This window comes from Ruegeria sp. N4 (assembly GCF_056531425.1).
In genome coordinates, this window is the sequence record NZ_JBQFLT010000010.1 from 111,377 (window position 1) to 166,830 (window position 55,454).

Sequence of the window (55,454 nt, forward strand, 5' to 3'; positions counted from 1 at the left end):
CCGAGCGCAATGCCCGCGCCATGCGATTGGCGCGCTCGCCATCCTGTGTCTGGACATAGTTGGTCAGGCCATATGGCGTGTCATTGGCGATCTCGATTGCCTCTTCCTCGGTGTCGAAGGGGATCATGGTCAGGACGGGGCCAAAGATTTCCTCGCGCGCGATGGTCATCTGGTTATTGGCATCGGCAAAGACCGTGGGTCGCACGTAGTAGCCCTTGTTCAGACCCTCAGGCCGTCCGGTGCCGCCTGCGACCAGACGCGCGCCTTCGTCGATGCCTTTCTGGATCAGGTCCTGAATTTTGCTCCACTGCACCTCGTTCACCACAGGGCCGATATGGCGGCCTTCCTCGGCAGCGGGGCCAACCTTGACCATGTTGGCCACCTCGGCGGCGGTTTCGACGGCCTGATCGTAGATCGGGCGCTGGACCAGCATCCGGCTGGGGGCGTTACAGCTTTGGCCGGTGTTGTTCATCATATGCAAGACACCGCGCTTCACCGCATTTGCATCCGCATCGGCAAAGACCACATTCGCGCCTTTGCCGCCCAGTTCCAGATGTACCTTTTTCAATGTGTCCGCAGCCGCCTTGGAAATTGCGGTTCCCGCACGGGTCGAGCCGGTAAAGCTGATCATGTCCACATCCGGATGGCTGGACAATTGCGAACCGACGCCAACCCCGTCGCCATTCACCAGATTGAACACGCCGGGCGGGAAGCCGGCGGCATCCATCAGTTCGGCAAAGATCATCGCGTTCAGCGGGCTCTGCTCGGACGGTTTCAGAACCATCGTGCATCCGGCAATCGCGGCGGCCCCGACCTTGAGCGTGATCTGGTTCATCGGCCAGTTCCACGGCGTGATCAGACCGGCAACGCCGACGGCCTCGTGGATGATGCGGTCATTAGGGGCGTGATCGCCCAGCGGGTGTTCGAAGGGAAAGGCCCTGGCCGCACGGATGAAAGTGTTCAGATGGTACATGCCCGCCCCAGCCTGAGCCGCCCGCGCCAAATCGATCGGGGCTCCCATTTCCAGCGACATAGCCTGTGCCAGATCCTCGTTGCGGGTCTGGTAGATCCCGGCCAGTTTCTCGACCAGTGCAATCCGCTCGGCAACCGGGGTGGCCATCCAGCCGGGCAGGGCCGCCCTGGCGGCAGCAACGGCGGCATCGGTATCAGCCTGCCCGCCCAGTGAGATCACTGCGCAGGGCTCTTCGGTCGATGGGTTGATGACGTCGAAGTCATTGGGCGCGGATGGGGTAACCCATTGGCCGTTGATGTAGAATTCACGCTTTTCGATCATGGCTCTCCCTCCTGATCAGACGGCATTGGGGCCGGTTTCGGGGCACTCTGGCACTGGCGGCATAGCGGGGCAAGAGGGTGTTTTGATCAAATCTCTTACCGCTTGCAGCGGGAATGGCGTATCCTTGCGCGGGCCAATGGTTTAACTCTGACGCAGAGTGTTTAGGTTTACGGCAACCGACTCGGGTTTTTCACAGGAAAGGAGATGCACCATGGGTTTGCGCATCAATGACACGGTTCCCAATTTCACCGCAGAAACGGATCAGGGCACCGTTCAGTTTCACGACTGGATCGGTGACAGCTGGGCGATCCTGTTCTCGCACCCGAAAGACTTCACCCCGGTTTGCACCACCGAATTTTCGGCTGTGGCCCAGTTGAATAACGAATGGGCGGCCCGCAACACCAAGGTGATCGGCGTATCGGTCGATGGCGTGGAAGATCACAAGAAGTGGAAGAAAGACATCGAGGCTTATGGGAACGCCAATCCCGGTTTTCCGATCATCGCCGATGATGGGTTGGCCGTGTCCAAAGCGTTTGACATGCTGCCTGCCGAAGCCTACCTGCCCGACGGGCGCACCCCCGCCGACAGCGCCACCGTGCGGTCGGTCTTTATCATTGGGCCGGACAAGCAGTTGAAACTGTCGATGACCTATCCGATGACCGTGGGCCGGAACTTTGCCGAGATCCTGCGCGCGCTGGACGGGTTGCAGATGTCCGCCAAAGGTGTTGCGACGCCTGCGAACTGGGTGCCGGGCGAGGATGTGATCATTCCACCTGCCGTGTCGAATGAAGATGCCAAAGAGAAATTTGGCGAGTTCGAGACGATCTTTCCTTATCTGCGTAAGACCAAGGCGCCGTCTTAAGACGGACCGGGTCAGGGGGGCTGTCTGCCCCCCGCCGCGCCTAGAGGCGCGACTCCCCCCGAGGATATTTATGGCCAGATGAAGCAGGCGGGCGCTGTGGGTAGCTGTAGAGTTTTGCCCTGTAGGCCGCGCGCTTGAATTCGCGGGTCAGCTTGTCGCTGAACGGCGGGCTTTTCTGGATTGTCGAGCCGCCGATTTCACCGGCGATTTCCCGGTTGCCGCTGCCGAGCAGGGTGTGGATCGGTTGGCCGGTCAGCCAGTGCATTTGCAGAAACGTATCGACCGGGCGGTCGATCTGATCCGTGGCGGCCAACATGCGCGCGGCGGCGCGACGTCCCACCATCTGGCAGACACATTGCAACCCGACCACCCAAGGTAGAACCAGGCGCAGCCCGTTTTCCTCGGCAATGGTTTGTGCCGGAATCTCGCGTTGTTTGACCGGTATGCGGATGTAGTGATCCGGGGTCGCCTCGCGCTTCAAAAGCGCCAGGATCTGCTGCAATTGGGCAGGGTCGATACGCAGATCATCTTCGGTGATGAGTGCCAGATCGATGTTTTCGTCCACCATTTTCTGCCAGATGCGGCGGTGGCTTTGGAACACGCCGATCTCGGTGGGCCGCAGCGCAAAAGGGTAGTGGGGCCGATGCAGATTGCCGGGATGCAGGCAGACATCCGAAATTTGTTCCGGGTCGCGCCCATTCACGGCCTCGAACAATTCGGCGTTGGGCAGGTCCGCGCAAAGCCTTTCGGCGTTTTCCCGCCGGGCGGTGCTGGAAGACATATGAATGACGAACGAGCGCATTGGCATGTGCATAGAGCACCCCGGCGTGTTGGGGAAGGGTGGTGATGGCGAAACACAGAGCCGTGACTGTTTGAAATGTTCCATTTGGCAGATAATGGCCGTTTTCCAGGGGTTCAAGCTGCGTGGGCGGCGGGGCGGGTTATCGACCAGGGATTTTCCAGCCCGCAGTTTAATATAAGCGTGTGCCGCAGCAGGCGTATTTCGAAGGGTTTCAGGACGGGCAGGACGGTGGGGCCGTATCCTTTTGCGCCCTGCCTGAGGGTCGGGAACAGGCTTAGCAGTTCTTTTCGGGTCTCGACGGTCATCGCGCTGAGCGTCGTTTCGCCCGGATAAAGGGATTCAGACCAGATGCCATCGACATTCACCAGTTCATGCTGATCGAACAGGATATGGATGTATTCGACGCCTTCGTCCGGTGGCAACTGGCGGACAGATTTGCCATCAACCAGATTTTTGGCCGGGGCCAGCATCATTGGGGCGGAATACAAAAGCTCCATATTTGGGGAGGAAACCGCGATCCGATGTTGCGGTGAAACCACCAGATCGCGATTGGTGCAGGTGGTAGAAAAATGGTCCGACCTGATCCGGATCGGACACAGATGCGGGGATTGGCGCAGGTCTTGCCGGGACAGCCTGCGTTTGCCGATCCAGCGGACGGGCCGAACCTGACCTCCGGCAACGATGACGGGATCTCCGGGGCGCAAAGCCTCGACCCGGCAGCGGCCTGTTGGTGTCAGGATCATCGATCCGGAGGTGAAGCAGACAAAGGACGGTAGTGTGCTGTATTCGGTTGGGGGCGTTGATGAGGGCCTGCTGGTGACTGCAATCGTGTCCCCGACGTTGGCCTGACCCGATGTGACAACCACATAGATCGGAGAGGTGAACTGCAATTGGACAAAGGACACAGCCTGCCCGTTGATTTCGCCCTGATAGGTTTCGAACACCTGAAAGCTGGAGGAAGAGTTGTGGAAGTTCGGGACACCGCTGAGATCCAGTTGAGTGCTGGAATCCGAGCCTTGCAGAAACGTGTCATCATCGATGATGTCCGCGCTATATGCGGCTTCGATTGAAACGCTGTTGGTGCTGAAGGGATCCGCGCTGAGTTCGTAGATGGTGATGGAGGCCACGGCGGAACGTCTTCCCAGAATTTACAAATGTTTTCCTTAAGTTTGGGCTAATTCAACTTATAAGTGTTAACATATGGTTTACTAAACCGAACGCGCGGCCGCATGGGCGCGGGATGGGGTGCATCCTCGGAACCGGCTCTTTTTGAAATAGGGAGTGTTGAAACTACATGCCCCCGCCACTTGGGCGGAGGCACGCCAGGGGCGGCGAAACCGGAGACGAACGCCACCCTTGGTGGGGCTCAGAACCCGTAGCGCAGGCCGAAATTGATGCTGAACGTGTCCAGGTCATCCTCGACCGTTCCTGTCGAGGCGCCGGTGGGGGCCAGGCGCGCGGATGAGACGTCGAAGGCACGGGTATAGCGCGCATCAACGGTAAAGGCGGTGTCTTCGTTGATGTCATAGGCGACACCGGCGATCAGCTGTGCCGCGAAATCGGTGCCGCTGTCATCCAGCGTGACACCGGGCCCGTAGGCGAAATCGATATCCGAATAGGTCGCACCCAGACCAAAACCGGCATAGGGGGTGAAGGCGCTGTTACCCTTGAAGTCGAACAGCACATTGGCAAAGAGCGAGGTTTGGGTCACATCGCCCGAGATATTGCCCTCGGCCCCCGGACCGTTTCCGGAGAAGTTGACGCCGTCCACGTTGTTGTCCCGATAGGACAGCTCCAGCTCGATCCGTGTGCCAATTGCGTCATTGGACCATTGCGGGATCTCTTTGCCGATAGCGATCCCCAGACCGACCCCGCCATCGAAATCGGTGTCGACGGATTCGGAAGCGCCGCCGATGCTGCCGCTGAAGTCGGTATCCTGAAGGTCGCTATAGCCCAGGAAGCCGTGGATATAGGTGCCGTCCGTCAGGCTTTGCGCTGACGCGGCGGTCACACCCAAAATCAGCGCCGCCGAGGTAAGAAGAAGTCGAGAAACCATAATCCATGTCCTTTGTTCCGAATGGTCCATGGCGCTGATGTGGGCAATCGGAGGTCAAAAGGAAGGCGCGCGACCATCACTTCGCGTCACGGGATTTTGGGTGTGGGTGAGTGAATAAGTAGCCCATTGAACAATTGCAGTCGCAGGGCGGGCTTACCCTCGGGATGTTGGTCGTTCCATGAGGGGTTCTGACAGCAGTTCCTCGACAAAGAAGCTGAGCAGTTGCAAGCGGCCGGACACGCCTGCCTTGCGGTATACTGCAGCGCTTTGGGCCTTGATCGTACCTTCTTTGGTTTGCCGCAGTTCCGCGATTTGGGCAATCGACAGGCCCTTGAGCGAGAGCAGCGCAACATCGCGTTCGGCTTTGCTTAGCCGCCATTCGTCAAACTGGGTGCCGATAACCTGTGCGAACGCGCCTTGGGCCACGCCAAGTTGGCGTTGGATATCGCGGACGCGCTGGTTCTGGGCGCGGATCAGCGCAATCGCTGCCGCCAATCCACCCAAAAGCGCTAGTGAGATCAAAAGTTCAAAACTGTGTAAGTACCGGAAGCCGGCGCTTTCGCCCCCGGTCCAATCCAGCAGAGCATCGGTCAGGAAAAAGGTGGCGCAGAGGGCCTGCACCACCAAAAGGAGCCACAACAAAGACGTTTGCGATATCTTCATGATGCTCCTTCAGGGTCGCGCGGTCAGTCGTCATCCTCTTCAAGTTCAATGGCGGTCACGGTGCCATCGACATTGTTCAGGACCAGTTCAGTTTCCACGCCATCCTTGCTGAGTTCAACCTCGATCTCGCCGTCTTCGAATTCGATCTCTTCGACCACATAGCCCTGCGCCTCCAGCGCCGCACGGATGTCAGCCTCGTCCGTTCCCAGCTTTTCGCCCAGCCCAACATTGGCCAAGGCCAGTGCGGGGGCGGCGGCAATCAATCCGGCAAGGGTCAGAATTTTCAGGTTTTCCATATCGCATCTCCTGTTGTGTGCGTTTCGATGCGATTGAACTGTGGATGGGGGAGTGTTGTTGCGATTGGATTTTGGTTGAAACGGGCCGGATTGGACCAAGGTTTATTCGACTTGCCCGTTCCAGCGCAGGTACAAGCTACATCCTGAAGGTCGCGAACCTACAGCTTGATACAGTGGTATTTCTGAATCATTTCGGCGGGGCGTTCCGGGTCTCTAGCTGGTCTTTTCGTTGTACGAATCCGACACAACGTCCGCTTGGCGGACAAAGCGGACGTCCGCTGGGTCCGTTTGTAAAGGCCCAACAACGATGGTCGGCGTGTGTGATTCCTAAATTTGAAACAACCGTACTGCCAAATCAAAACCGAACACTTAAGTTTGCACCTAGGCCATGTTCTTGGCCATTGGATCGAACTGAATAACCATATCCTGCCGTTAGTCTGGCCAGCTCAGAAATCTGATAGCCCAGGCCAAGCCCGAGAACGAAGCCATTTGCTCCTCGATTTTGTCCGACTTGTGTAAATGTTCCGAACAATGGACTTGTGACTGTGATTTCGTGCTCACTGTCTTTGTTGGCAAAGAAGTCATATTCATACCGGGCGAAGGCGATTGGGGTTAACAAACCATTCTCTGTCAAGAAGTCGCGTTGGTAGTCAATTCCAATAGAAGCGACCAGCGATTCTGCGTTCGCTTTTTCAATCGAGTAATTGAAATCACCACCGCCCGTCTCTGTGCCTGAGCCTTGTTGGATACGCCCGTAGTTCAATCCAAAAACCGTAGAAACCCTTGCACCGCTGTTCAGGTTAAACAGCTTCCGTGCCTGGATACCGGCATGGATGCCCTCTTGGTCCAAATCAGACTTTGCCTCGCCTCCCGTAAAGCCATCAACAGAAGGGTTATTTCGCTTGGCGTCGGTTTCACCGAACATGTAACCGACCAGCCCGGAGAACTCCCAAGTTCCGGTTGTTGTGCGCCCATAGACGCCCACATGATAGCTGTCGGTCGAAAAGTCCTGATCGACTTGATCGTGTTCATCCATGGAGGATGTCCCAAAACCTGCGTACACGCCGACCACACCTCTATCGGTGCTTGCGACATCCGCTCCGACCAAAATCGTGCCCAGTGAATAGTCGAATGTCCCAAGGCCATTGCTTCCATCTACGTCCCCGCTCACATAGGCCGTGTCGATCCACCAGCGCCGATCAGAGCAGTCTATTGCGCCACTCGGGCTCTGGGCCGAGTCGATGTCGCCTTCTGCAACGGGTTGATCCGCATTGCTGAAGCCAACCGCTTGATACTTGCGGCAGTCAGCATGGCTCAGCACAGTGTTTGTTATCAGGTCAAGTTGCTCAAGCCCAACGGTCAAATTGGAGGAATAGGGCTCTGCGTGCACACGATTAAATCCAGACAAACCTGAATTGGTAAGCGTGTTAACGGTATTACTCAAGGTTGAGCCATTGGTCAGATTAGTTCCAGGTGACGTGTTTGTGGTGTTAGCCACCGCACCAGCAAGGTTGCTTGCATTGGGAGATCCAACAACTGATGGATGTTGTGGTAAACTCGAAACGGGGAGGGTCGAAAACGCTATGTCGATTCTACCGTCCGCGGTTGGCGTGTTTGAGATACTCAGACTGGATAGGGCGGGCAGAGATCCTCCGGCAACAAGAGTTGGGGAGTTTCCATCGAAACGCGAGGCTTGAAAAACCGTGTAGTCGTTGCCAGCAGCATAGTCCTGCGCAGTCAGGCCGGGACGAGCGGCTTCGACTTGTATAGCGGCGCGGTTAATCCCTGTAACGGGCCCGCTGGATGACACCAAATCGGCTTTCTGACCGGCCGTCGGATCGACTTCACTTAAGATCCTTGACCCAGTTTCAAAGGCGATACCGCCACTATTGTTAAGCGTACCAATTGAAAAGCCCGGCGAAAGCACCCCTCCGTTCTTAACTGTGAAGTTAAATGCGTTCACGGTTCCCGTTCCGGCCAGCGTGCCAAAATTCTCAAAGTTTACGGTGTTCAAACTGCTTGCTGCATCGAGCCGAACGGTCGTGCCTGCCGCTATCGCCATGTCACTGGTTGAAGAAATCGAACTATTCGTCAGTGTGAAATCAGAAGCCTCGGCAACCCGGGTTTGGATATAGTACGCCCCGAAAACCACTTCGGTAGCCCCTATAACAGTAAGGTTGTCGTAGGTTAACGGTCGGTCTGACTGGAAGTAAACTTCAGTGGGGTCGATATTCGCGCCGTTGAACGGAACGAACGTCATTGATCTGCCGGAACCAATCGAAGTTCCAATGAGGTTCACTCTAAGCTTCCCGTTGATGTTCGTAGCCAAGGCCTCACGAGAAACAAAGTCTCCGCTACCTGCCGCAACATCAACGTTTAGGAGAGTTAAAACTGAAGCATTGCTTGGAACGGTATTCTGGCCCGGGACATACAACTCAATTTCGCCAGAGGACGTGATAGAGGAGTTTCCAATTGTAAGTCCTGTAATGGGTCCGTTTGGGATCGGCAGACACGTGCGTTCCGTCGTTGAAATTGTTTGATTAACGCGAGTGCTTTCAGATCCGGATGAATATTCTATCCGAGGAGAGCCCAATTCTACGCAACCCTGTGCGCTTTGGGCCTGTGCGTCGCCCACCACTAACACATAAGCCAAGGCTCCCAGTGACAACTTAATAATAAATGCACGCTGAGCGTATAGTGCCGCAAGTGTCGGGCCCAGTGTTGCCATCAGCTTTCTCCTCTTACTTGATAAGCGAGAGTACACCCAATTGTGATACACGGTGAGTTTTGTGAAATGCTCAAAAAAGTCAAACGATTGACTGCTTTGGGCTCTTTGCTGAAATCCGAAGCACCAAAGCCGTAGCCCGGTTTTCGGGATTTGGACCAGTTCGTGACTCAACAATCAATTTTGCCTGACGTTCAACACCGCACAAAAAAAGGCCCCAGCGTTTCCACCGGGGCCTTCGTCATCTGAAAGATGCGCAGATTACTCTGCGCCTTCCTCTTTCTTTTCTTTCTTCTCGGGAACGATCTCTTCGCCGGTTTCCTGATCGACGACTTTCATCGACAGGCGCACCTTGCCGCGGTCGTCAAAGCCCAGCAGCTTGACCTTTACTTCCTGGCCTTCCTTCAGAACATCCGACGGATGGTTCAAACGGCGGTTTTCGATCTGGGACACGTGGACCAGACCGTCGCGCTTGCCAAAGAAGTTCACGAAGGCGCCGAAATCGACGATCTTCACGACTTTACCAGTATAGACCTGACCCTCTTCCGGCTCGGCCACGATCGAATAGATCATGTCATAGGCCTTCTTGATCGACTCCCCATCGGGCGAGGCGATCTTGATGACGCCGTCGTCGTTGATGTCGACCTTGGCACCCGAGGTTTCCACGATTTCGCGGATGACCTTGCCGCCCGAGCCGATCACTTCGCGGATCTTGTCGGTCGGGATGTTCATGGTCTCGATGCGCGGCGCGTGGACCGAGAACTCGTTGGTCTCGGACAGGGCTTTGCCCATCTCGCCCAGAATGTGCATCCGGCCGTCCTTGGCTTGGGCCAGGGCTTTCTCCATGATCTCGGGCGTGATGCCTGCGACCTTGATGTCCATCTGCAGCGAGGTGATGCCGTTTTCGGTCCCCGCCACTTTGAAGTCCATGTCGCCCAGGTGGTCTTCGTCACCCAGAATGTCCGACAGGATGGCATAGTTGCCGTCATCTTCCAGGATCAGACCCATGGCCACACCGGCAACCGGTGCTTTCAGCGGAACGCCCGCATCCATCATCGACAGCGAACCGCCGCAGACCGACGCCATCGAGGACGAGCCGTTGGATTCGGTGATCTCGGACACGATGCGGATCGTGTAGGGGAAGTCGGTTGCCGCAGGCAGAACCGCCTGCAGGGCGCGCCATGCCAGCTTGCCGTGGCCGATCTCACGACGGCCCGGACCACCAACACGGCCAACTTCACCAACCGAATAGGGGGGGAAGTTGTAGTGCAGCAGGAAGTTCGATTTGAAGTTTCCGTGCAGCGCGTCGATGAACTGTTCATCGTCACCTGTGCCCAGCGTGGTCACGGCCAGCGCCTGTGTTTCACCACGGGTGAACAGGGCAGAGCCGTGCGTACGCGGCAGCATCGAGGTTTCGGCTTCGATAGCACGGATATCGGTGGTCGAACGACCGTCGATGCGCTTGCCGCCTTTGACGACGTCGCCGCGCAGGATGCCGGCTTCCAGTTTTTTCATCGCCGAGCCGAGGTTCGCGTCTTCCAGCTGTTCCTCGGTCAGTGCTTCCTTGATCGCTTCACGGGCAGCGGCAACAGCGGCGGTGCGCTCTTGCTTGTCGGTGATCGCGAAGGCGGCGCGCATCTGCTCTTCACCGGCTGCGGCGACAGCGGCGTACAGCTCCGAGTAATCGGGGGCGGCGAAGTCAAACGGCTCTTTCGCGGTTTCTTCGGCCAGCGAAATGATCAGGTCGATGACCGGCTGAATTTGCTCGTGTGCGAAGGTCACGGCGCCCAGCATTTCGGCTTCGGACAGTTCGTACGCTTCCGATTCCACCATCATCACGGCGTCTTTGGTGCCGGCAACAACCAAATCCAGACGCTGTTCGGGGTTCAGGCGAAGGTCCTGCATGTCGTCCACGGTCGGGTTCAGGACGTATTCGCCATCCACGAAACCAACGCGAGCACCGGCGATCGGGCCCATGAATGGGGCACCCGAGATGGTCAGGGCCGCCGAAGCGGCAATCATCGCGACGATGTCGGGGTCGTTGACCAGATCGTGGCTCAGCACGGTGCACATGACCAGAACTTCGTTCTTGAAGCCGTCAACGAACAGCGGGCGGATCGGACGGTCGATCAGACGCGCGGTCAGCGTCTCTTTCTCGGTCGGGCGCGCCTCGCGCTTGAAGAAGCCACCCGGAACTTTACCGGCGGCATAGTATTTTTCCTGATAGTGCACGGTCAGCGGGAAAAAGTCCTGACCGGGCTTTTGTTGCTTGGCAAAGGTCACGTTCGCCATGACGCTGGTTTCGCCCAGCGTGGCGATCACGGTGCCGTCGGCCTGACGGGCAACCTTGCCGGTTTCCAGTGTCAGCGTCTCTTCGCCCCACTGAATCGATTTCTTCGTTACATCAAACATATGCGTATCCTAGAACGGAGCACTCCCGCCCCTGCGGGTCTCCGGTTTGCATGGCGGCCCCATTGCCGCCGACCCCACTTTATCTTCCATTCGAGTGCCGGGGTCAGGGCACAACGTCTCAGATACCGCGCGCATACAGCAGAAAACGTTGGAAGGAAAGCGAAACCGCACAAGGCGGCGGTGGACCGTCATGCCCGGAGTGTGACCGTTGCTGAACAACCGTGTGTGGCAAAACACGCAGGATTGCTTACATGGTAACACATGTCACATACCCGAGGATGCCATGACCTTTTGCCTGCGGTTGCTGAGCGTCGCGTTGCTGACCCTATGGGGTTCTGCGGCACTGGCGCCCCAACCTGTCGAGTGGTCTGATCTGCCGGACCCTGCCGCGCAGGACTTTGAAGACCCGTTTCACGAGCTGAGCGCCGAGCAGTTTGATGACCTGCGCTTTGCGCTGCGCTTGCGTGGGCGCTTGCAGCAGGATGTCGGCAGCGCGGACGAACAACACAAATGGCAAGAGCTTTTGTCCGAAACGGAACAGGCGCTGGCCGCCGATCAGATCGATATCGACTGGCTCATGTCCCAGCGTGATGCGGTGATTCAGCGTCGCGAGATGGCCGATACCGCCGGGAACCCCAAGGTCAACGATCAGGTTGTCACGATCACCGGCTATGTGATCCCCGCGCCTTCGGATGAACAGGGGCAAGGTGTGGCCTATCTGGTGCCTCAGCCCGGTATGTGCAGCCACCTGCCGCCACCCCCGCCCAATCAGATGATCCGAGTCCGGCTTTCGGATCAGTGGGTCCCGACCTTATACTATGAGCATGTTCGCCTGACCGGGCGATTGACCATTGCGCCGACGGAATACGAGATGTTTGTGATCGACGGGCAGGTTCCGATGCGGGCCACGTTCCAGTTGGATGTGCACAACGCCGAACCCTTGGGCAGCGGCGAGGAGCATTTTCAGGAGTTCCTGACGGTGCATGATCGTTTGCGCGCGGCGCTTCGGCAGAAATCCGGCGGGCCTGTCGAAGGCCCCTGAACCGGTTTGCGCCCTTTGCCTTGATGCCCTGAACAACACATTCCGAAAAAAGAATAATTTTGCCATATTATGATGAGGGTGTAGGCTCGACCCACAAGACCTGCGGTCGCAAGGACGGGAACGCGCCAAGGGACTAGAAAAATAAGGCCGTCTTCGACCGAATACCTTGGCGTTTGCACGTAGCAAACTGAGGGAAAGTCGAATGGCTGAAACCAAGAAAATGCTTGATCCGGATCCCCGGATTTATGACTTCGAAACCGAATATGAGCTGGGGCAGGATAACGTCCGGCCATTCGGTCTGGACATACACAATCCGGTCTTCCTGATCTCGAGTATCCTGATCTTTGCGTTCGTCCTGATCGCATTGGCCAATCAGGAGGCCGCGGCCTCGTTCTTTGGCTGGCTTCGGCCCTGGCTGACCAGCACGTTTGACTGGTTCCTTGTGCTCTCGGTCGATGCAATCACCCTGTTCTGTCTGGTGCTGATCGTTCTGCCTGTCGGCAAGGTGAGGATCGGCGGCAAGGACGCCGAGCCTGACTATTCCTATGCCGGTTGGATCGCGATGATGTTCGCCGCCGGTATTGGCATCGGTCTGCTGTTCTTTGGCGTGATGGAGCCGGTCTATTACAACTTCGCCGAAGGCGGCAACGCCGCGCCCTTAGGAATCGACATTGCCGTGCCGGGTAACGAATACGCGGGCATCGTGGGCACGATCCACCATTGGGGCCTTGAAGGCTGGGCGGTTTACGCCGCCGTGGGTCTGAGCCTTGCGATCTTTGCCTATAATCTGGACCTGCCGCTGACCCTGCGGTCGGCCTTTTACCCATTGCTGGGCGAGCGGGTCTGGGGCTGGTGGGGCCACATCATCGACACGCTTGCGGTGTTCGCAACACTGTTCGGCCTCACCACTTCTTTGGGTCTTGGGGCGCAGCAGGTTGCGGCGGGTTTGAATGAGGTGTTTGGCATCGAACCCAGCCCGACTGTGGTTGTCCTGCTGATCATCGGTATCACGCTGATCGCGCTGGGCTCGGTCCTGATGGGTATGGATGCGGGCGTCAAACGGCTGAGCGAGATCAATATGATCATGGCCGTCGGCCTCTTCATCTTCGTGATCGTTGTCACCGGTGTTGGCACAGCCATTGCGCGCTATTTCAACGTCATGGTGGATTACGTGACGCACCTTCCGGCCTTGTCCAACCCGTTCGGGCGCGAAGATACCAGTTACTTCCATGGCTGGACGACCTTCTACTGGGCATGGTGGATCGCGTGGTCGCCCTTTGTGGGCATGTTCATTGCTCGTATCTCCAAGGGCCGCACGGTGCGTGAGTTTATCCTCTGCGCGCTGTTGGCCCCAACGGCCGTCTGTGCGTTGTGGATGTCGACCTTTGGTGGTGCCGCGATCGACATGCTGAACGCGGGCGGTGCAGAAGGTGTCCGCGCCACAGTGATCGACAGCTACGCCCCCGAAGGCGCGCTGTTCGGTTTCCTGAAAGAACTGCCGCTTTATGGCATCGTGGCTCCGATCGCGCTGATCCTGATCGTGGTGTTCTTTGTCACGTCGTCCGACTCGGGATCGCTGGTGATCGACACGATCACGGCGGGTGGCAAGATGGATGCGCCTGTTGTTCAGCGCGTGTTCTGGTGCACGCTGGAAGGTCTGGTGGCCATCGCACTGTTGCTGGGCGGCGGATTGTCCGCGCTGCAAGGGGCGGCCGTGTCGACGGGCATTCCATTCACGCTGGTGGTGCTGATGATGTGCTACTGCCTGTGGTTGGCGCTGAAATCAGAGCACGCCAAGATGTAAGCACCTTTAGACACAGAAACGCCCGCCAACCGGCGGGCGTTTTCTTTTGGTCTGTCGCAACCGGATCAGAGGGCAACCGCCTCAAAAGACTTCAACAGGGGTCTGGCCGGGCTGTAGGAATTGCTGCCCGATGCCCCCAACTCTGGGAACAGGTCCAGAATTTCCGAGCGCAGGTCATGATCCAGACTGCACAGGCCAACGGTACCGGGCAGAAAGCTTTCCGTTGCGGCCCCGTCGCTGAAAATGATCTCGTGCCGGTCAAACAGGATGTGGAAGTATTCGACCTCGGCGCAAGGCCGTTGGTAAATCGTTTCGCCATTGATCAGGCTTTTCGCCGCAACCAGACATTCGGTTTCGCCAAACAGCATCTCGGCCTTCCAGCCGGACAGCAAAACGCGATGGTTCTGCGAGACCGTCAGGTCACGGTCATTGCCGATTGCGCCGGCCTGAAACACCACCGGCACCCGATTGCCCTTGCCGGGAACGCGGCGTGATCCGATCCATCGGACCGGCTGCGCGCCGTTATCCTTGGTGACCACCAGATCACCGGCCTGAAGATCTTCCACAGCAACCGGCCCGCGGGTGGTTTCAATCATCGTACCGCGCGCGAAACAGGGTGGTGGCGGCGGAACGTCGAATGAGAAATCGCTGATCCCCGATCCGCCCGTCAGCGAACCATCCGGGGCAGGGGTTGATGTGATGATCACTTGCGAGACCGGGCCTGCGGTCGAAAAGGAAAGGTCGTTCGGGGTAAACGTGTCCGGATCGATCAGAATGGTGCCCGACGCATCCTGACTGATGTTGATCGTTCCCCCCGAGCTTTGAGTGATGGTGATATCCGCAAGCGAGATCGGGTTTCCATCTTCATCCAGAATCCGCACCTGGTACCCGTCATTGAACGCGCCGGCCGCGTTCACCGCGCCAAGGTCAAACGACAGATTGTTTACCGCGTTTGAAAAGCTGTAATCTGCCGTGATCGGAGTTGTCGTGAAGTTCGAATTGATATCGGCCCCCGACCCGCCTGGGTCAGCGTCCACCCAGTTGCCGGTGAAATTCGCCGTGATCGTCGTAGAATTTGCCCCGTCCGAAACAACGGTGCTGCCATCCTGGGCCGTGCCCGTACCATCCAGCCATATGGCCTGATCCAGTGTCGCCATCGCGCCTACTCACAAAACTTGTTACCCAACTTGCAGTCGCACGCTTAAGGACCGGTTAAGCGCAACTGCCAAATTTATAATACTACTAATGATGATCGTGTCATTAGCCTGTCGCTTGATCGGCAATTTCTTGACGATTTGCGGTGTGCAAAGGGTTGCCCAAATGCACCAACGCCCACCTGTTGGCGGGCGTCGCGTTTTCTTGAACCGGGTCTCGCGCTTGGGACGAGACGTGCAAACGCTTAGCGGCGGATGCCCAGCTTTTTGATCAGGTCCTGATAGCGCGCTTCTTCCTTGCCCTTCAGGTAGTCCAGCAGCTTACGGCGCTGAGCAACCATTTTCAGCAGACCGCGACGACCGTGGTTGTCTTTCTTGTGGGTCTTGAAGTGCTCGGTCAGGGTGTTGATGCGCGAGGTCAGGATCGCAACCTGAACTTCAGGCGAACCGGTGTCGCCTTCTTTGGTTGCGAATTCTTTCATGACGCGTGCTTTTTCAGCAGTAGTGATCGACATCGGGGTCTCCTTTAAAGGTTAGAGTTAATGGCGCAGGCCGGGATGTCGTCCAGCACAGGCCCATGGAGAAACCCGCACCGATTCCGATGCGGATGGGCGCGTATAGGCGCTTTTTCTGCCAATGGCAAAGGGATTCTGCGAGGCTAGTGCGTCTGCCCGTACTTGGCCAGCTGGGCTTCGGTAATCAATCGGATGTCGTCGCTGGTCATCCCGTCGGCCCCGTAAAGATGCGCAACCTCCTGCCCGTCGATGACAACGCGGGTCAGGTTGGTGTTCTCTTCATCCTGCTGGATCTGAATGTCGGGATCGTCCGAGGCGTCCCATGTGATCAGCAACTTGTCCTCACCGGGCTGGAAACCCATGACGGTGACCTTTTCGTCATCCCCTTCGGTGTCGAGGATGATCTGGTCGGCCCCCTGGCCGCCATTGGCCACATCACCGCCCTGGGCCAGGATCGTGTCGTCGCCGGTGCCACCGTTCAGAAAGTCGGTGCTGGGCGTATTGCCGTCTTCGCCGCCAAACAGCAGGTCATCGCCATCACCGCCGAACAGCACATCTTCGCCTTCGCCCCCGGACAGCGTGTCGTTGCCATAGCCACCGTGCAGCGCGTCATCGCCTGCGCCGCCTGCCAGCCTGTCGTCGCCCTGACCACCGTAGAGCGCATCCGCGCCCTCGCCGCCGTCCAGCTCATCGGCGCCGAAATGGCCATACAGCTTGTCGTCTCCTTCGTTTCCGGACAGCAGGTCGTCGTCCGCCTCGCCATGCAGAATGTCCGACCCGTGCCCGCCGGACATCACATCCTGACCGTCGCCCCCGTGCAGAACGTCATCGCCGCAACCGCCATTGATGATGTCGTCTCCGCCATAGCCGTTGATCTGGTCGTCCCCCTCCTGCCCGGTGATTTCATCCGTGCCGTCAGAGCCTGCGATCACCAGATCGCCAAGATGTTCTGAGATCACGGTGCCGGTTGAGATCTCCGGACCCTCGGGTGTTTCAGGTTCTTCAACGTTCTCGCCAATATCCAGAAATTCGCCTTCGGTTGGTTCCTCGGGCGTGTCGTTTATCGGTTCGTCGTCTTCGGGTTCCTCTTCGGTCGCGAACACGTCGCTCATGGCGTAAGCCGCGCCGCCGACGGCGGCCAATCCAAGCAATCCGGCCAAAAACATGGGAACCCTCCGAAAGCACACTGCTCCGAGGTTGAACTATCCCATCCGGCTCCCGGTTTGGTCAAAGCAAGCCTGAGTCCGTGGTTAACCCTTTGTCACCACGCCTCGGGCTGCTGGGTGTATGCGATATAAAGCGGGTGTTTGGGGTGCCCGTCCTTTGTCAGCCCCAGATGAAACAGAGGCTGGCCGGTGCCACGCAGCAGGGATTCCACCGCCGGGCCGCGTTCCAGATGTGCGCCATGGGTGCCCCAGGCGGCGATGACCTGATCGGCCCATTGCACGCCGTCCAGAATCGCGGCGTCATTCTCGGGCCCCACCGGATCGGCAGCGGCGCGCATCTTGCGCGGGTCGGTGTCGCGCCAGGCGAAGATATTTGTCACCTGAAACGCCCCGAACCCCAACGCCCGCGCGCGCCGTTCGCAGCGTTCCACCGTTGGGTCGTTCTGCACCTCGGTCGCGGTTGAGGGGTTCAGCATCACAAACAACGCCTTGCGCCCCGACGCATCCCAAACGCGGGTCAGGCTATAGCGATACTTCTCGCAATCCGAATAGATGGCGGTCGAGGGCGCGTCGCCCTTGGTATGCGTTCGGGTGATCATGTCTTTCGGCTAGCACAGCGTTCAGGCGACGAACACCCGGCTGGGATGCAATTCGCCGGATTTGTAGATGCCGACAGCAACCGCCTTGCCATCGAGCGAGGCCCAGGCTTCGTCGCCATATTCCACGTCCGACGCCAGCACCATGCCCGGATTGCCGTTGCGCAGGCGGGTGGCACCCTCGGGGGTGCATTTCAGCTCGGGCAGGTCTGACAGGCCGGTTTCCAGCGGGTGCAGGTAGTCGTCCAGCGCGGTGGTCTTTGCCATCTCGTCGATCTGTTCAATGGACAGGCCATCTTCGGCCTCAAAAGGCCCTGACCAGATGCGGCGCAATTCCCTGACGTGGCCGTGGCATCCCAGCGCTGCACCCAGATCGCGCGCGATGGAGCGGACATAGCCGCCCTTGCCGCAGGTCATTTCCAGTACGACGTGATCGTCGTCGGGGCGGTCGACCAGCACCAGTTCCTCGACCCACAGGGGCCGGGCGGACAGTTCCACATCCTCGCCATCGCGGGCCAGCTTATAGGCGCGTTGCCCTTCGATCTTCACGGCTGAAAACTTGGGCGGCACCTGCATGATGTTGCCCAAAAACGGGGCCAGCGCCCGTTTGATATCGTCATCCGAGGGGCGTGCATCGCTTTGCGCAATCACTTCGCCCTCGGCATCGTCGGTATTGGTGGCCTGCCCCAGACGCACGGTGAAGGTGTAGGCTTTCAACGCGTCGGTGATATAGGGAACGGTCTTGGTCGCCTCGCCCAAAGCCACGGCCAGAACGCCGGTTGCCTCGGGGTCCAGCGTGCCCGCATGGCCCGCCTTTTTCGCGTCCATGGCCCAACGCACCTTGTTGACCACCGACGTAGAGGTCATGCCCGCAGGCTTGTCCACCACCAGCCAACCGGAAATGTCGCGGCCCTTGCGTTTGCGTCCCATCTTGCACCTTGCCTTTTGCTGAGGCGCGCGGGTTAGCGGATCGTTTTGCCGCTGTCAATTTGTGGGCGTATCTTCCACCACACCCACAATTGGCCCCAGCGAGAACCCCAGATCCGAACGCCCGCCCGCCCGATCATACATGCGCGAGATATTGCCATCGAAGAACAGCGCATTCGGGGTGCCGATCACATCCCGAAACAGGCTGCCGAACTCGTGAAAGGTCACGTAATCCTCCGAGATCGCAAACACCGCCTGCGTTCCATCGGCGCTGGTGCCCACCCCGTTGCGCACATAGAGCGAGGTCGAATCGGGCAGGAAACGCGGATGCAGTTCTCCGTCGATCACCAGCATCGGGCCGGACTGGGTGGCGAACCGGCAATCGGGGGCCTGATCGACATAGGTCAATGTCTCATACACATCGGCGCGACCGTCACGGATGCAGAATACGCCGTTGGGCAACAGGCCGAAATTGCCGGGGCCTGCATTCGGGATCACGCGCATTTGCTCGTGTCCCTCTTCGACATAATGCCCGACGGGCGAGCGGTCGTCGTGGTACATGCCCGCGTTCATCGCAAAGGCCAGTTGCTTACCGCTGGGCGCAAGCGCTTCGTTCACGGATGAAAAATGCCCCAGCACCGCGCCGTTTTCATCATTCAGAAACAGGCGCAGGTCTTCATTGGCGGTGTCCACTTCGCAGACGGTATACCGCTTGTCCTCATGGGTCAGCTTTTCGCAGGTCACCGCGCCCGCCTGCGCCGCCCACATGGCAGCGCCCAACGTGACAAGGGTACGGATCACTCGTCCAGATCGCGGCGCACCGCGTCCTGTTCGAACATGCGGCGGGTATCGTCCAGACGGTCAAATGTATCATCCAGACGGAACCGCAGATCGGGCGAGAATTTCAGGTTCAGTTTCTTGCCAATCACGCGCCGCAGTTCACCTTTGTTGCGGGCCAGCAGTTCAATCACGTCCTCCTGCCCCTTGCCGCCAAGGGGCAGCACATAGGCGGTGGCGATCTTCAGATCGGGCGAGGTGCGCACCTCACCCACTGTGATCGACATGCGGTTCAGGTCGGGGTCGTGGACATCTCCGCGCGCCAGAACCTCGGACAGGGTGCGGCGGATCAGTTCGCCGACACGCAGTTGCCGTTGGGACGGGCCGGGGCCATCGTGGAATTTGTTCTTTGCCATATTCCCGATCTAAGCGCAAAGCAGGGCTTTGCCAAGCGGGCGCGAACGGGGTAGGAGGCTTTGAGCCGACTTAGCGAAAAGGACCAGCGCAATGACCCATATTCCGGGGATCGTCATCACAGGGGCTTCGGGCCGTATGGGGCAGATGCTGATCAAGACCGTGTCTGATAGCGATCAGGCGCGTCTGGTCGGTGTGGTCGAGCGTAAAGGCCACGACTGGATCGGTCAGGACGTCGGTGAAGCGATGGGCGGTCAGGCATTGGGCGTGACTGTAACGGACGACCCTCTGGAGGCATTCGCGCAGGCGCAGGCCGTGATCGATTTCACCGCGCCCGAGGCGACGCTGGATTTTGCCGCACTGGCCGCACAGGCGCGTTGCGTGCATGTGATCGGCACCACCGGCATGACAGACGAACAGATCGCGGCGCTGGAACCGGCCTCGCGCCATGCGGTCATCGTGCGGGCGGGCAACATGAGCCTTGGCGTCAACCTGTTGATGCAACTGACCAAAAAGGTCGCCGCTGCGCTGGATGAGGATTTCGACATCGAGATCATAGAAGGCCATCACCACCACAAGGTCGATGCGCCTTCGGGCACCGCGCTGATGTTAGGCGAGGCCGCCGCCGAGGGGCGCGGCGTCAAGCTGAACGATGTGTCCGACCGGGGCCGCGACGGCATCACCGGCGCGCGCAAACGCGGCGATATCGGCTTTCACGCCATTCGCGGCGGAGATGTGGTTGGCGAACACGACGTCCTGTTCGCCGCACCCGGAGAGCGCATCGTCTTGCGCCATCTGGCCTCGGACCGCGCCATCTTTGCCCGCGGCGCGCTGAAGGCGGCGCTGTGGGGGCAGGGCAAAGCGCCGGGTCAGTATGACATGGTGGATGTGTTGGGGTTGTAGGCCCATAGACGGATCGCCCTAAGGCGCTAAGGTCTGCTTATGCGGATCCTGAAATCGCGCGTGGCAATCGGGTTGTTGTTGGCAGTGTTCTATCTGACGCTGCTGCCGTTTGTGGTGCATGGGTTCGGGATGATCGGCCTTGGGCTGTCGCACAAAGCGCCCGCGCAAAGCTATTTGTTTGCGCACAGTCAGAGCGTCGGCAACGCGGCGATGATTCTGCATATCTTTGCCGGAACGGTGTTGGTGACGCTGGTGCCCTTGCAATTGATCCGCCCCCTTCGGCAGAGGTTCAATGGGTTTCACCGTGCATTGGGAACGATGCTGATTGCGCTGGCGCTGACCACCGGGCTGGCCGGGATGACCTATATCCCCTTGCGCGGGACAATCGGCGGCCCGGTTATGTCTGCTGGCTTTTTCTTGTACGGCCTGTGCCTGTTCACCTCGGCGCTGATGTTGGCGCGCATGGCGATCATTCGGGATCGCGCGGGCCATTGGGCCTGGGGGCTGCGGCTGTTCTGGCTGGCGCTGGGGTCGTGGCTCTACCGGGTGCATTATACGCTTTGGTATCTGCTGACCGGAGGGATTGGGTCAGAGCCCGATTTCTCGGGCCCTTTCGATCTGGTGCAGAACTTCGCGTTCTTTGTGCCCTATCTGCTGATCGTTCAGATATGGATCATGCGCAATCGTTCGGGCCATCAAGGGGTGCTGGTCACACATCCCTGATCTTACCCGCCCGCAAGGGGCAGGCCAGATAGACGCCGAACTCTTTCCCGATATCTGCACTGACGCGGGCATGAACCCGTCCCTGTCGGTCGAGCAACCGCTGGTGGTCTTCGACCGGGAAAATCCCCTCGTGCCAGATGCCGGGGTGGATATAGAGCCCGCGCGAGCCGTCGCACCAGAACGCCACCACCTTGTCGGGCGTCAGGTTGTCTCCGGGCAGGGCGGCGGGGACGATGAAGGGTTTGTTGTCCAGCGGCCAGAACATCTGCCCGCCATCGGGATGATAGTTCATATGCCACAGCAAGACCTGATCGCGGGGCACGGTTTGGCGGTCTGACTGTGCCTGTTGCGGATCGGCGGACCAGCCGAGGACATAGTGACCGTTCACCGCCTCGTTTTCGCCGTACAGTACATCGCCCTGCCAGTCGCCGCGAAAGGTGCCCTCGACCCAGCCGCCTTCGTCACCGGTGCCCTCGTCGATGGGCCGCCAGCCTTGCTGCGGCCAGCGGGTGATCTCGATTTCGAACGTGTCGGGGTCATCGACCAGACAGCCATATCCTTTGACCGTCTCATCCGTCGCGCGGATTAGCGGCACCTCATGCCACGGCAACGAGGGTTTGGAACTGGCCTCGAAAATATATTCCGGCGCGCTCATGCCGACCCCAGATGCCTGTCGACCATCCGCTGCACCATCGGCGCGAAATGGGCGAAATCGGGCGTTTCCATATCGGCGCGTTTGCCGGCCTCGTCCAGATAGCGCACCTGAATGATTTCCTTCAGGTTCGGGTTGGCCTCGAATGCGGCGACTTCCTCGGCGCTCATCGGGCCGCCCTGCAATTCCAGCGTATGGACCGAGGCGGCAGACAGGCGGTTGAAATATTCGGGTTTGGTGGCGCAGAGATAGCGTTTGGCCGCCACGTGATAGCGACAGCAATCGGTGATGACCGAGGGGAAGAACTGCTCCAGCACCTCGGCCCCCGCGTCCTCGTGATGGCGGTCTTCGGTGTCGTCGGGGTGATAGGTGCCGAATTCCGAGGTGAAATGACCAATATCATGCAGCAGCGCGCCGACGATGATTTCCTCGGGCTGGCCGTTCTGCTCGGCGATGGTGGCACCTTGCAGCATGTGTTCGGCCATGGTGACGGGTTCGCCCAGATATTCCTCACCACCGCGACGCTCGAAGATGTCACCGATGAAGGCCACGATATTGTCCCGGTTCAGGGTCGAAAAATCCGGTTTCATTCCGCGGCCTCCGGCTGTGCCATCTCCATCGCTGCCAGTGTGGACAGCAACCCGTCCTTGTCGGCGTAGCAGCCCTGCAACCAGCGCGAGCCTGTGCCGGAATAGCCCAGACGCGCGTGCAGGACGCGGGTGTTATCGACGATAAAGCTTTCGCCCGGTTCCAGCTTGAACGACACGCCCATGGCCGGATCGTCGATGATCTCGCCCAATTGGCGATAGGCGGCGTAATAGGCCTCCATCTGGTCGAACGGGATGTCCACGAACGGCGCGGATGAGCGGTTGTTGAAGCGGATGGCGATCAGTTCCCCATCCGGCGACAACTCGATCATCGGGCGGCGCGAGCGCAGGCAGACGCCGTCCGAGCCCTTGTATTCGAACCGGGCGGGATAGCCTGCCAGCAGGGCAAAACCTTCGGGGTTCTGTTCACGCAGCTTTTCGGCGGCGCGGAAGCCGTCGACGACGATGGAATCGCCACCTTCGGCTGAGTTCTCAAGACAATAGAGTATTTGCAGCGTCGGCACCGGGTCGCGGTATGGGTTGTCGGTATGCGCCTGCAAACCCAGCCCGGTATAGGCGAGGTTGGTCGGGTTCACCTCAGTCCGGACCTCGAAATAGGGGCCATAGTTGGTCTCGCGCACATAGCCGAAAAGATCGGCCACTTTCAGCAGCGATTCCGGCTGGGTCGGGCCGCCGGTCAGCTTGGCGAAACCGTATTCCGCGACGGCGGCCAGCCAGCCGCGCTTGGCTTCGGGGTTGGCGTGGACCTGATCCCAATCGCCGCTGGGCGCGGCTATGCCGCGTTCCCAGGTGGTGATGCCGGGGGCGGTGCGGCCGATGTCTTGCGCATGGGCGCGGTCATAGCTGTGATCGGCCAGCCAGGTGGCGGGGAAGGTGACGGTTTTGTCTTCGGGCTGGAACGTCACGGTCAGATCGCCATTGGCGACTTCGGCGGCGCTGACCGAAATGTCGGCGGGAATATCACCGATGGTAATCAGGCGCTGGCCATTGCCCGGCGCGCGGGTTTCAGAGTCCAGCGCGTTGTCGCGCAGCCAGATGGCGTGGAAACGGGCCGTGGTGCCGGTGTCGAACGCGACAGTCACGACCGAGGTGTCATGGGTGGCGGTGCGCAGCATGGGGATCTCCTGTTCAGCGCGGCTTTGGTTGAGGAAATACGCGCCTCGTGGCATTACGACAATTAATCCTTCTTTCGGCTGAGGCTTGGAAAAACTTATGGCTAAGAAAAAGATCGGATTGCCCCCGCTGGACTGGCTGCGCGTGTTCGAGGCCGCCGGGCGGCTGGGCGGCTTCTCGGCAGCGGCGAAAGAGTTCGGCCTGACTCAGGCGGCAGTCAGCCAGCGGATCGGCAATCTTGAAGCGTGGCTGGGCCGGACCCTGTTCGTGCGCGAGGCGAGGGGTGTGTCGCTGACGGTGGAAGGCGAAAGCTATCTGCCGCTGGTGCAGGACAGTTTGCAGGCGCTGGAACGCAATACCGAGGATCTGTTCGGCAAATCTCCGCGCGAATTGCGGGTGGCCGGGCTGGCCTCGAACATCCATGCGCTGGTTCTGCCCGGTCTGGCGCGGTTTCACGACATGCGGCCCAAGGTGCGGGTGATGACCGATTCCGTGGCGCGCCGGTCCTCGCTGGATGAAGAACGGACATGGCTGCAAATCCGCTATGGTCGCGGGGCGTGGCCGGGGCGGGATGCGGAGCTAATCGCGCCCGAGGTGCTGGTGCCGATGGCCGCGCCCGGTATTGGCTGGGGCGCGCCGCTGATTGATCTGCGCGGCGAACGGCCCGGTTGGCGCGACTGGGCGCGGAAGACGGGGCAGGCAGAATTGCCTCCGTCTCAGGTCAGTTTCGATTCGATGGAACATGCCCTGTCAGCAGCCCGGCAGGGGATGGGCGTGGTGCTGGGCTCGGTGCCTCTGGCGCAGGCGGATTTGCAGGCGGGACGGCTGCGCAGGCTGGACCTGCCCGAGTTGCAGACCAAAGACGGCTATTGGCTGACATGGCCCGAGGACCGGGCCAAATCGAAAAAACAACGCGCCCTGATTGGTGATTTTCTTCAGGCGCTACGGGGCTGAGCGCCTAGGGTCCTGACCCTAGAAATCGATGGCGATGCCCTTTTTCTCCCAATCGCCATAGCGGGCCGGGTCTGGGCCGTCGCGCCCGCCCAATTCCTTGGGCATCTCTTTTGCCTTGGCCTGTTTGCGGCGTTCCTCGGCTTCGGCCAATGCGCGCTGGGCGGCTGGGGGCAGGTCTGTGCGGTCGTCACTCATGACATCGGGTTCCTTTCCGTGCAGGGGCTTGATATACGCCCCCGTCCGCCCTTGGCAATGCGGGCGAGGGTCACATCAAAGGCGGTTCCATGTCCGACAACGCAACGGCAGCGCGACGCAGCGCGATCTATCTGCTGGATCAGATTCTGGGAGAAGGGCGGCTGCTGCCCGAATGTCTGGCCGCAGGTGCGCTGGATCGGCTGGACCCCGAGGACCGCGCGCGGGCGCAGCGCCTGGCGCTGGAAACCCTGCGCGGGTTGGAGCGTGCGGATCGGCTACTGGACAACCACCTGAACCGCACACCTGCGCTGACCGTGCATAATGCCCTGCGTCTGGGGGCGATGGAACTGTGTCACGGCGAAGCCGCGCATGGCGTGGTCAATTCCATGGTCGAGATCGTCGGCCGGTCACGCAAGCATGGGCGCCTCAAGGGTCTGGTCAACGCGGTGCTGCGCAAAGTCGCCGCCGAAGGCCCTGACGCCTGGCCGAAGATGCGCGTGCCGCGCTTGCCCGAATGGCTGCGCGACCCGCTGGTTATGGCCTGGGGGGCCGAGGCCGTTGCGGGTATGGAACAGGCCCATTTCGCCGGTGCGCCTTTGGACTTGTCTCTGAAACCCGGTGCGAGCGGACCCGGTGACGCTCTGCCAACGGGGTCGATGCGGGTGCGGGATGCCGGGCAGGTGTCAGCCCTCCCGGGGTTCGACACGGGCGATTGGTGGGTTCAGGATGCGGCGGCGGCCTTGCCGGTGCGCGTTTTGGCACCCAAAGAAGGTGAGAGCATTCTGGACCTCTGCGCCGCACCGGGCGGCAAAACGCTGCAACTGGCCGCTGCCGGGGCCGAGGTCACGGCACTGGATATCTCGGAGGGGCGGCTGGAACGTGTCCGCGAAAACCTTGCGCGGACCGGCTTGAAGGCAAATGTCATTGCAGGCGATGCGCTGGACCACCAAGGCCAATACGATGCCATCCTTCTGGATGCGCCCTGTTCCGCCACCGGCACCATCCGCCGCCATCCTGACCTGCCCTTTGCCAAGGACGGCTCGGAATTTAGCGGGTTGATCGAGTTGCAGGCGCAGATGCTGGCCCATGCCTGGACCCTGCTGAAACCCGGCGGGCGGTTGATCTATTGCACCTGTTCGCTGCTGCCCGACGAAGGGGAAGTGCAGGTCGAAGAGGCCTTGGATATGTTCCCGGACATGACCATAAACCGCGACGCGCTGAACATCGACGGGGTCGAGCCGGACTGGATCACCGAAGAAGGTGGCCTGCGTCTGCGCCCCGATTACTGGCCGGATCGTGGGGGTATGGACGGGTTCTATGTCGCCTGCCTCACCAAATCCGCCTGAGCACACGCTTTTCGATGACTTGACGATCGGCACGGTCTATCGTTGGGTCTCAAGCGCCAGCAGAGCGCAAGGGGCAGAGTAACACGCGTCATGTCAGAAACGGACACCATGACCAGCCGGTGGATGCGGTTTCAGAACCGTTTTTACGCGCGCCTTAGCCAGCGGCAAAAGGCGGTCACGGGGTTTGTATCGCAGCCCGAACCGCGCACTGTTGGGTCCTTCGCCCGAGGCCGCCAACTGGTCGCCGGGAACCTGCTGTTCGCCGGTTATCTGGTCGAGGCGCAGGATACCGGCTTGTGGGAGGTCGCAGCCCCCAGCGTGGGATTTGACGATGAACGCCACGGTTTTGCATGGCTGGACGATCTGGCTGCTGTCGGTGACATGCGGGCGCGGGAAAAGGCGCAGCGCTGGGTCTGGGGCTGGATCGAGGCGCATGGGCGTGGCCATGGTCCGGGATGGGTGCCGGACCTGACCGGGCGGCGGGTCATGCGCTGGATCAACCACGCGATCTTTCTGCTGCGCGGCGTTGATGACAAGCACAGCAAGCTGTTTTTCCGATCCCTTGCGCAACAAACCTGGTTCCTGTCGAAACGCTGGCAGGCCGCCACGCCGGGCCTGCCAAGGTTCGAGGCGCTGGCCGGTCTGGTGCAATCCGGGCTGGCGCTGGAAGGGCTTGAGGCAATGGCCGATCCGGCCCTGCGTGCTTTGGCCCGCGAATGTGAACGTCAGGTGGACGCCCAGGGTGGCATTCCCACCCGCAACCCGGAGGAATTGCTTGAGGTGTTCACGCTGCTCAGCTGGACCTCGGCCGCGCTGAACGATGTGGGGCGTGGCACGCCGGTGGCTCAGGCCAATGCCATCAAGCGGATCGCTCCCACGCTGCGCAGCTTGCGCCACGCGGACGGGGCGCTGGCCCGGTTCCACGGCGGTGGGCGCGGAGTCGAAGGTCGGCTGGAACAGGCGCTTGCGCAAAGCGGGGTCAAGCATAAGGCCGCGACCGAACTGCCGATGGGCTATGCAAGACTATCCGCCGCGCGGACGACTGTGATTGTCGATGCAAGCTCTCCGCCCGCTGGGGCCGCGTCACTAAACGCCCATGCCTCGACACTGGCTTTTGAGGTGACCTCGGGCCGTCGCCCTTTGATCGTGAATTGCGGGTCCGGGGCCAGTTTCGGGCTGGACTGGCGGCGGGCGGGTCGGGCGACCCCGTCCCATTCGACGCTGTGTCTGGACGGTTATTCCAGCGCAAGATTGGCCAAGCCGACACCGGGCAGCGAGCATCAGGCGCTGGTGGACGCCCCGCGCGAGGTTCCGGTTGAGTTCGAAGACGCATTCGAAGGTATTCGCTTTATGGCCGGGCATGACGGCTATTCCAAAACCTTCGGTCTGACCCATGCCCGCACATACGAGCTGCGCTTTGACGGGCGAGAACTGACTGGCGAGGATATTCTGCTGACCGCGACCGACAAGGCCAAGCGGCAATTCGACAAGGCGCTGGACGCATCCGGCTTATCGGGTATCGGGTTTGACATCCGGTTTCACCTGCATCCGGACGTCGATGCGGCCATTGATCTGGGCGGTGCGGCGGTGTCGATGGCGCTCAAAAGCGGTGAGATTTGGGTGTTCCGCCACGATGGCGTTGGAAAATTGTCTGTCGAGCCAAGTGTTTACCTTGAAAAAGGCCGTCTGAAGCCACGCGCGACAAAACAGATCGTTCTATCTGGCCGCGCAATGGAGTATGCGACGCGCATCCAGTGGACGTTGAGCAAGGCGCAGGATACAGCCTATGCCGTGCGCGACATTCACCGGGACGAGCCCGAGTTTGACTGACGCCAAAAGGACCTTTGGACCCATGACCGACCTTCACCCCGTGCGCCGCGCGCTGCTTTCCGTATCCGACAAGACCGGTCTGATTGATCTGGGAAAGGCATTGGCCGGGCGCGGGGTTGAACTGCTATCGACCGGCGGCACCGCCAAGGCGCTGCGCGATGCGGGGCTTGAGGTCAAGGACGTGAGCGAGATCACCGGCTTCCCCGAGATGATGGATGGCCGGGTGAAAACCCTGCATCCGATGGTGCATGGTGGCCTGCTGGCGCTGCGCGACAATGACAGCCACGTAGCCGCGATGGACGAACACGGGATCGGTGCCATCGATCTGCTGGTGGTGAACCTCTACCCGTTTGAGGCCACCGTGGCCAAAGGTGCCGACTATGACACCTGCATCGAGAACATCGATATCGGTGGCCCGGCGATGATCCGTGCGGCCTCAAAAAACCACGCTTTCGTCAATGTGGTGGTGGATGTGCAGGACTATGACGCCCTGCTGGCCGAGCTGGAGGCCAATGATGGTCAGACCTCTTACGCTTTCCGTCAAAGTCTGGCGCAGACGGCCTATGCCCGCACCGCCGCCTATGACGCCGCCGTGTCAAACTGGATGGCCGATGCGCTGGCGGCCGAGGCACCGCGCCGCCGCGCCTTTGCTGGCGAGTTGAAACAGACCCTGCGCTATGGCGAGAATAGTCACCAGCAGGCGGCGTTCTACACTGACGGCACGAACCGCCCCGGCGTGGCGACCGCCGTGCAGCATCAGGGCAAGGAACTGAGCTACAACAATATCAACGACACCGACGCCGCCTTTGAACTGGTGGCCGAGTTCGATCCCGCCGACACCGCCGCCTGCGCAATCATCAAGCACGCCAACCCCTGTGGCGTGGCCAAGGGTGCGACTCTGCTTGAGGCGTATAAGGCCGCGTTTGACTGCGACCGCACCTCGGCCTTTGGTGGCATTGTGGCGCTGAACCAGCCGCTGGATGCCGAAACCGCGCAGGAAATCACCGGCATCTTCACCGAGGTTGTGATCGCCCCCGGTGCCTCGGACGAGGCCAAGGCGATCTTTGCCGCCAAGAAAAACCTGCGCCTGCTGACGACCGAGGCGCTGCCGGATGTGACCACCGGCGGCAAGACCGTGCGTCAGGTGGCGGGCGGTTTGCTGGTGCAGGACAAGGATAACGGCTTTGTCGGCATGGATGACCTGAAGGTTGTTACCAAGAAAGCCCCGACCGCGGACCAGATGCGCGACCTGCTGTTTGCGTGGAAAGTGGCTAAACACGTCAAGTCCAACGCCATTGTCTACGTCAAGGACGGCGCGACCGTGGGCGTGGGCGCTGGGCAGATGAGCCGTGTGGACTCGGCGCTCATAGCGGCCAAAAAGGCCGAGCGCATGGCAGACGTGCTGGGTCTGCCGCAACCGCTGACCATCGGTTCGGCTGTCGCGTCTGACGCGTTCTTCCCCTTCCCCGACGGGCTGATGGAGGCGGCGCAAGCCGGTGCAACCTGCGTCATCCAACCCGGCGGCTCGATGCGGGATGATGAGGTGATCGCGGCGGCGGATGAGGCCGGTCTGGCCATGGTCTTCACCGGCATGCGTCACTTCCGTCACTGATGTCGTATCGGCTGTTCTACTGGGCCGCGTTTTTGGCCATCGCGATCGACCAGATCAGCAAGTTTCTGGTCGTTCGTGTCATGCGCGTGGCGGAACAGCCCGGCGGTATCGATGTGCTGCCGCCCTTGGTGGTGTTCAAATACGGCGAAAACCGCGGCATCAATTTCGGCCTGTTTCAGGGCGATTCCGATGCCGCGCGCTGGGTTTTGATCGGCATTTCGATTGCCATTTGTGTTGCCGTTTTTGTCTGGCTGCGGCGTACCACGCCGTCGAAACTGATGCTGATCTGCGGCGGTCTGTTGATCGGCGGGGCCTTGGGGAATGTGGTGGATCGGGTGCTGTATGGCTTTGTTCTCGATTTCCTGAACATGTCGTGTTGCGGCATCAACAACCCCTATGTCTTTAATCTGGCGGATGTTTTCGTCTTTGCGGGCGCGATCGGGCTGGTTTTGTTCGATGGAAAAAAGCCCTCGTGACGCGCCCAAGGATATGCGATAAAACGGCCCAAACAGGCTGGAGACTCTGATGCGGTTGTCGCGCGCCCCAATTGCTTTGATCTTTGCCGTCGCTGTTGCGGCGTGCTCGAACTCTGGTTTGCGCACGCTGGAACCGCCGGGGCAGGGGCCCGATGAATTCTCGGTCCTGCCGGTCAAACCGCTGACACAGCCACAGGATTATGCGTTCCTGCCTGCGCCCACTCCGGGTGGGGGCAACCTGACCGATCCGAACCCGCAGGCTGATGTGGTTGCGGCGCTGGGCGGAAACGCTGGCGCGCTGAACCCGAACGGGGCGGTTCCTTCGTCTGATGCCGCGCTGGTGGCTGCATCGGGCCGTTACGGTGTGCCGCCTGATACGCGTCAGGTGGTTCAGGCCGAAGATGATGCGTTCCGCAAACGCCGCGGCCGTTGGACCGGCCTGCGCCTGTTCCCTGTGGATCGGTACGCACAGGTCTATGAGCGGCAGTCGATCAACCCGCAGGCTGAAACCGAAGCCGCCCGCCGCGCAGGGTTTGAGACACCGTCGTCACCGCCGGATGAATAATTCTTAACTTTCTGTCATCTCCCTTGAACCTGCCGCGCACCACCGTAGCTTTAGTCGGATAACGAAACGGAGGATGCCCCATGGTTCGGGCCCTTGCCCTGTCGGCTGCCCTGATCGCCGCGACGCCCCTTTTTGCGGATGAGGAAGAGGCGGTTACAACCTTCACGCTGGACAACGGCATGGACGTCGTGGTGATCGAAGATCACCGCGCCCCTGTCGTGCAACATATGGTCTGGTATCGCGCGGGGTCTGCCGATGAACCCGTCGGCTCGTCCGGTGTTGCGCATTTTCTGGAGCATCTGCTGTTTAAGGGCACGGACACGCTGGCCCCGGGTGAGTTTTCGGCCACCGTGGCGGCCAATGGCGGCAATGACAACGCCTTCACCTCGTATGACTATACCGCCTATTTCCAGCGTGTCGCCGCCGACCGGCTTGAACTGATGATGCGGATGGAAGCAGACCGGATGCGCAATATCCGCCTGTCGGAAAATGACATCCTGACCGAGCGCGACGTGATTTTGGAAGAACGCAACCAGCGCACCGAGAACAATCCGCGCGCCCTGTTCGGCGAGCAGATGAACGCGGCCCAGTACCTGAACCACCGATACGGCGTACCGATCATCGGCTGGAAACACGAGATGGAGACGCTGGATATGGAGGACGCGCTGTCCTTCTACGAAACCCATTATGCGCCCAACAACGCCATTCTGGTCGTGACCGGGGATGTGGATTCAGATGAGGTGCGGGCGCTGGCCGAAAAGTACTATGGCGTGATCCCGGCCAACCCGGACCTGCCCGAACGGGTGCGGTCGCAAGAACCGCCGCACACCGCCGAACGCCGCCTGACCTTCAAGGACCCGCGCGTGGCGCAGCCATATGTGCAGCGCAGCTATCTGGCCCCTGAACGCGATCCGGGCGCGCAGGAAACGGCAGCGGCCCTGTTCCTGCTGGCGGAACTCTTGGGGGGCAGCACAACCTCTTACTTGAATGAAAAGCTGCAACTGGATCAGCAGATCGCCGTCTATGCCGGGTCCTTCTACCGCGGGGTTTCGCTGGATGACACGACCTTTGATCTGCTGGTGGTTCCAGCCGAAGGCGTGTCCCTGCAAGAGGCCGAGGATGCCATGGATCGGGCCGTGGCCGATTTCATCGCCGAGGGTGTGAACGAAGAGGATCTGGACCGGATCAAGATGCAGCTGCGCGCGTCCCAGATCTATGCGCGCGACAATGTGGACGGCATCGGCAACCGCTATGGCCGGGCCCTGACCAGTGGTCTGACGGTCGAGGACGTGCAGGCCTGGCCCGATATTCTGCAAGCGGTGACGGGCGATGAGATCATCGCCGCCGCGCGCGACGTGTTGCAACGCGAGGCGTCGGTCACCGGCTGGCTGATGCGCGAAGATGAGGTGACGCAATGAAACGGTTTTTTGCCCCCCTGATCGCGCTTTTGTTCGCTTTACCGGCCTGGGCCGAGATCGAGATCAAAGAGGTCACCTCGCCCGGGGGCATCACCGCCTGGCTGGTCGAGGATCATTCGATCCCCTTTACAGCGCTGGAACTGCGCTTTCGCGGCGGAACATCGCTGGACGATCCCGACAAGCGCGGCGCGGTTTACCTGATGAGTGGGCTGATTGAAGAAGGTGCCGGAGACATGGATTCGCGCTCCTATGCGCGTGAATTGGAGGCTCTGGCCGCATCGTTCAGTTACAACGCCTCGGATGACAGCGTTTCGATCTCGGCCCGGTTTCTGACCGAAAACCGGGATGAGGTGACGGATCTGTTGCGGACCACCATCCACGAGCCCCGGTTTGATCAGGACGCGGTGGATCGGGTCAAAGCGCAGATTGTGTCGGCGCTGCGGTCGGATGCGACCGATCCCAATGACATTGCGGGTCGCAATTTCTCGGCCATGGCCTATGGCGATCACCCCTATGGGTCCGAAGGGAAGGGCACCATAGAAAGCGTCTCGGCCCTGACGCGTGATGATGTGGTCGAGGCCTATGGCAATGTCTTCGCCAAGGACCGTCTGTATGTCGGCGCGGTCGGAGACATCACAGCCGAGGAATTGGGTGCGCTGCTGGACAATCTGCTGGCCGATTTGCCGGACACCGGAAAGCTGATCCCCGGCAAGGCCGATGTGACGATCGAGGGCGGCATCAGCGTGGTCGAGTTCGACACGCCGCAATCCGTGGCCCTGTTTGGCCATGAAGGCATGGATCGCGACGACCCGGATTTCTTCCCCGCCTTTATTCTGAACCACATTCTGGGCGGCGGCGGGTTCGAAAGCCGCCTGATGCAGGAGGTGCGCGAAAAGCGGGGTCTGACCTATGGGGTGGCAACCTATCTGGTGCCCAAGGATCTGGCCTCGGTCTATCTTGGCTCGGTGTCTTCGGCCAATGACCGTATTGCCGAAGCGGTCGAGGTGATCCGCGCCGAATGGGCCCGCGCCGCCGACGAAGGCGTGACCCAGAAGGAACTGGACGACGCCAAGACCTACCTGACCGGTGCCTATCCGCTGCGCTTTGATGGCAATGGCCAGATCGCTGGGATCATGGTCGGGATGCAGATGCAGGGCCTGCCCATCGACTACATCGCCACCCGCAACGACAAGGTAAACGCCGTGACTCTTGAGGATGTGAACCGTGTGGCCAGCGAACTATTGGACCCCGAGGGCCTGCATTTCACCGTGGTGGGCAAACCAGTGGGTTTGGATACCACAAATTGAGTCAGGGATAACCCGGACCCGGCTTCCTACCGGAAGTGTTGCTGTTCAAGGGGCAGCGGCTCTGCGGTCCGCCAGATCTTCTGGACTTTAGTGTCAGCGCAGAGCCCAGTCTGGACATCGTCCATCAGTTCTGCGCACCGTGACGTATGTCGCTGACGCAAGACTTTGCGCTAATATTGGAAACTGCCCTGCCGACCGATCCCAGCTTTCGGCGGATCGACCAAACAGTGATAGACAACTGCATCAGTGACACCCGACGATGCGTATTCGAGGGGTCCAAAGAGGATTTTCTGTTTTCCGCGATGCGCCTGTTGGCACTTCCCGACAACGGGCACACACGGTTGATTCCAAACGATGGCATCTCGGTGCTTCCGCTGAGATTTGTAAGCGTCGGGACGGGCCACCATTTGGTTGGTGCAACACCAGAAATAACCGCGCCACGAGGAGAGTTGATTGCCGTCAACGGCGCACCTTTGGGGCAAATCGAAGCCGCCTCAAGACGTTTTCTGGCGGGAACGCGCCAAAGGAAACGGGTCATCGGATCGATCCTTCTTGCGTGGCCATACGCTCTGGCTCGCTTGGGTTTTGCCTCAGTGGACGATACGACCGAGTATCGCGTGCAGGACGAGAACGGGCAGATAGCCGATATCAAACTGGAGAACGGGACTAGGGTTCCTGCATCAACGCTCTACCCGCGAAACGAGCATGGCAGGGCTGATCCGGCCTGGGAACCCGAAACCTTTGTGGGCATAAAGGACTGGCACGAACTTGGGCTTTCAATTCTGTTGCCAAGTTTCTTTGATCCGGGCGAACGTGATCTGCCTGAAGCCATTTCAGATGCAGCGGACCGCGTAGGTGCCTGCTCAAACAAAACACTCTTAATTGACGTTCGCGGAAACACTGGCGGCAATTTTCTTCTAGCGATGCCGTTGATCGACGCAATCTCGCAAAGCGCAAGCAAGCAGGTTGTTGTGCTTGTCGACAAATTCACGTTCTCTGCCGCGATCGTGTTTGTTGCCATCCTAAAGCATCGTTTGGGAAACAGGCTCAAACTCATCGGGGAAGAAATGGGCGATGGGTTGGTATTCTTTGCCGAGGGCGGGGTGCTGGAGTTGCCGACCAGCGAGGCGGTCGTGCGATACTCTTCAGCCTTTCACGACTGGCAGAACGGAACGTATGACGACACCACACCACCCGAGATCGCGCGGCAAATCGTACCCGCAGGAGCGCTGAAATTGGATAGGGAATGGGTGGTAAGACCTACTGATGAGGATGCACAAGGCGCGTTCCATCAACAAGTTCTGAAAAGCGTAAGCAATTAGGCGAACCGCAGAAAGCCCCGCGCAGATTTCTGCGAGGCTGCTCCGTTTAGTAAGAGCGTTGTGCCCGGGGTTGCTTTGGACGTTGCTGCGCGTCTTGTAAGGGGTTCAGCCCTTTTTCATGCTACGCAGCATGTCGCCCATCATCTGCCCGAATTTGCCCGAGCCGCGCTGATACAGTGCGCCATCAACAGCCAGAACCGTGCCGCTGATATAGCTGGCCATGTCCGAGCTGAGGAACAGGCAGGCATTGGCCACATCCTGCGGCTGACCCCATCGGCCCAGCGGCACATCCTTGCGGATCTCTTCATGTGCGCCGTCCGATGGCGTCAGGCGTTTGGCGCCTTCGGTGCCTTCGATAAAGCCCGGCACAACCGAGTTCACACGGATGCCCTCGATCCCCCATTCCATCGACAAGGTGCGGGTGATCTGATCGACCCCTGCCTTGGCGGCGCAAACATGCGACTGGCCCTCATAGGGCAGATAGGATTGCGGGGCCGAGATATTGATGATGCTCGCGCCGGGGCGCTTGAGGTAGGGATAGGCCCCTTTCATCACATGGATCGTGCCCATCAGGTCGATATCGATCACGGTTTTGAACGCATTGACCGACATTTCAGAGGCCAGCGCCGGGAAGTTGCCCGCCGCGCCCGAGACCAGAACGTCGAAATCCCCGAACGCCTCGTGGAACTGTTTCAACCCCTCGGCCACCGCATCCGGGTCGCGCACGTCAAAGGCCGCGCCGATGGCATCCGCCGCACCGACCTCTTTCAATGCGGCAACAGTATCGTCCACCTTCTCCTGAGACCGGCTGGCGACGGCCAGCTTGGCCCCCGAGGCGGCAAACGCCTCGGCAATGCCTCGGTTGATGCCGCTGGTGCCGCCGATGACGATGACGGTTTGTCCTGAAAAATCCATATGGGCCTCCCGTGATGCGGGAGCCCTACTCGCCGTAGGGCACCCAGATGTTCTTCACCTCGGTCGCAGCTTGCAGGAAGCGGCGGGAATGGTCTACGCCCCAATCGACTGCCGTCGCGTTATTGACCCATGTGCGTTTCAGGTTCCCGGCTGATGCCGCCTCGATCTCGGCCGACAGGTCGGTGGACGAGAAGGACCAGACCGCATCCACGTTCAGATGCGCGGCCAGCGGTTTCGCCAGTTCTGTGTGGCTGCCGGTCAGGATGTTGACCACGCCCGCAGGCACGTCCGAAGTTTCGAGGATCTGATAGAAATCCGTCGCCGCCAGCGGATAGGGCTCGGAGGCCGCCAGAACCACCCGGTTGCCCATCGCAATCGCAGGGGCCATGGCCGAGACCAGACCCAGCAGCGGAGCCTCATCCGCGCAGAGCGCACCGATGACGCCAACCGGTTCTTTCATGGCAATGGCGACGCCCCGGATCGGAACGCCATGCACCTGACCGTCATATTTGTCGGCCCAGGCCGCAGCGGTGAACAGGCGCTGGATCGAGGCTTCGACCTCTTTCGCGCCGTCCTTTTTGCCGGTCATGGCGTCGATCCGCGCGGCGAATTCACTGGCACGGACCGAGAGGTTTTCGCCGATGTAATACAGGATCTGCGCCCGCAGATGGCCGGTGGTTTTGGACCAGCCCTTGGCCCCCGCCGCCGCCTCAACCGCGTTGCGGACGTCCTTGCGGTTGGCCAGACCCACATGGCCCAGCAGGCCGGATTTGCCCCAGACGGGCTTCGAATAGCCGCCATCGGGCCGCGCCTGCTTGCCGCCGACATACATCTTGGCGGTGCGGTCGATCGGATCGACCGGAGTACCTTCGCCGGTCGCCGCCTCGACCTTGGCCAAAGGTTTGGCCTTGCCCTTGGGTTTGGTGTAGGCCGTCAGACCTTCCCAGCCGCCTTCACGACCAAAGCCGCTTTCGCGCACGCCGCCGAATCCGGCGGCAGCGTCGAACAGATTGGTCGCGTTCACCCAGACCACGCCCGCAACCAGCTTGGGCGCGATATCCAGCGCGAGGTTCACATTCTCGGTCCAGACTGTCGCCGCCAGCCCGTAGCGGGTGTTGTTGGCCAGTTCCACCGCCTCTTCCGGGGTGCGGAAGGTCGAAGACACCAGTACCGGGCCAAAAATCTCCTCCTGCATCAGCGGGTCCGAGGTCTCCAGCCCCGAAATCAGCGTCGGCGGATAGTAACAGCCGTTTGCAGGCAGGTCACAGGCCGCCTGATGCACGTGGCCCACCGTGTTGCTTTCGACCATCCCTTTGATAGTCTGCAACTGCACCGGGTCCACAACCGCGCCGACATCGATGCATTTGTCCAGCGGATCACCGATGCGCAAACCGTCCATCCGGGCGCGCAGTTTCTCGTGGAAACGGTCGGAGATGCCCTCCTGCACCAGCAGGCGGGAGCCCGCACAGCAGACCTGACCCTGATTGAACCAGATCGCGTCCACCAGACCTTCGATGGCGGAATCGATATCGGCGTCATCGAACACGACATAGGCCGACTTGCCGCCCAGCTCCAACGTCAGTTCCTTGCCGGAACCCGCCGTCGCCTCACGAATGCGCCGCCCAACAACGGTCGAACCGGTGAAGGCGATTTTGTCCACGTCTGCGTTCACGATCGTCTCACCCACGGCCCCATCGCCGGTGACGATATTCACGACACCTTTCGGCAACCCGGCCTGCGAGCAGATATCGGCAAACAGCAAAGCGGTCAGCGAGGTATATTCGGCCGGTTTCAGAACCACCGTATTCCCCATCGCCAGCGCCGGCGCGATCTTCCATGCCAGCATCAGCAGCGGGAAGTTCCAGGGGATGATCTGACCGCACACGCCCAGCGCTTCAGCATTGGGCAATTCGCTTTCCATCAACTGCGCCATGCCCGCGTGGTAATAGAAGTGCCGCTGAGCCAGCGGGATGTCGATGTCCCGCGATTCACGGATCGGTTTGCCGTTGTCCATGCTCTCCAGCACCGCAAACAGCCGCGCATGTTTCTGCAGCAGCCGCGCTATGGCATAGAGGTATCGCGCACGACCAGCGCCGCCCAGCTTCTCCCATTTAGGCTGTGCCTTGCGGGCGGCAGCAACGGCAGCGTCCACATCACCCTGTTTGGCTTGTGTCAGCTTGGCCAGCACCTCTCCGGTCGCCGGGTTGCGGCTGTCGAAGCCTTTGCCGGGCTTGGTGAAGGCCCCATCGATGTAATGGCCGAACGTGTCGCCCTGATCGGCCAGCCAGGCCAGCGCCTCGGCAGCGCTTTCGGGGGCGGGGCCGTATTCCATGGTCTCGAAAATCTCTTTGACTGTCATTGCTTCATCTTTTCCCAAATACTCGCTGTCCAGACCTGTCCACGGGCTCAGCCCATGGAATGTCTGTACCCAGCCGAGTAAGCCCCGGTCACATAGTGTTCCAACTGCCGCTCAATATCGCCCAGCAGCGACGATGCACCAAAGCGGAACAGGTCGGGTTCCAGCCAGCGGTCGCCCAGCTCATCCTTGATCAGCGACAGGTAGACCAGCGCGTCCTTGGCTTTGGAAATCCCGCCCGCAGGCTTGTAGCCAACGCGATACCCGGTCCGATCATAGTAATCCCGGATCGCCCGGATCATCACCAGCGACACGGGCAGGGTGGCATTAACGCTTTCCTTCCCGGTCGAGGTCTTGATGAAATCCGCCCCCGCCATCATGCAGACCAGCGAGGCGCGCGCGACGTTGCGCAGCGACCCAAGTTCGCCGGTCGCGAGAATGGCTTTGATATGGGCATCGCCGCAGGCCACGCGGAACGCCTTCATCTCGTCATACAATGCCTGCCAATCCCCCGACAGCACGTGACGGCGCGAGATGACGATGTCGATCTCTTCGGCCCCGGCTTTGACGCTTTCCTCGATCTCGGCCACGCGCAGATGGAACGGCGAAAGGCCCGCCGGGAAGCCGGTGGAGACTGCGGCGACGGGGATGCCGGTGCCTTCAAGCGCCTGAACCGCCGTGTCGATCATGTCGTGATAGACACAAACGGCCCCAGTGGTGATCGGTGGCATGTCCAGCGCCTGCAGGGTGGCCGACGATACCGGCTGCCGCGCCTTGGCGCACAGGCGGCGCACGCGACCGACCGTATCATCACCCGACAAGGTGGTCAGGTCGATCATCGTGATCGCCTTCAGCAGCCATGCCGCCTGATACTCTTTCTTCACCGACCGCCGACCGGGCAGGGTCGCCGCGCGCCGTTCAATGGCCGAGGTATTGGCCTGCACCGCGCGGACCCAGTCCAGATCAAGCTCCATACCGGGGTTTCTGGGTTCGGTCACTTGCGGCAGATGCGCGGTGCGCACGGGGCTTTCTGAGCTCTGCGTATCCATCATCACGTCCTTTGGGAGGTTTGCGCCAAAATCGCACGGGACGCCCGCAAATGGAAGGTATCAGGTGCGCTTGGGTGCAAATTTTTTGACCATTTGGAAAAATAATTGCAGGTTTTGTTGCGAATAATTCGCAATTGCGTTGACTTAGTTGCGAATGGTTCTCATATTCAATCTCAACACGGAACCTAATCTGGGGTCTGAACATGATTCGTCGCAGTTTTCTTGCTGCCATGGCTTTTGCCGCATCGATGCCGTTCGCCGCATGGGCGGAGGCACCGCTGAAAGTTGTCGCCACCACCGGGATGATCGCGGATGCCGTGCGACAGGTGGGTGGCGATCAGGTCGAGGTGAAAGGCCTGATGGGCCCCGGCGTCGACCCGCATGCCTATCGCCAGACCCGCAGTGACATCGTTGCGATGACCCGTGCCGATCTTGTGCTGTGGCATGGTCTCTACCTCGAAGCGCAGATGGAAGATTTCTTCGGCGATCTCGGACGCAAACAGACCGTGATCGCGGTGGCCGAAGGCATCGACAAGACCAAGCTGCGCGCCCATGACGATTACGCCGACAAATACGACCCGCATGTCTGGATGAGCCCGACCCTTTGGGGCGATGTCGTGACCGTGGTTCAGGCAGCACTGACCGAGGCGCGCCCCGAAGCGGCAGAGGTTTTTGCCGCTAACGCAACCGCGCATTTGGCCGAACTGGAGGCTTTGACAGCCTATGCTGATCAGGTTTTGACTGCCGTGCCTGAAAACAACCGCGTGCTGGTCACAGCCCATGATGCCTTTGGCTATTTCGGCGCGGCCTATGGTTACGAGGTGATGGGCGTTCAGGGCATCTCGACCCAGTCCGAGGCTGGTTTGAACCGGATCGGAGAACTGGTCGATACGTTGGTGGACCGCAAGTTGACCGCTGTTTTTGTGGAAAGTTCGGTCTCTGACCGCTCGATGCGCGCGCTGATCGAAGGGGCTGCGGCCAAGGGTCATGAGGTGACTGTGGGTGGCGAATTGTACTCGGATGCAATGGGCGAGCCGGGCACGTATGAGGGCACCTATATCGGCATGCTGGATCACAACATCACGGTGATTGGTGGGGCGTTGGGGGCCGATGTACCGGAACGCGGTTTGAACGGCAGATTGTCGGCGGGGTTCTGAGCGATGCTTGAACTGGCCACAGATAAGGGTGTCTCGGTCGTTGAGCACAGCATAGGCGACAGCCCCTTGGCCATTCGGGGTCTGACTGTGTCCTACGGGCAGAAACCGGCTGTCTTTTCGGTGGACATGACCGTTCAGCCGGGGGCCATGACAGCCATTATCGGCCCGAACGGGGCCGGGAAATCGACCTTGCTGAAAGCGGCGCTTGGGATCGTGTCCCCTTTGTCGGGCCGGGTAACGGTGTTTGGCGAACCGCTTGAGGCGCAGCGTGCCCGGATCGCTTATGTGCCGCAGCGGGCCAGTGTTGATTGGGACTTTCCGACCCGCGTGATTGATGTGGTCCTGATGGGTCTGTCCCGGCAGCTGGGCCTGCTGGGCCGCGTCCGCGCGCGCCATAAGGCGGCGGCGATGGATTGCCTGAACCGCGTGGGCATGCGCGATTTTGCGGATCGTCAGATCGGGCAGCTTTCGGGGGGGCAGCAACAGCGCGTGTTTCTGGCCCGCGCGCTGGCTCAGGACGCTGACCTGTATCTGTTGGACGAACCCTTTGCCGGGGTTGATGCGGCCACCGAAAAGGCCATCATCGCGGTGCTGAAATCGCTGAAAGAGGCGGGCAAAACCGTCGTGGTCGTGCATCACGATCTGGCCACCGTCACCGACTATTTCGATCATGTCTTCCTGATCAACACCCGCAAGGTTGCCGAAGGCCCGGTGGCCGAGGCGTTTACCGCCGAAACCCTGCAATCCGCCTATGGGGGCCGTCTGGCCACCGCGCAAATCGACCAGATTTCGCGTGCGCTGGGGTAACACATGCTCTGGGATGCTCTGAGTCTGCAGCTTGGCTATAACGCCACGCTGGTTGCTATCGGTGCGAGTTTGCTGGGCGTCTCGGCAGGAGTGACCGGGACTTTCCTGTTTCTGCGCAAACGCGCACTTGTCAGCGATGCGATCAGCCATGCGACCCTGCCGGGTGTGTGCCTGGCCTTCATGGTGCTGGTGGCACTGGGCGGGGATGGGCGCAATCTGCTGGGCCTGCTGGCCGGATCCGCGGTCTCGGCCTGGATTGGCCTGCTGTGTATGAACTGTCTGACCCGCAACACGCGTCTGGCCGAAGATGCCGCGATTGGCGCGGTCCTGTCGGTGTTCTTTGGCTTTGGCATCGTCCTGCTGACGGTCATTCAGACCATGGGCGTCGGCCGTCAGGCGGGGCTCGAGGGGGTTCTGCTGGGGTCGACCGCCGGGATGTTATGGGCAGACGCTTTGATCATCGCTATCGGTGGCGCGGCTACGCTGGTGCTGGTCCTGATCCTGCGCCGCCCTATGACTCTGGTTGCCTTCGATCCCGAATACGCAGCAGCCCGAGGGCTGCCGGTGCATCGCATTGATCTTGCCATGATGGGCCTTGTTATGGCCGTGACTGTGGTTGGTTTGAAGATCGTCGGCCTGATCCTGATTGTCGCCTTGCTGATCATCCCCCCGGTCACGGCCCGGTTCTGGTCGGAACGGTCAGACAACGTGGTGATTTTGGCCGGTCTGGCAGGTGGTTTGGCGGGCTATATCGGGGCCGCTTTGTCGGCGACTGCGCCAAACCTGCCGACCGGGCCGATCATCGTTCTGGTCAGTTTCGGCTTCTTCGTTCTGTCACTGTTCTTTGCGCCGGTGCGCGGTGTGTTGGCGGCTGTGCTGCGTCACCTGCGTTTCCAGCGCCGCGTTCACATCCGTCAGGGGTTGCTGGCCTTGGCGCAGGGTCAAAAGATCTACGAACCGCTGACCCTGCGCCTGCTGCGCCGCGCCGATCTGGTCCGCGCCGACGGGGTGGCGACCGAGGCCGGAAAGGCCCGCGCCGCCAAGGCCTTGCGCGACGAAAAACGGTGGGAGATCGTGCGCGCGGACCAAGCGCATGAGGCGACGGCGGCGCTCTATGACGGGTTGCGCGACATTGAAACCGTGCTGACCCGCGACCAGATCGCTGACATCGACCGCCGGATCGGCAACCCGCAGGAGGTTCCGGCATGAGCGGTGAGGAATTTGTCCCCCTGTCCCTGACGCCGCTGCTGATCGGTACCTTTGCGGCCATTGCCTGCGCGCTGCCCGGCAACTTTCTGGTGCTGCGCAAACAGGCCCTGATCGGGGATGCAATCAGCCATGTGGTCCTGCCCGGCATTGTCGTGGCCTTTCTGGTGACCGGAGCGATTTCGACCTGGCCCATGATGCTGGGCGCGGCGGGCGCGGCGATTGTGGCCGTGATCCTGATCGAGGCGATCCGGCGGCTGGGTCAGATCGAACCGGGGGCCGCCATGGGCGTGGTCTTTACCACCATGTTTGCAGCGGGCGTGCTGTTGTTGGAGCAGACCGACACTTCGACCGTGCATCTGGATGTGGAACATGCGCTTTACGGCAATCTGGAAAGCCTGATCTGGCTGGATGCAACCGGCTGGTCCTCGCTTTGGGATTGGCAGGCGCTGGCGGGCCTGCCGCCCGAACTGCCCCGGATCGCCATTGCTCTGCTGGGCGTTCTGCTGTTCACCTTCCTGTTCTGGCGTCCGCTGAAAATCTCGACCTTTGACGAAGGGTTCGCACGCACCATGGGCATCCGCACCAATGCGTTGGGTTTGGCCCTGGTGATCGTGGCGGCGATTGCAGCGGTCGCCGCGTTTGATGCGGTCGGGTCGATCATCGTGATCGCCATGTTCATCTGCCCGCCCGCAGCGGCCCGGATGATGACCAACCGGCTGGAAACCCAAATCGCGTGGAGCGTTGGTTTTGCGGTAATTTCAGCCGTGTCGGGTTATGTGTTGGCGGGCTACGGCCCGCTCTGGCTGGGTGCGGCGGATGCTGTCAGCGCCGCAGGCATGATCGCCACGATGTCCGGGTTGATCCTGGCCCTGACCGCAATCTTTGGTCCATGTCGGACGCGGGTCGGGGCGCACACGACTGCGTGAATTGGCGTTTTCCTGCCAGTGCTGTCCGCAGGTCATCGGCTGAACTCTGCCAAGACGGCCAAAGCGACAGTCTTAATAAGCCTTTTAGGCAAGCGCGTGTTAGATCGTGTTCATTGAAGGCTGAATACCTACCACTCACTTCGGCATGTCCGGGCAGTTGCGGTGCGAGGCCAGCGAATGCGCCCGCCGTCGATTGCCCGGACTTCCCCCTCTCTGAACGCTAATCCAAGCTGAATCACCGTTCAAACCGGTGGCAGAATCGCGTGCGGCTATGCTAGGTGTGGTGGTATGGCGCAATCAAACCCCAATATCAGCGACATTCGCCCTGTCATCCGGCAACTCGACGAAGCTGCGATCAATCGAATCGCGGCAGGCGAGGTGGTGGAGCGTCCGGCCTCGGCCGTGAAAGAGCTAGTCGAGAACGCAATCGATGCCGGGGCCACACGGGTTGCCATTGATATTGCCGATGGCGGCAAGACCCTGATCCGGGTCACCGATGATGGCTGCGGCATCGCGCCGGATGATCTGCCGCTGGCTTTGTCGCGGCATGCGACCTCGAAGATCGATGGGTCGGATTTGCTGAATATCCACACATTCGGGTTCCGGGGTGAGGCGCTGCCATCACTGGGCGCCGTGGGTCGGTTGACGATCACCAGCCGGGTGCCTGGGGCCGAGGCTGCGCAAATCCATGTTGCGGGCGGCAAGGCTGAGGCGGTCAAACCCGCCGCTCTGCGCGCAGGAACCGTTGTCGAACTGCGCGATCTGTTCTTCGCCACGCCCGCCCGGTTGAAGTTCATGCGCACCGACCGGGCCGAGGCGCAGGCGATCACCGATACCGTCAAACGTCTGGCCATGGCCGAACCGGCTGTGACCTTCACCCTGCGCGATGTCTCGGGCGGGGGCGAGGGGCGGGTGACCTTCCGCGCCGACCGCGAGAATGGCGATCTGTTCGACGCGCTGCACGCCCGTCTGGCCCGCGTTATTGGCCGCGAGTTCGCCGAAAACGCCCTGCGGATCGACGCCACGCGCGAGGGTATCCGTCTGTACGGTTATGCCGCGCTGCCCACCTATTCGCGCGGTGCGGCGGTGGCGCAGTATCTGTTCGTCAATGGCCGCCCCGTCCGTGACAAGATGCTGACCGGCGCTCTGCGTGCGGCCTATTTCGATTTCCTTAGCCGTGACCGTCACCCGGCGGCGGCGCTGTTCATCGACTGTGATCCGACACTTGTGGATGTGAACGTGCACCCTGCCAAATCCGAGGTCCGGTTCCGCGACCCCGGTGTGGCGCGGGGGCTGATCGTGTCCGCCCTGCGGCACGCCCTGGCCGAGGCCGGTCATCGCGCGTCCTCGACCGTGGCCAACGCGACCTTGGGGGCGATGCGCCCGGAACCGGCGCAACCTGCGCCGGCGCGGGTTTATCAGATGGACCGGCCCTCTCCTGCAGCACGGCAGGCCGCGTACCGCGCGCAGTCTCCGGGGTTCGCCGAACTGGCCAATGATTACAGCGGCAGTATTGTCGAACCGTCGCCTGTCAGCGCCCCGGTTGCCGATGAACCCCCAGCGCAGGATCTGCCGCTGGGGGCCGCACGCGGACAGGTACATGAGAACTACATCATCGCCCAGACCGCCGATGGCATGGTGATCGTCGACCAGCATGCGGCGCATGAGCGGCTGGTGTATGAGAAACTCAAAACCCAGATGGCCGAAAACGGCGTCGCGGCGCAGGCGCTGCTGATCCCGGAAATCGTGGAACTGTCCGAGGGCGATTGCGCCCGCCTGATGGCTGTGGCCGATGACCTGTCGCGCCTTGGCCTGACACTGGAACCCTTCGGCGGCGGGGCCATTGCCGTGCGCGAAACCCCGGCCATTCTGGGTGAGGTCGATGCCCGCGCGATGATCCTGGATATCCTTGATGAACTGTCCGATCAGGGCGAAAGCCAGATGGTGCAGGCGCGGATCGAGGCGATCCTCAGCCGTGTGGCCTGTCACGGGTCAATCCGCTCGGGCCGCCGGATGCGCGCCGAGGAGATGAACGCCCTGCTGCGCGAGATGGAGGCGACGCCCCATTCCGGCCAATGCAACCACGGGCGGCCGACCTATGTGGAACTGAAACTCAGCGATATCGAACGGCTGTTCGGGCGCAGTTGATCCGGTGCTGCGAACGCGTTAAGAAGATCGAAACAAAACGAGAACATATTGAGCGACATGATCGAGATTGCAGGCACCCAATACGCGCTGAATGACCCCGTGGTCCTGACTGTTGGGGGCGTGGTGGCGCTGATTCTGCTTCTGTTGTTCCTGTCGTTGCGGGCGGCCAACCGATCGGCCCGGATGACGGAACCGCTGGCGCGGCAGATGGCGCATCTGGGCCAGCACGTGCAGCAGTTGGGACAAGGGCAGGAACAGTTGCGCGGTGGGTTGCAGCATGTCTCGGACACGCAGGCGAACGCGCAGGTGCAGGTGATCCAGACAGTCGAATCGCGCCTGTCCTCGGTGCAGCAGCAGATGAATGACCGGCTGGCGGACAATGCGATGAAATCGGCCCGCGCTTTGGCCGAGATGCAGGAGCGGATGAAGGAATCGCTGCATGGCTCATCGAAACAGACCGCAACATCCCTGACGCAGTTGCAGGAACGTCTGGCCGCCATCGACAAGGCGCAGGACAATATCACCAAACTGTCGGGCGATGTGCTGTCTTTGCAGGATATTCTGTCGAACAAACAGACCCGCGGGGCGTTTGGTGAGATTCAGTTGAACGACATCGTCTCCAAGGCGCTGCCGTCGGACAGTTTCCAGTTGCAGGCGACGCTGTCGAACGGGCGTCGCGCCGATTGTCTGATCAACCTGCCGAACCCGCCGGGGCCGATTGTGATCGACAGCAAATTCCCGCTCGAGGCGTATGAGGCGCTGATCGCGTCCACCAACGACGCCGAGTTGAAGGCGGCGGTGCAGATGTTCCGCAGCACGGTGCGCAAGCATATCAACGATATTTCCGAGAAATACATTCTGGACGGCGAAACCGCCGACGGCGCGCTGATGTTTCTGCCGTCCGAGGCGGTCTATGCCGAGTTGCACGCCAATTTCCCCGAACTGGTGCAGGAGAGTTTTTCGAAACGCGTCTGGATCGTTTCGCCTACCACCTGCATGGCGACGCTGAACACGATGCGCGCGATCCTGAAAGACGCAAGGATGCGGGAACAGGCAGGGGCAATCCGCAAGGAACTGGGTCTGCTGCACAAGGATGTGGAACGTCTTGGTGACCGGGTGTCCAATCTGGATCGGCATTTCGGACAGGCGGCCAAGGATATATCGGAAATCAAGATCAGCGCGGAAAAGGCGGGCCGCAGGGCGCAGCGGCTGGACAATTTCGATTTCGAGGAACTGGCCCCCGACGATCGCACAAACGTGGTTCCGTTGGGCAAGACCGAAGGCTAGGGCCTATTGGATCGACAGGTCCAGATTGTACCCAACCGTCTTTCCGGAATCGCGGTCGTTGCCCATCAGATAGACACGGATTGTATAGTCTCCATCTGCGGGCAGGGTGATCCGGGCAGTGTTGCCCTCAATTGACCCGTTGTAGATCGCCACGCCATCGCTGCCGGGTGGCAGGATGTTGAAATAAATCACTCCATTTCCATTGGTGTCGCTGACTTGAAGTTCGGCGAACATCTCTTGCCCGGCCCGCGCATCGAGCAGATAGTCGATATACTCATCGCCAGTGACGGTCCCGCCAACCATCGTGCCAAAATTTCCCGGCTCGAACTGCACCTCGGCCTTCATCTGGGCCGAGGTGATGGGGGCAACACAAACAAGCGCCAATGTCATCAGGATTCTTGGGATCACATTCCTACCCCTTACGTCGCGTGTTGCCGCGAGAATGAAATCGGTGGCTCAGATGCGCAGGAAAGGCTGAAGCAAGCGTGGCACCAGTTTGGTGAATTTCAGCGGCGCATCCGTCACGGCCAGACAGATGCAATCCTCTGTCATATCAGCGACCGGAGTATGTTCCAGATCCTCATCTGCGATCTCGACATCGCCGCGGGCAAAGCGATCCACTTCGTCCGAAAAAGCGCCTTGCAGAACCATGGTCAGTTCGGTGCCGTTATGCCCGTGATCCGGCACGGCCACACCCGCCGGAATGAACAACAGCCGCGCGGTCGCCTCGTTTGTGGTCGGCAGGATCGCCTGTTTGACGCCCATACCAATGGGCTTCCACTTGATGTCGTCCACAGTTCCGCCGACATAATCTTGCAGGGGGGTCGGCAGGACGGCGCAGCCCGGACGGGCGGGCTTGGGGGTCGGTGCGCCTTGGGCGATCAGGGCCATTGTGGCAGCCAGTGACGTGTCGCTCATGCTCATCGCATCGGATTGCTCTTCCAGAACATGCCCACCCACAGCGTCAAAGCTCTCGGCCCGTGCGCGGCAGTGGTCACACAGTGACAGATGCGTCGCGACCATCAGGTCGAACGCTTCGGGCAGAGAGCCGGCGGCATAAGCCATCAGCAGATCGTCCGTCAGGTGATGTTTGATCGGGTTGCTCATCTTACTCATCTCAGTTCATCGCGTGGCGCAAGCGGTCCAGCGCCAGCCGTATCCGTGATTTGATCGTGCCCAGCGGTAATCCGGTCTCAGATGCAATCTCTCGATGGCTCAGATCTCCGAAATACGCCTTTTCGATCAGCTGTCTCTGCGCCTCTGGCAATGCCGACAGGGCATTGCGCAGTTGCGCGGTTTCCTGTTGCAACGCAATGACATCGTCCTGATCCGGCTCGGCCTCGGGTCCCCACCCCAGCTCTTCGGGTTCGGGGCGGCGTTGCTTGCGCAGCACGTCAATGCGTTTGTTCCGAGCGATGGTGAACACCCAGGTGGCCACCGTTGCCCGTGCCGGATCGAACAGATGGGCCTTGTGCCACAAGGTCGCCATCACCTCTTGCGCGCATTCTTCGGCCATCGCGGCGTCTGATCCTGATTTCATCAGGAACGCCTTGATGCGTGGCGCGAAGTGCTGGAACAGCTCGGCAAAAGCCGCCTGATCCTGCGCGTCCCGGATGCGTCGAACATGGTCCACCCACTCGGTCCTGGTGTCGCAACTGGCTTTCGTTCCGTTCACCTGTCTACCCTTGATGCGTTTCTTTGCGCGCCAAGGCTGAGGGGCGGCCCGTTCGGCCGCGGGTTCGTCCAAGGTCACGGTATTGATCTCGGTAAACATAACCACATTACGGTGGGTGGCCCAAGACGGATCACTTTCGCGCGACAAAATAATCCAATCTGCGCTAGGTTTCGTATTGGATACAAACGGTGTTCGCGGAAAAGAGCGCCATTTGAACAGTTTACAGGCACAGCGGATACGCGGCGAAATGAAGAAAATCGATCATATCGCAGGTCACACCTATCACGGACGCAAAGGCGCGATACGGAATGCGTTTCGCTATTCGGTCGACTATATCCTGCTGGACCCCGAGGCCGACCCCGAGACACCTTTCCTGTTCTCGATCGACCGGGCAAACGTTACCAACTGGCGCGGCACCGATCATGGCGGAGAACCGAGGCAGGGTGTCGGCGCACAATGGCTGCGGGCGCGGTTCGATGACATGGATGTGCCGCCGCCCGCGCAGATCATGTTGCTGACGCAGCCCCGCGTGCTGGGCCATGTGTTCAACCCGGTCAGCTTCTGGTTCTGCTTCGACAGCAAGGATCAGCTATACGCCGTGGTGGCCGAGGTCACGAACACCTATGGCACCCGCCACAGCTATGTCTGCCACAAGCCGGATTTCGTGCCGATCGACCCGTCGGATCGGGTGGTTGCGGACAAGCTGATGCATGTTTCGCCGTTTCAGGTCATTGAAGGAAGCTACACGTTCCGCTTTGACTATCGGCCCGAGCGGGTTGGGGTCTGGATCGATTACGGACGAAAGGGTGGTGGCCTGATCGCCACGTTGACCGGACCGCGTCAACCGCTGACCAACCGCACGATCCTTTGGTCGCTGCTGCGCCGACCTTTTGGGGCGCGACGGACATTCACGCTGATCGTCTGGCAGGCGCTGAAGCTGTGGCTGAAAAAGGCGCGTTTCCGCCCGTTTCGCACCGCGCCGGTGCCTGATCATCCGGTATCGCGGGTCCGGCGCTAGCGCGGGCCTTGTTTGCGTAAGATCAAAGACTCGGGCGTGGCGAACAGGTCAGATGGCCGTGAACCGCGAACACGAGGAGCTGAAGACATGCTGGAAATTTCGGCAAGAAAAGTCGCCCAGGTGGCCATGATGGGCCGCGAGCTGGAACGGGCAGAAGGCGAATTGCGCGCCTTTGTCGACCGCATGAGCGAGGACGAACAGGCCGAACTGGTCGCCATCATGTGGGTCGGCCGCGAGAGTTTTTTCGCCGAGGATCTTGCCGAAGCCATCGCAACGGCCAAATCCGAAGCCTCGACCCCCTGTGCGGATTACCTGATTGGCACGCCGCACCTGTCGGATCATCTGGAGAACGGGCTGGATGCGCTGGGGATTTCGGCTGAGGATGTTGAGAATGATCTGATGTAGCGGCGGCCAGCGCCCAGTTTTCATACAGTGCAATCACCCATCTCAAAAAGTTAACGAACATTAACGAGGCCGCGTAGTTTCGTTAATGACCCGCTCCTTTATTTGAACTCAGACGGCCTGAAACCCCGAGTTCAAGGAGGAGAGAGAAATGGAACTTTTGCACACCGCCAGACCGCAGAACAGCCTGCTTGCTTCCCTGATGTCCACCTACGCAGACGCCCGCATCGAACTCAACCGGCGTCGGACATATGCACAAGCCACCCGCGTATTGGAAAACCTGAGCGACCGTCAATTGCAGGACATTGGCGTCCCTCGCAGTCAGATCAACCAGATTGCATATGACAATACCTACAACGGCCCGCGCCTCCGCAGATGAAGGCGCAACGGAACACCATTGGTTTTGGAACATGTCGGGAGGTTGAAAGATGTTTGACGGAAACCCTGTGAGTGAAATGACGCCTGCGGCAAGCGCCTTATTACTGTTTGATCGTGCAATGAAGATACGCGGGATCAGTGCCGATATTGTGTGTGCGGCTCAGGAGTTGAACCGGATGTCAGATCACGAGCTGTCGGAGCTTGGCATAAACCGAAGTGATGTCGAGGACACAATCCAGCGCTACATTTGAAGGGGTGGTCTGACGCGACCACGTCAAGAGCTTGCGTTGTCTTTGGTGACCGCTGAAATCAAATAGCCATTCCAGTCGAAACGGAATGGCTATTTGGTGTTTCGGGTGTCGTGACCAGCCTTAGGCCAGATGATCCACAACTTGCAGATGCTGCGCCAGCGTATCGATCTCAGCCATCCAATCCTGTACCAGTTTCGGATCGCTGGGGGCCGCGTGCACGCCTGCGGGTATGGCGCGGTTCAGGACGGCCTCGATGGCCAGTGAGACCGGGATCGACACCAGCCGCGCCATGGCGGTGCCGCGTTGGTCACCCCAGGCGTCCATGACGTAGGTTTTGTGCCAGACCGGAATGCCGTCTTTCTCGGCCTTCAGGGCGACGCAGAGGACCACGCGGTCGGGCTCGCCCTCGTCATAGGCGTTTTCGGTCCAGAACTGGTCCGACATCTCTTTCAGGCGGGCGTCGCCTTGCGCTCCCGAGAGGGTCTCGATTTCCGTGAACACATCCGCCCACGCATCCGCCCAGCCGTTCAGGCGCAGGGTGCCGCGGACGAATTCCTTGACCGGCCAGTGATCCTCGAAATGGTACTGCGCCATGAAGGGGATCGAGTCGCGGTTCGGGTAGACCTCAAAGCTTTCCGGTGTGGCCAGGGGCGCGATATAGCTGCTGATCGCGTCCCATGGGCGGACGACGTCCAGCGGGGCGTAGTCGCGGATCGATTTCGAAGGTGAGCGCAGGGCTTTCAGCACACCCAGCGGCGACCAGCTGAACTTGTAGCGGAACGGGTTGGGGTGCTTGGGGATACCGCCGCAATACGAGATGAAGCTCAGGTGGTTTTCCGCATCGAACGCGTCCGAGGCGCGGTAGTCGTCAACCAGCGCGTGCGCCATCAGGTGGTCGATGCCGGGATCCAGCCCGACCTCGTTAACCAGCGCCACACCGGCCTCGCGCGCCTTGTCGTCCAGCGCGCGTATCTCGGGCGCGATGTAGGACGACGAGACGAAATTGGCCTGTTTCGAGATCGCCAGTTCCGCCAGCGGCACGTGCCAGTCGCCCGGCAGCATCGAGACGATCACGTCGCCCTTTGCCAGAACCGCACCCAAAGCGTCGATGTCAAAGGCGCGGATGTCGTCGGTCAGGTCTCCGACCTCGGCCTGGGCCTTTTCGATGGTCCGGTTCCAGACGGTGACCTTGTGCCCGCCTTCGATCAGGCGGCGCAGGCCGGGGATGGCCGACAGGCCGGTGCCACACCAGTGAATGGTCATCGTTCAGATCCCTTCGATATGGGTTTTGTAGGTTGCTTCTGCCCGGCCCCAGACGCCGCTGTCCAGATCGGTCAGCGTCAGCAGAGAGGGCAGCAGTTGCGCGGCATAGTCCTGCGAGCTTTCGACCGGCAGCATCGATGGCAGGTTGTCGATGGCCATCACGTCCATCACCGGATCGGTGGCCACGCGTACGGCGGGGGCGTCCCATGTGGTGGCGCGGTCGTACACAGGCACCGGGTTGTAATCGCTGTCGGGATCGCAGGCGACGTCGCCGATGGCGGTCAGTTTGCGCGGGGCGGTCAAGGCCTCTTGCGGGACAAAGACGGGTGTGCCGGGGCGGGCGAAGATGCAGTTCAGGAACAGGTCGTGGTTCAGGATTTCGGGGAACGGCCCGCCGCTGGCGGTCTCGGCCATGTCCCATTTGGTTACGGGGACGCCCATCGCCTCGCACAGATCCGCCGCCCCGGTGCCGACACGGCCAAGGGCACCGATGACGATGGCGCGGGGGCGGGTGGCCCCCGTCGCGTCGAGTTCGGCCAGCAGTTCGGCATTCAGCGCATCTTTGCCGGGATAGACGCCGACCGGCGGGCATTGCTGTCCGCGTTGCTGCGCGGCCCATGTTTTCAGCGTGACCGCAGCCCCGGCATAGCCCGCCCAGTAGCCAAAGGCGGCGACCCGGCGGCCATCCTCATTCACCAAATATTCCAGATCGTACAACGTGCCGCCGCCAGCCTTGAACCGTTCCAGCAATGCGCGGCCCGAATGCTGGCCCTTATACGCATGGCCGAACATGATGTGGCGATGGGGCAGGGGGGTGCCGTCCTCGGGCAGTTCCTTGAGGCCAAAGATGATCGCATCCAGCGGCGCTTCGGGCCAGGAATTTTCAGCCGCGATCTCGCAACCGGCGGCGTTGTAACCATCAATCGCAATGGCGCGAACCGAACTTTCCTCGACCGTCACGCGGATACCAGCCGCGATCAGGGCGGCGGCCCCTTCGGGGGTCAGCCCCACCCGTTCTTCGTTCGGGCGCTGTTCTGCCCGGACCCAGAGATGTGTCATGCGTTGTCCTTTTGTCAGAGCATTCCGGCGGCCCGCACCGCCTGTACCGATGCGCGCGCCTCCATCGCCTCGCGGAAGGCCAAAATCTTGGGAAAGGCCGAGACGTCAACGCCGTCACCCTCAAGCCAGCTGCAAACGACATACAGATACGCATCCGCCAGCGAGAACCGGTCGCCCAGTACAAACGGCCCGCGCAACCCGTTCGACGAGATATAGTCGCAGGATGCGGTCATCGTTTGCGGAACCTTGTCCTTCATGTCATTCCAGCTGGCTTTCCTGTCAGCCCAACGCGGCCCGCGAATTTTGTGGGCGTGGTTCACATGCATGGTCGAGGCGAGGTAATACATCACCTCGCGCATCCGTGCCGCCATGACCGGATCATCCGGCACCAACCCTGCGTCGGGTGCCATTGCTGCAACGTAGTCCAGCAGCGCACCGGTTTCGGTCAGGATACCACCATCGACCACCAGCGCCGGAACACGCCCCTTGGGGTTGATCTGATGATAGGCCGGTTTGGTCTGCTCGCCCGCGGCAAAGTCGATCCGAACGGTCTCATAGTCCAGCCCGGCCTCTTCCAGTGCGATGGCAACGGCAACGGAAATCGTGCGTGGGGCATAGTAAAGCTGCATCATGAACCTCCATATCCGTGCTGATCACAGATGCGTCTGGGCATAGTGCCGGTCGGGGGCTTCCAGATGCGGCACCGCGTTGAACAGAACCGGGCTCAGCTGCGCACCGATCGGATGCAGACGATGGACCGAGGTGTTCATGATGGCAAGGGCCACCCGTGCCATGGATGGTATGTCCAGCCCCATCGCCTGCCGCACCACCATCGAGATCAACCCGCCCGAGGTGACAACGATGGCTGGCCCGCCCTCGGTTCCGATGTCGCGCAGCGCATCGCGAACGCGGGTTTCGAACTGGTCAAAGGTTTCCGGCGCGTTCTCGATGTCACCCTTGGCCCAGGCGGCGAAGGTCTTGGGCAGGTGCTCGACAAAGCCCTCGCGATCCGTGGGGACCGCTACGCCGTGCTGCTCCTCGAACAGTTGGGCAATCGTGAAATACTCGATCTCGTTCAGCCGCGCGTCACGGATCGGATCATTCAGCCCCATGCTGGCGGCGGTTTCGGCGTGGCGGGTCAGGGTGCCGCAATAGACGCGCGTATAATGGCTGCGCGTGTCCCGCAGATGCGCACCCAACCAGCGGGCCTGCTGATGCCCCAGATCGCTGAGCTTGTCATAGTTCTTCTCGTCCCGCGCCGCCGTGTTGGCCTGCCCGTGACGCACCAAAGTGATATGTGACATGTCGGTCCCTCTTACGCAGACGTCTTAGGGCACGTTCCATGCAGGGACCAGAGGGGTTTCGCGCCCGCCCGAAAAAATCCTCGCTGCGGGGTCATTTGTGGCTATGTTCGGCGTGGATAGCGTAGGAGGGGGTCAATGCCAGTCGATCACAAACGGTTCTTGTCCGATCTGCACATGCTGCGCACATTCGGCGCGTCGGGTGTTGGCAAGGGGGTGGTCCGTCCCGCCTATTCACAGGCCGATATCGCCGCGCGGAAATGGCTGGCCGGGCGCATGGCCGAGGCTGGCCTGACACCGCATTTTGACCCGGTCGGGAACTTGTTCGGGTTGGCAGACGGTCCGTCTTTGCTGATGGGGTCGCATTCCGACAGCCAGCCCGAAGGCGGTTGGCTGGACGGCGCGCTGGGTGTCATCGCTGCGCTTGAAGTGGCGCGATCCAGCGACCGCCCAATCTCGGTCGTGAGTTTTCAGGATGAAGAGGGGCGCTTTGGCGTCACCACCGGGTCCGCGGTCTGGTCCGGCGGGTTGCCGCTGGAGAAGGCGGATGCGTTGACCGACGGTTCCGGTGTCCGATTTGCCGAGGCGCGATCGGGTATGGCCGACCTTTCACAAGGTTTTGTGGACCCGTCCCGGTTCGGTGGTTTCATCGAGATGCATATCGAACAGGGCCCTGCGCTGAACGCCTCAGATCAGCAGATCGGCGTGGTCACGGATATTGTCGGCATTCGCGATATGTCGATCACGTTTGAGGGTCAGCAGAACCATGCGGGCACCACACCCATGCATCTGCGCCGCGATGCGTTTCAGGCCCTCTCCCTGTTCAATGCGCGCCTGAATGACCGGTTTCAGAATGTTGTGACGCCGCAAACCGTCTGGACCATCGGGCGCGTGGATCTTCATCCCAATGCCTCCTCCATCGTGCCGGGGAGGGTGCGATTCTCGATGCAATGGCGCGATGGCGATGCAGATCGTCTGGTCCGCATGGAAGATATCGTCCGGGAAACTGCCGAAAGCGTGGCCGTGGAACTGGGGATGGTGCTGTATTTCGGCACGATGTTGGGGCTAGAGCCTGTTGCCATGCATAAGACGCTGCGCGGTGCGTTAGAGCGGGGGGCCGAGCAGGTCGCGCCGGGCAATTGGCAGCAGATGCCATCGGGGGCCTTGCACGATGCCACCAACGTGTCACGCCTGATGCCGGTTGCGATGCTGTTTGTGCCCTCGATCAACGGAATCAGCCATGATTTTGCCGAAGACACGGCTGAAAGTGACCTGATCGCCGGTCTCCGGGTGCTGGAACATGCCGTCGCCGCATTGAATGGTCAGAATTGACAATTGGTTGCCAATTCACTGATATATGGTGGAAAATTTTAAGCTGTGTGGTGCAGGTTTGGCCTCCACTGCGGATATTCACGAAGCTGTGCCACCCTGATCGTTTTGCGAGTGTTGCGTAACGGAAAAAAGTTTCCTATAGGAACATCAGGGATGCATGCGCCCGTATACTGGCCGGTCCGGTGGCGGCTCAGGCCGGAAATCCTGGGCTGAATCGTTGCAAAAAATGCAACTTTGGTCAGACTGGCGGATATGCGTTCTGACAAATTGAACCACAGAAGGTTTTCGCCATGACCTCACCGAAACGCACGCCCTTGTACGCCTTGCACGTTGATTTGGGAGGTAAGCTGGTTGATTTTGCGGGCTGGGAGATGCCTGTTCAGTATCCGATG

The 55,454-nt window shown here is 60.5% G+C and carries 54 protein-coding genes (1 of these 54 cut by a window edge); 25 read left to right on the forward strand and 29 right to left on the reverse strand.

The features are described 5' to 3' along the window. Positions 1-1,294: the 5' portion of an aldehyde dehydrogenase family protein gene (locus tag ACR0LW_RS15665; protein WP_480883191.1), read on the reverse strand. The gene continues 146 nt to the left of window position 1, outside the view; the window shows 1,294 of its 1,440 coding nt (coding positions 1-1,294); the start codon lies at positions 1,292-1,294; its stop codon lies beyond the left edge, outside the window. A gap of 211 nt (positions 1,295-1,505) precedes the next feature. Between ACR0LW_RS15665 and ACR0LW_RS15670 the strand changes: the two genes are divergently transcribed. Further along, on the forward strand, positions 1,506-2,156 hold the full coding sequence (locus ACR0LW_RS15670) for a peroxiredoxin (protein ID WP_480583794.1): 651 nt from the start codon (positions 1,506-1,508) through the stop codon (positions 2,154-2,156). A gap of 40 nt (positions 2,157-2,196) precedes the next feature. Here the strand turns inward: ACR0LW_RS15670 and ACR0LW_RS15675 are convergent, their stop codons facing one another. The 7 genes from ACR0LW_RS15675 to pnp form a co-directional block, all read right to left on the reverse strand. Next, entirely contained in the window at positions 2,197-2,970 is a 774-nt protein-coding gene (locus ACR0LW_RS15675; protein ID WP_480883192.1) for a glycosyltransferase family 25 protein, read from the reverse strand. A 101-nt stretch (positions 2,971-3,071) separates the two neighbouring features. After that, a complete protein-coding gene (locus ACR0LW_RS15680) occupies positions 3,072-4,085 on the reverse strand; it encodes a Hint domain-containing protein (protein WP_480883193.1) in 1,014 nt (337 codons plus the stop codon). 239 nt (positions 4,086-4,324) lie between these two features. Next, entirely contained in the window at positions 4,325-5,014 is a 690-nt protein-coding gene (locus ACR0LW_RS15685) for an outer membrane beta-barrel protein (RefSeq protein WP_170453623.1), read from the reverse strand. Positions 5,015-5,167: 153 nt separating this feature from the next. Beyond that, on the reverse strand, positions 5,168-5,677 hold the full coding sequence (locus ACR0LW_RS15690; protein ID WP_480883194.1) for a helix-turn-helix transcriptional regulator: 510 nt from the start codon (positions 5,675-5,677) through the stop codon (positions 5,168-5,170). A gap of 23 nt (positions 5,678-5,700) precedes the next feature. Continuing rightward, entirely contained in the window at positions 5,701-5,973 is a 273-nt protein-coding gene (locus ACR0LW_RS15695; RefSeq protein WP_170735800.1) for a PepSY domain-containing protein, read from the reverse strand. 355 nt (positions 5,974-6,328) lie between these two features. Then, positions 6,329-8,701, reverse strand: coding sequence for an autotransporter family protein (locus ACR0LW_RS15700; protein ID WP_480883195.1), 2,373 nt, complete (start codon positions 8,699-8,701; stop codon positions 6,329-6,331). 258 nt (positions 8,702-8,959) lie between these two features. Then, positions 8,960-11,110, reverse strand: a complete 2,151-nt coding sequence (gene pnp / locus ACR0LW_RS15705; protein ID WP_480883196.1) for a polyribonucleotide nucleotidyltransferase — start codon at positions 11,108-11,110, stop codon at positions 8,960-8,962. Between the two features lie 283 nt (positions 11,111-11,393). Here pnp and ACR0LW_RS15710 point away from each other — a divergent pair, with 283 nt between their 5' ends. Both ACR0LW_RS15710 and ACR0LW_RS15715 read left to right on the forward strand, forming a co-directional pair. Continuing rightward, complete coding sequence (locus tag ACR0LW_RS15710) at positions 11,394-12,152, forward strand: DUF3299 domain-containing protein (RefSeq protein WP_480883197.1); 759 nt, start codon at positions 11,394-11,396, stop codon at positions 12,150-12,152. 202 nt (positions 12,153-12,354) lie between these two features. Further along, positions 12,355-13,956 carry a BCCT family transporter gene (locus ACR0LW_RS15715; RefSeq protein ID WP_170623230.1) on the forward strand — a complete coding sequence of 534 codons (1,602 nt, stop codon included), beginning with the start codon at positions 12,355-12,357 and terminating at the stop codon, positions 13,954-13,956. A gap of 65 nt (positions 13,957-14,021) precedes the next feature. Here ACR0LW_RS15715 and ACR0LW_RS15720 read toward each other — a convergent pair whose 3' ends face one another. The 7 genes from ACR0LW_RS15720 to rbfA all read right to left on the reverse strand — a co-directional run bounded on the left by ACR0LW_RS15720 (position 14,022) and on the right by rbfA (position 19,507). Then, the gene (locus ACR0LW_RS15720) at positions 14,022-15,113 is read right to left on the reverse strand and encodes a Hint domain-containing protein (RefSeq protein ID WP_480883198.1); all 1,092 of its coding nucleotides are present in this window, start codon (positions 15,111-15,113) and stop codon (positions 14,022-14,024) included. 242 nt (positions 15,114-15,355) lie between these two features. Then, positions 15,356-15,625, reverse strand: coding sequence for a 30S ribosomal protein S15 (gene rpsO, locus ACR0LW_RS15725; protein ID WP_170453629.1), 270 nt, complete (start codon positions 15,623-15,625; stop codon positions 15,356-15,358). Positions 15,626-15,768: 143 nt separating this feature from the next. Then, the gene (locus tag ACR0LW_RS15730; RefSeq protein ID WP_480583819.1) at positions 15,769-16,791 is read right to left on the reverse strand and encodes a calcium-binding protein; all 1,023 of its coding nucleotides are present in this window, start codon (positions 16,789-16,791) and stop codon (positions 15,769-15,771) included. Between the two features lie 95 nt (positions 16,792-16,886). After that, a complete protein-coding gene (locus ACR0LW_RS15735; RefSeq protein WP_480883199.1) occupies positions 16,887-17,390 on the reverse strand; it encodes a DUF1643 domain-containing protein in 504 nt (167 codons plus the stop codon). Between the two features lie 21 nt (positions 17,391-17,411). Continuing rightward, complete coding sequence (gene truB, locus ACR0LW_RS15740; protein ID WP_480883200.1) at positions 17,412-18,317, reverse strand: tRNA pseudouridine(55) synthase TruB; 906 nt, start codon at positions 18,315-18,317, stop codon at positions 17,412-17,414. Positions 18,318-18,371: 54 nt separating this feature from the next. Next, positions 18,372-19,115, reverse strand: a complete 744-nt coding sequence (locus ACR0LW_RS15745) for a phosphodiester glycosidase family protein (RefSeq protein ID WP_480583829.1) — start codon at positions 19,113-19,115, stop codon at positions 18,372-18,374. Next, a complete protein-coding gene (gene rbfA, locus ACR0LW_RS15750; RefSeq protein ID WP_170453633.1) occupies positions 19,112-19,507 on the reverse strand; it encodes a 30S ribosome-binding factor RbfA in 396 nt (131 codons plus the stop codon). Before rbfA ends, ACR0LW_RS15745 begins: the two co-directional genes overlap by 4 nt. A gap of 91 nt (positions 19,508-19,598) precedes the next feature. Here rbfA and dapB point away from each other — a divergent pair, with 91 nt between their 5' ends. Both dapB and ACR0LW_RS15760 read left to right on the forward strand, forming a co-directional pair. Next, positions 19,599-20,408 carry a 4-hydroxy-tetrahydrodipicolinate reductase gene (dapB, locus tag ACR0LW_RS15755; protein ID WP_170453634.1) on the forward strand — a complete coding sequence of 270 codons (810 nt, stop codon included), beginning with the start codon at positions 19,599-19,601 and terminating at the stop codon, positions 20,406-20,408. A gap of 39 nt (positions 20,409-20,447) precedes the next feature. Continuing rightward, complete coding sequence (locus tag ACR0LW_RS15760) at positions 20,448-21,131, forward strand: DUF2306 domain-containing protein (RefSeq protein ID WP_480883201.1); 684 nt, start codon at positions 20,448-20,450, stop codon at positions 21,129-21,131. Here ACR0LW_RS15760 and ACR0LW_RS15765 read toward each other — a convergent pair. Genes ACR0LW_RS15765 through tmpA form a run of 3 tightly spaced genes read right to left on the reverse strand, consistent with a single transcriptional unit; the run spans position 21,118 to position 23,506 of the window. Then, a complete protein-coding gene (locus tag ACR0LW_RS15765; RefSeq protein WP_480883202.1) occupies positions 21,118-21,786 on the reverse strand; it encodes an ureidoglycolate lyase in 669 nt (222 codons plus the stop codon). The two genes, ACR0LW_RS15760 and ACR0LW_RS15765, sit on opposite strands and share 14 nt — an antisense overlap. Further along, positions 21,783-22,373, reverse strand: coding sequence for a (R)-1-hydroxy-2-trimethylaminoethylphosphonate oxygenase (gene tmpB, locus ACR0LW_RS15770; RefSeq protein WP_480626588.1), 591 nt, complete (start codon positions 22,371-22,373; stop codon positions 21,783-21,785). The genes ACR0LW_RS15765 and tmpB overlap by 4 nt, the downstream gene beginning before the upstream one ends. Then, the gene (gene tmpA, locus ACR0LW_RS15775) at positions 22,370-23,506 is read right to left on the reverse strand and encodes a 2-trimethylaminoethylphosphonate dioxygenase (RefSeq protein ID WP_480780714.1); all 1,137 of its coding nucleotides are present in this window, start codon (positions 23,504-23,506) and stop codon (positions 22,370-22,372) included. The genes tmpB and tmpA overlap by 4 nt, the downstream gene beginning before the upstream one ends. A gap of 97 nt (positions 23,507-23,603) precedes the next feature. On the opposite strand from tmpA, the gene ACR0LW_RS15780 reads away from it, so the two are divergent. Continuing rightward, entirely contained in the window at positions 23,604-24,458 is an 855-nt protein-coding gene (locus ACR0LW_RS15780; protein WP_480883203.1) for a LysR family transcriptional regulator, read from the forward strand. An 18-nt stretch (positions 24,459-24,476) separates the two neighbouring features. On the opposite strand, the gene ACR0LW_RS15785 is transcribed toward ACR0LW_RS15780, so the two are convergent. Beyond that, on the reverse strand, positions 24,477-24,653 hold the full coding sequence (locus ACR0LW_RS15785; protein WP_480883204.1) for a DUF1674 domain-containing protein: 177 nt from the start codon (positions 24,651-24,653) through the stop codon (positions 24,477-24,479). 89 nt (positions 24,654-24,742) lie between these two features. Here ACR0LW_RS15785 and ACR0LW_RS15790 point away from each other — a divergent pair, with 89 nt between their 5' ends. The 8 genes from ACR0LW_RS15790 to ACR0LW_RS15825 all read left to right on the forward strand — a co-directional run bounded on the left by ACR0LW_RS15790 (position 24,743) and on the right by ACR0LW_RS15825 (position 34,529). Continuing rightward, on the forward strand, positions 24,743-25,999 hold the full coding sequence (locus tag ACR0LW_RS15790; protein ID WP_480883205.1) for an RsmB/NOP family class I SAM-dependent RNA methyltransferase: 1,257 nt from the start codon (positions 24,743-24,745) through the stop codon (positions 25,997-25,999). Between the two features lie 90 nt (positions 26,000-26,089). Continuing rightward, positions 26,090-27,829 (forward strand): heparinase II/III family protein, encoded by a 1,740-nt coding sequence (locus ACR0LW_RS15795; protein ID WP_480883206.1) that lies wholly within the window; start codon positions 26,090-26,092, stop codon positions 27,827-27,829. A gap of 22 nt (positions 27,830-27,851) precedes the next feature. Continuing rightward, the gene (purH, locus tag ACR0LW_RS15800) at positions 27,852-29,441 is read left to right on the forward strand and encodes a bifunctional phosphoribosylaminoimidazolecarboxamide formyltransferase/IMP cyclohydrolase (protein WP_480883207.1); all 1,590 of its coding nucleotides are present in this window, start codon (positions 27,852-27,854) and stop codon (positions 29,439-29,441) included. Further along, complete coding sequence (gene lspA, locus ACR0LW_RS15805; RefSeq protein WP_170453644.1) at positions 29,441-29,917, forward strand: signal peptidase II; 477 nt, start codon at positions 29,441-29,443, stop codon at positions 29,915-29,917. The genes purH and lspA overlap by 1 nt, the downstream gene beginning before the upstream one ends. A gap of 49 nt (positions 29,918-29,966) precedes the next feature. Continuing rightward, the gene (locus ACR0LW_RS15810) at positions 29,967-30,482 is read left to right on the forward strand and encodes a DUF3035 domain-containing protein (RefSeq protein ID WP_170453645.1); all 516 of its coding nucleotides are present in this window, start codon (positions 29,967-29,969) and stop codon (positions 30,480-30,482) included. 80 nt (positions 30,483-30,562) lie between these two features. Next, positions 30,563-31,900 carry a M16 family metallopeptidase gene (locus ACR0LW_RS15815; RefSeq protein ID WP_480883208.1) on the forward strand — a complete coding sequence of 446 codons (1,338 nt, stop codon included), beginning with the start codon at positions 30,563-30,565 and terminating at the stop codon, positions 31,898-31,900. After that, on the forward strand, positions 31,897-33,207 hold the full coding sequence (locus tag ACR0LW_RS15820) for a M16 family metallopeptidase (RefSeq protein WP_480883209.1): 1,311 nt from the start codon (positions 31,897-31,899) through the stop codon (positions 33,205-33,207). The genes ACR0LW_RS15815 and ACR0LW_RS15820 overlap by 4 nt, the downstream gene beginning before the upstream one ends. Positions 33,208-33,353: 146 nt before the next feature. Further along, a complete protein-coding gene (locus tag ACR0LW_RS15825) occupies positions 33,354-34,529 on the forward strand; it encodes a S41 family peptidase (protein WP_480883210.1) in 1,176 nt (391 codons plus the stop codon). 105 nt (positions 34,530-34,634) lie between these two features. Here ACR0LW_RS15825 and ACR0LW_RS15830 read toward each other — a convergent pair whose 3' ends face one another. The 3 genes from ACR0LW_RS15830 to deoC are packed head-to-tail and all read right to left on the reverse strand — an operon-like array spanning position 34,635 to position 38,849. Then, positions 34,635-35,444: an SDR family oxidoreductase gene (locus ACR0LW_RS15830; protein ID WP_170521336.1), complete on the reverse strand. Its 810-nt coding sequence runs from the start codon at positions 35,442-35,444 to the stop codon at positions 34,635-34,637. Positions 35,445-35,469: 25 nt separating this feature from the next. Further along, positions 35,470-37,803 (reverse strand): aldehyde dehydrogenase family protein, encoded by a 2,334-nt coding sequence (locus ACR0LW_RS15835; RefSeq protein WP_480883211.1) that lies wholly within the window; start codon positions 37,801-37,803, stop codon positions 35,470-35,472. 47 nt (positions 37,804-37,850) lie between these two features. Continuing rightward, complete coding sequence (gene deoC / locus ACR0LW_RS15840) at positions 37,851-38,849, reverse strand: deoxyribose-phosphate aldolase (protein ID WP_480883212.1); 999 nt, start codon at positions 38,847-38,849, stop codon at positions 37,851-37,853. 203 nt (positions 38,850-39,052) lie between these two features. On the opposite strand from deoC, the gene ACR0LW_RS15845 reads away from it, so the two are divergent. From ACR0LW_RS15845 to ACR0LW_RS15870, 6 genes are all read left to right on the forward strand, one after another. Further along, on the forward strand, positions 39,053-40,006 hold the full coding sequence (locus ACR0LW_RS15845; RefSeq protein ID WP_480883213.1) for a metal ABC transporter solute-binding protein, Zn/Mn family: 954 nt from the start codon (positions 39,053-39,055) through the stop codon (positions 40,004-40,006). Positions 40,007-40,009: 3 nt separating this feature from the next. After that, the gene (locus ACR0LW_RS15850) at positions 40,010-40,813 is read left to right on the forward strand and encodes a metal ABC transporter ATP-binding protein (protein WP_170623189.1); all 804 of its coding nucleotides are present in this window, start codon (positions 40,010-40,012) and stop codon (positions 40,811-40,813) included. Positions 40,814-40,816: 3 nt separating this feature from the next. After that, positions 40,817-42,022: a metal ABC transporter permease gene (locus ACR0LW_RS15855; RefSeq protein WP_480883214.1), complete on the forward strand. Its 1,206-nt coding sequence runs from the start codon at positions 40,817-40,819 to the stop codon at positions 42,020-42,022. Further along, entirely contained in the window at positions 42,019-42,948 is a 930-nt protein-coding gene (locus tag ACR0LW_RS15860; protein WP_170623185.1) for a metal ABC transporter permease, read from the forward strand. The genes ACR0LW_RS15855 and ACR0LW_RS15860 overlap by 4 nt, the downstream gene beginning before the upstream one ends. Before the next feature lie 288 nt (positions 42,949-43,236). Next, on the forward strand, positions 43,237-45,096 hold the full coding sequence (gene mutL, locus ACR0LW_RS15865; RefSeq protein ID WP_480883215.1) for a DNA mismatch repair endonuclease MutL: 1,860 nt from the start codon (positions 43,237-43,239) through the stop codon (positions 45,094-45,096). Between the two features lie 57 nt (positions 45,097-45,153). Further along, positions 45,154-46,383, forward strand: a complete 1,230-nt coding sequence (locus ACR0LW_RS15870) for a DNA recombination protein RmuC (protein ID WP_480883227.1) — start codon at positions 45,154-45,156, stop codon at positions 46,381-46,383. Between the two features lie 3 nt (positions 46,384-46,386). Here the strand turns inward: ACR0LW_RS15870 and ACR0LW_RS15875 are convergent, their stop codons facing one another. Genes ACR0LW_RS15875 through ACR0LW_RS15885 form a run of 3 tightly spaced genes read right to left on the reverse strand, consistent with a single transcriptional unit; the run spans position 46,387 to position 48,157 of the window. Continuing rightward, the gene (locus tag ACR0LW_RS15875; RefSeq protein ID WP_480883216.1) at positions 46,387-46,791 is read right to left on the reverse strand and encodes a hypothetical protein; all 405 of its coding nucleotides are present in this window, start codon (positions 46,789-46,791) and stop codon (positions 46,387-46,389) included. 48 nt (positions 46,792-46,839) lie between these two features. Beyond that, positions 46,840-47,490, reverse strand: coding sequence for a ChrR family anti-sigma-E factor (locus ACR0LW_RS15880; RefSeq protein WP_170521409.1), 651 nt, complete (start codon positions 47,488-47,490; stop codon positions 46,840-46,842). Positions 47,491-47,500: 10 nt separating this feature from the next. After that, on the reverse strand, positions 47,501-48,157 hold the full coding sequence (locus tag ACR0LW_RS15885; RefSeq protein WP_170521351.1) for a sigma-70 family RNA polymerase sigma factor: 657 nt from the start codon (positions 48,155-48,157) through the stop codon (positions 47,501-47,503). A gap of 148 nt (positions 48,158-48,305) precedes the next feature. On the opposite strand from ACR0LW_RS15885, the gene ACR0LW_RS15890 reads away from it, so the two are divergent. The 4 genes from ACR0LW_RS15890 to ACR0LW_RS15905 all read left to right on the forward strand — a co-directional run bounded on the left by ACR0LW_RS15890 (position 48,306) and on the right by ACR0LW_RS15905 (position 50,107). Next, positions 48,306-49,076, forward strand: a complete 771-nt coding sequence (locus ACR0LW_RS15890) for a DUF1365 domain-containing protein (protein WP_480883217.1) — start codon at positions 48,306-48,308, stop codon at positions 49,074-49,076. A gap of 87 nt (positions 49,077-49,163) precedes the next feature. Further along, entirely contained in the window at positions 49,164-49,481 is a 318-nt protein-coding gene (locus ACR0LW_RS15895; protein ID WP_480883218.1) for a DUF3775 domain-containing protein, read from the forward strand. A 148-nt stretch (positions 49,482-49,629) separates the two neighbouring features. Next, positions 49,630-49,857, forward strand: a complete 228-nt coding sequence (locus tag ACR0LW_RS15900) for a YjiS-like domain-containing protein (RefSeq protein WP_170521357.1) — start codon at positions 49,630-49,632, stop codon at positions 49,855-49,857. A 49-nt stretch (positions 49,858-49,906) separates the two neighbouring features. After that, positions 49,907-50,107 (forward strand): YjiS-like domain-containing protein, encoded by a 201-nt coding sequence (locus ACR0LW_RS15905; RefSeq protein WP_480883219.1) that lies wholly within the window; start codon positions 49,907-49,909, stop codon positions 50,105-50,107. 120 nt (positions 50,108-50,227) lie between these two features. On the opposite strand, the gene ACR0LW_RS15910 is transcribed toward ACR0LW_RS15905, so the two are convergent. From ACR0LW_RS15910 to ACR0LW_RS15925, 4 genes are read right to left on the reverse strand one after another with little or no spacing between them, the layout of a single operon-like run. Next, a complete protein-coding gene (locus tag ACR0LW_RS15910; protein WP_480883220.1) occupies positions 50,228-51,370 on the reverse strand; it encodes a saccharopine dehydrogenase family protein in 1,143 nt (380 codons plus the stop codon). A gap of 3 nt (positions 51,371-51,373) precedes the next feature. Continuing rightward, positions 51,374-52,429, reverse strand: a complete 1,056-nt coding sequence (locus ACR0LW_RS15915; protein ID WP_480883221.1) for a saccharopine dehydrogenase — start codon at positions 52,427-52,429, stop codon at positions 51,374-51,376. A 14-nt stretch (positions 52,430-52,443) separates the two neighbouring features. Then, positions 52,444-53,058: a glutathione S-transferase family protein gene (locus ACR0LW_RS15920; RefSeq protein WP_480883222.1), complete on the reverse strand. Its 615-nt coding sequence runs from the start codon at positions 53,056-53,058 to the stop codon at positions 52,444-52,446. 24 nt (positions 53,059-53,082) lie between these two features. Next, positions 53,083-53,733, reverse strand: coding sequence for a histidine phosphatase family protein (locus ACR0LW_RS15925; protein WP_480883223.1), 651 nt, complete (start codon positions 53,731-53,733; stop codon positions 53,083-53,085). Between the two features lie 135 nt (positions 53,734-53,868). Between ACR0LW_RS15925 and ACR0LW_RS15930 the strand changes: the two genes are divergently transcribed. Further along, complete coding sequence (locus ACR0LW_RS15930; protein WP_480883224.1) at positions 53,869-55,062, forward strand: Zn-dependent hydrolase; 1,194 nt, start codon at positions 53,869-53,871, stop codon at positions 55,060-55,062. The last annotated feature ends 392 nt before the right edge of the window (positions 55,063-55,454 follow it).

Bases quoted from the DNA above. Each gene is read 5' to 3' on its own strand.
- ACR0LW_RS15670 (WP_480583794.1), top strand. From the start codon at position 1,506: ATGGGTTTGCGCATCAATGACACGGTTCCCAATTTCACCGCAGAAACG.
- ACR0LW_RS15675 (WP_480883192.1), bottom strand. From the start codon at position 2,970: ATGCACATGCCAATGCGCTCGTTCGTCATTCATATGTCTTCCAGCACC.
- ACR0LW_RS15685 (WP_170453623.1), bottom strand. From the start codon at position 5,014: ATGGTTTCTCGACTTCTTCTTACCTCGGCGGCGCTGATTTTGGGTGTG.
- ACR0LW_RS15690 (WP_480883194.1), bottom strand. From the start codon at position 5,677: ATGAAGATATCGCAAACGTCTTTGTTGTGGCTCCTTTTGGTGGTGCAG.
- ACR0LW_RS15695 (WP_170735800.1), bottom strand. From the start codon at position 5,973: ATGGAAAACCTGAAAATTCTGACCCTTGCCGGATTGATTGCCGCCGCC.
- ACR0LW_RS15700 (WP_480883195.1), bottom strand. From the start codon at position 8,701: ATGGCAACACTGGGCCCGACACTTGCGGCACTATACGCTCAGCGTGCA.
- pnp (WP_480883196.1), bottom strand. From the start codon at position 11,110: ATGTTTGATGTAACGAAGAAATCGATTCAGTGGGGCGAAGAGACGCTG.
- ACR0LW_RS15710 (WP_480883197.1), top strand. From the start codon at position 11,394: ATGACCTTTTGCCTGCGGTTGCTGAGCGTCGCGTTGCTGACCCTATGG.
- ACR0LW_RS15715 (WP_170623230.1), top strand. From the start codon at position 12,355: ATGGCTGAAACCAAGAAAATGCTTGATCCGGATCCCCGGATTTATGAC.
- ACR0LW_RS15720 (WP_480883198.1), bottom strand. From the start codon at position 15,113: ATGGCGACACTGGATCAGGCCATATGGCTGGATGGTACGGGCACGGCC.
- rpsO (WP_170453629.1), bottom strand. From the start codon at position 15,625: ATGTCGATCACTACTGCTGAAAAAGCACGCGTCATGAAAGAATTCGCA.
- ACR0LW_RS15730 (WP_480583819.1), bottom strand. From the start codon at position 16,791: ATGTTTTTGGCCGGATTGCTTGGATTGGCCGCCGTCGGCGGCGCGGCT.
- ACR0LW_RS15735 (WP_480883199.1), bottom strand. From the start codon at position 17,390: ATGATCACCCGAACGCATACCAAGGGCGACGCGCCCTCGACCGCCATC.
- truB (WP_480883200.1), bottom strand. From the start codon at position 18,317: ATGGGACGCAAACGCAAGGGCCGCGACATTTCCGGTTGGCTGGTGGTG.
- rbfA (WP_170453633.1), bottom strand. From the start codon at position 19,507: ATGGCAAAGAACAAATTCCACGATGGCCCCGGCCCGTCCCAACGGCAA.
- dapB (WP_170453634.1), top strand. From the start codon at position 19,599: ATGACCCATATTCCGGGGATCGTCATCACAGGGGCTTCGGGCCGTATG.
- ACR0LW_RS15760 (WP_480883201.1), top strand. From the start codon at position 20,448: ATGCGGATCCTGAAATCGCGCGTGGCAATCGGGTTGTTGTTGGCAGTG.
- ACR0LW_RS15765 (WP_480883202.1), bottom strand. From the start codon at position 21,786: ATGAGCGCGCCGGAATATATTTTCGAGGCCAGTTCCAAACCCTCGTTG.
- tmpB (WP_480626588.1), bottom strand. From the start codon at position 22,373: ATGAAACCGGATTTTTCGACCCTGAACCGGGACAATATCGTGGCCTTC.
- tmpA (WP_480780714.1), bottom strand. From the start codon at position 23,506: ATGCTGCGCACCGCCACCCATGACACCTCGGTCGTGACTGTCGCGTTC.
- ACR0LW_RS15780 (WP_480883203.1), top strand. From the start codon at position 23,604: ATGGCTAAGAAAAAGATCGGATTGCCCCCGCTGGACTGGCTGCGCGTG.
- ACR0LW_RS15785 (WP_480883204.1), bottom strand. From the start codon at position 24,653: ATGAGTGACGACCGCACAGACCTGCCCCCAGCCGCCCAGCGCGCATTG.
- ACR0LW_RS15790 (WP_480883205.1), top strand. From the start codon at position 24,743: ATGTCCGACAACGCAACGGCAGCGCGACGCAGCGCGATCTATCTGCTG.
- ACR0LW_RS15795 (WP_480883206.1), top strand. From the start codon at position 26,090: ATGTCAGAAACGGACACCATGACCAGCCGGTGGATGCGGTTTCAGAAC.
- purH (WP_480883207.1), top strand. From the start codon at position 27,852: ATGACCGACCTTCACCCCGTGCGCCGCGCGCTGCTTTCCGTATCCGAC.
- lspA (WP_170453644.1), top strand. From the start codon at position 29,441: ATGTCGTATCGGCTGTTCTACTGGGCCGCGTTTTTGGCCATCGCGATC.
- ACR0LW_RS15810 (WP_170453645.1), top strand. From the start codon at position 29,967: ATGCGGTTGTCGCGCGCCCCAATTGCTTTGATCTTTGCCGTCGCTGTT.
- ACR0LW_RS15815 (WP_480883208.1), top strand. From the start codon at position 30,563: ATGGTTCGGGCCCTTGCCCTGTCGGCTGCCCTGATCGCCGCGACGCCC.
- ACR0LW_RS15820 (WP_480883209.1), top strand. From the start codon at position 31,897: ATGAAACGGTTTTTTGCCCCCCTGATCGCGCTTTTGTTCGCTTTACCG.
- ACR0LW_RS15825 (WP_480883210.1), top strand. From the start codon at position 33,354: ATGTCGCTGACGCAAGACTTTGCGCTAATATTGGAAACTGCCCTGCCG.
- ACR0LW_RS15830 (WP_170521336.1), bottom strand. From the start codon at position 35,444: ATGGATTTTTCAGGACAAACCGTCATCGTCATCGGCGGCACCAGCGGC.
- ACR0LW_RS15835 (WP_480883211.1), bottom strand. From the start codon at position 37,803: ATGACAGTCAAAGAGATTTTCGAGACCATGGAATACGGCCCCGCCCCC.
- deoC (WP_480883212.1), bottom strand. From the start codon at position 38,849: ATGGATACGCAGAGCTCAGAAAGCCCCGTGCGCACCGCGCATCTGCCG.
- ACR0LW_RS15845 (WP_480883213.1), top strand. From the start codon at position 39,053: ATGATTCGTCGCAGTTTTCTTGCTGCCATGGCTTTTGCCGCATCGATG.
- ACR0LW_RS15850 (WP_170623189.1), top strand. From the start codon at position 40,010: ATGCTTGAACTGGCCACAGATAAGGGTGTCTCGGTCGTTGAGCACAGC.
- ACR0LW_RS15855 (WP_480883214.1), top strand. From the start codon at position 40,817: ATGCTCTGGGATGCTCTGAGTCTGCAGCTTGGCTATAACGCCACGCTG.
- ACR0LW_RS15860 (WP_170623185.1), top strand. From the start codon at position 42,019: ATGAGCGGTGAGGAATTTGTCCCCCTGTCCCTGACGCCGCTGCTGATC.
- mutL (WP_480883215.1), top strand. From the start codon at position 43,237: ATGGCGCAATCAAACCCCAATATCAGCGACATTCGCCCTGTCATCCGG.
- ACR0LW_RS15870 (WP_480883227.1), top strand. From the start codon at position 45,154: ATGATCGAGATTGCAGGCACCCAATACGCGCTGAATGACCCCGTGGTC.
- ACR0LW_RS15880 (WP_170521409.1), bottom strand. From the start codon at position 47,490: ATGAGCAACCCGATCAAACATCACCTGACGGACGATCTGCTGATGGCT.
- ACR0LW_RS15885 (WP_170521351.1), bottom strand. From the start codon at position 48,157: ATGTTTACCGAGATCAATACCGTGACCTTGGACGAACCCGCGGCCGAA.
- ACR0LW_RS15890 (WP_480883217.1), top strand. From the start codon at position 48,306: ATGAAGAAAATCGATCATATCGCAGGTCACACCTATCACGGACGCAAA.
- ACR0LW_RS15895 (WP_480883218.1), top strand. From the start codon at position 49,164: ATGCTGGAAATTTCGGCAAGAAAAGTCGCCCAGGTGGCCATGATGGGC.
- ACR0LW_RS15900 (WP_170521357.1), top strand. From the start codon at position 49,630: ATGGAACTTTTGCACACCGCCAGACCGCAGAACAGCCTGCTTGCTTCC.
- ACR0LW_RS15905 (WP_480883219.1), top strand. From the start codon at position 49,907: ATGTTTGACGGAAACCCTGTGAGTGAAATGACGCCTGCGGCAAGCGCC.
- ACR0LW_RS15910 (WP_480883220.1), bottom strand. From the start codon at position 51,370: ATGACCATTCACTGGTGTGGCACCGGCCTGTCGGCCATCCCCGGCCTG.
- ACR0LW_RS15915 (WP_480883221.1), bottom strand. From the start codon at position 52,429: ATGACACATCTCTGGGTCCGGGCAGAACAGCGCCCGAACGAAGAACGG.
- ACR0LW_RS15920 (WP_480883222.1), bottom strand. From the start codon at position 53,058: ATGCAGCTTTACTATGCCCCACGCACGATTTCCGTTGCCGTTGCCATC.
- ACR0LW_RS15925 (WP_480883223.1), bottom strand. From the start codon at position 53,733: ATGTCACATATCACTTTGGTGCGTCACGGGCAGGCCAACACGGCGGCG.
- ACR0LW_RS15930 (WP_480883224.1), top strand. From the start codon at position 53,869: ATGCCAGTCGATCACAAACGGTTCTTGTCCGATCTGCACATGCTGCGC.